48 protein-coding genes (1 of these 48 running past the window's edge) are annotated in these 57,671 nt (G+C 40.6%); 20 read left to right on the top strand and 28 right to left on the bottom strand.

Going from position 1 to position 57,671, the window contains the following annotated elements; translation table 11 throughout:
- The 3 genes in view from Q0058_RS01715 to Q0058_RS14515 are tightly spaced (at most 21 nt apart) and all read left to right on the top strand, a layout consistent with a single transcriptional unit that may run on beyond the window.
- Positions 1-398, top strand: the 3' portion of a protein-coding gene (locus tag Q0058_RS01715) for a 2,3,4,5-tetrahydropyridine-2,6-dicarboxylate N-succinyltransferase (RefSeq protein ID WP_298221004.1). It extends 418 nt beyond the left edge of the window; only the last 398 of its 816 coding nucleotides appear in the window; its start codon lies beyond the left edge, outside the window; the stop codon is at positions 396-398.
- Positions 399-419: 21 nt separating this feature from the next.
- A complete protein-coding gene (locus Q0058_RS01710) occupies positions 420-2,294 on the top strand; it encodes an LTA synthase family protein (protein WP_298221003.1) in 1,875 nt (624 codons plus the stop codon).
- Positions 2,295-2,299: 5 nt separating this feature from the next.
- Positions 2,300-4,156, top strand: a complete 1,857-nt coding sequence (locus Q0058_RS14515) for a glycosyltransferase (RefSeq protein ID WP_366869568.1) — start codon at positions 2,300-2,302, stop codon at positions 4,154-4,156.
- Here the strand turns inward: Q0058_RS14515 and Q0058_RS01695 are convergent, their stop codons facing one another.
- Positions 4,157-4,921: a lipopolysaccharide kinase InaA family protein gene (locus Q0058_RS01695; RefSeq protein WP_298221002.1), complete on the bottom strand. Its 765-nt coding sequence runs from the start codon at positions 4,919-4,921 to the stop codon at positions 4,157-4,159.
- A gap of 196 nt (positions 4,922-5,117) precedes the next feature.
- Here Q0058_RS01695 and Q0058_RS01690 point away from each other — a divergent pair, with 196 nt between their 5' ends.
- Positions 5,118-6,944 carry a DUF3413 domain-containing protein gene (locus tag Q0058_RS01690; protein ID WP_298221001.1) on the top strand — a complete coding sequence of 609 codons (1,827 nt, stop codon included), beginning with the start codon at positions 5,118-5,120 and terminating at the stop codon, positions 6,942-6,944.
- A gap of 9 nt (positions 6,945-6,953) precedes the next feature.
- On the opposite strand, the gene Q0058_RS01685 is transcribed toward Q0058_RS01690, so the two are convergent.
- The 5 genes from Q0058_RS01685 to Q0058_RS01665 all read right to left on the bottom strand — a co-directional run bounded on the left by Q0058_RS01685 (position 6,954) and on the right by Q0058_RS01665 (position 11,475).
- Complete coding sequence (locus Q0058_RS01685) at positions 6,954-7,817, bottom strand: hypothetical protein (protein WP_298221000.1); 864 nt, start codon at positions 7,815-7,817, stop codon at positions 6,954-6,956.
- Between the two features lie 19 nt (positions 7,818-7,836).
- Positions 7,837-8,661: a glycosyltransferase family 2 protein gene (locus Q0058_RS01680; RefSeq protein WP_298220999.1), complete on the bottom strand. Its 825-nt coding sequence runs from the start codon at positions 8,659-8,661 to the stop codon at positions 7,837-7,839.
- Between the two features lie 6 nt (positions 8,662-8,667).
- Entirely contained in the window at positions 8,668-9,588 is a 921-nt protein-coding gene (locus tag Q0058_RS01675; protein WP_298220998.1) for a nucleotide-diphospho-sugar transferase, read from the bottom strand.
- Between the two features lie 12 nt (positions 9,589-9,600).
- The gene (locus Q0058_RS01670) at positions 9,601-10,278 is read right to left on the bottom strand and encodes an FkbM family methyltransferase (protein WP_298220997.1); all 678 of its coding nucleotides are present in this window, start codon (positions 10,276-10,278) and stop codon (positions 9,601-9,603) included.
- A gap of 75 nt (positions 10,279-10,353) precedes the next feature.
- A complete protein-coding gene (locus tag Q0058_RS01665) occupies positions 10,354-11,475 on the bottom strand; it encodes a glycosyltransferase family 1 protein (RefSeq protein WP_298220996.1) in 1,122 nt (373 codons plus the stop codon).
- A 92-nt stretch (positions 11,476-11,567) separates the two neighbouring features.
- Here Q0058_RS01665 and Q0058_RS01660 point away from each other — a divergent pair, with 92 nt between their 5' ends.
- From Q0058_RS01660 to Q0058_RS01640, 5 genes are all read left to right on the top strand, one after another.
- A complete protein-coding gene (locus Q0058_RS01660) occupies positions 11,568-12,368 on the top strand; it encodes a class I SAM-dependent methyltransferase (protein WP_298220995.1) in 801 nt (266 codons plus the stop codon).
- Positions 12,368-12,928, top strand: a complete 561-nt coding sequence (locus Q0058_RS01655; protein ID WP_298220994.1) for an L-threonylcarbamoyladenylate synthase — start codon at positions 12,368-12,370, stop codon at positions 12,926-12,928. Before Q0058_RS01660 ends, Q0058_RS01655 begins: the two co-directional genes overlap by 1 nt.
- Complete coding sequence (locus tag Q0058_RS01650; RefSeq protein WP_298220993.1) at positions 12,928-14,355, top strand: HD domain-containing protein; 1,428 nt, start codon at positions 12,928-12,930, stop codon at positions 14,353-14,355. Before Q0058_RS01655 ends, Q0058_RS01650 begins: the two co-directional genes overlap by 1 nt.
- A gap of 242 nt (positions 14,356-14,597) precedes the next feature.
- Complete coding sequence (locus Q0058_RS01645; protein WP_298220992.1) at positions 14,598-15,620, top strand: COX15/CtaA family protein; 1,023 nt, start codon at positions 14,598-14,600, stop codon at positions 15,618-15,620.
- A gap of 42 nt (positions 15,621-15,662) precedes the next feature.
- Positions 15,663-16,448 carry a CDP-alcohol phosphatidyltransferase family protein gene (locus tag Q0058_RS01640; RefSeq protein ID WP_298220991.1) on the top strand — a complete coding sequence of 262 codons (786 nt, stop codon included), beginning with the start codon at positions 15,663-15,665 and terminating at the stop codon, positions 16,446-16,448.
- Between the two features lie 81 nt (positions 16,449-16,529).
- On the opposite strand, the gene Q0058_RS01635 is transcribed toward Q0058_RS01640, so the two are convergent.
- The 8 genes from Q0058_RS01635 to corA all read right to left on the bottom strand — a co-directional run bounded on the left by Q0058_RS01635 (position 16,530) and on the right by corA (position 24,048).
- Complete coding sequence (locus Q0058_RS01635) at positions 16,530-17,285, bottom strand: LytTR family DNA-binding domain-containing protein (protein WP_298220990.1); 756 nt, start codon at positions 17,283-17,285, stop codon at positions 16,530-16,532.
- 1 nt (position 17,286) lies between these two features.
- Entirely contained in the window at positions 17,287-17,937 is a 651-nt protein-coding gene (locus tag Q0058_RS01630; protein ID WP_298220989.1) for a hypothetical protein, read from the bottom strand.
- A 1-nt stretch (position 17,938) separates the two neighbouring features.
- Positions 17,939-18,247 (bottom strand): 2TM domain-containing protein, encoded by a 309-nt coding sequence (locus tag Q0058_RS01625; protein WP_298220988.1) that lies wholly within the window; start codon positions 18,245-18,247, stop codon positions 17,939-17,941.
- 2 nt (positions 18,248-18,249) lie between these two features.
- A complete protein-coding gene (locus tag Q0058_RS01620) occupies positions 18,250-18,552 on the bottom strand; it encodes a 2TM domain-containing protein (protein WP_298220987.1) in 303 nt (100 codons plus the stop codon).
- Between the two features lie 2 nt (positions 18,553-18,554).
- A complete protein-coding gene (locus tag Q0058_RS01615) occupies positions 18,555-19,895 on the bottom strand; it encodes a histidine kinase (protein WP_298220986.1) in 1,341 nt (446 codons plus the stop codon).
- A 26-nt stretch (positions 19,896-19,921) separates the two neighbouring features.
- Positions 19,922-20,545, bottom strand: coding sequence for a hypothetical protein (locus tag Q0058_RS01610; RefSeq protein ID WP_298220985.1), 624 nt, complete (start codon positions 20,543-20,545; stop codon positions 19,922-19,924).
- 129 nt (positions 20,546-20,674) lie between these two features.
- On the bottom strand, positions 20,675-22,837 hold the full coding sequence (locus Q0058_RS01605) for a TonB-dependent receptor (protein ID WP_298220984.1): 2,163 nt from the start codon (positions 22,835-22,837) through the stop codon (positions 20,675-20,677).
- Positions 22,838-22,965: 128 nt separating this feature from the next.
- The gene (gene corA / locus Q0058_RS01600) at positions 22,966-24,048 is read right to left on the bottom strand and encodes a magnesium/cobalt transporter CorA (protein ID WP_298220983.1); all 1,083 of its coding nucleotides are present in this window, start codon (positions 24,046-24,048) and stop codon (positions 22,966-22,968) included.
- A 104-nt stretch (positions 24,049-24,152) separates the two neighbouring features.
- On the opposite strand from corA, the gene hutI reads away from it, so the two are divergent.
- Entirely contained in the window at positions 24,153-25,391 is a 1,239-nt protein-coding gene (gene hutI / locus Q0058_RS01595; RefSeq protein WP_298220982.1) for an imidazolonepropionase, read from the top strand.
- A gap of 47 nt (positions 25,392-25,438) precedes the next feature.
- On the opposite strand, the gene Q0058_RS01590 is transcribed toward hutI, so the two are convergent.
- Positions 25,439-26,323 (bottom strand): hypothetical protein, encoded by an 885-nt coding sequence (locus tag Q0058_RS01590; protein WP_298220981.1) that lies wholly within the window; start codon positions 26,321-26,323, stop codon positions 25,439-25,441.
- Between the two features lie 92 nt (positions 26,324-26,415).
- On the opposite strand from Q0058_RS01590, the gene Q0058_RS01585 reads away from it, so the two are divergent.
- Together Q0058_RS01585 and Q0058_RS01580 are read left to right on the top strand one after the other, a co-directional pair.
- The gene (locus Q0058_RS01585) at positions 26,416-27,513 is read left to right on the top strand and encodes an arginase family protein (protein WP_298220980.1); all 1,098 of its coding nucleotides are present in this window, start codon (positions 26,416-26,418) and stop codon (positions 27,511-27,513) included.
- A gap of 55 nt (positions 27,514-27,568) precedes the next feature.
- Entirely contained in the window at positions 27,569-28,819 is a 1,251-nt protein-coding gene (locus Q0058_RS01580) for a DEAD/DEAH box helicase (RefSeq protein WP_298220979.1), read from the top strand.
- Positions 28,820-28,873: 54 nt separating this feature from the next.
- Here the strand turns inward: Q0058_RS01580 and Q0058_RS01575 are convergent, their stop codons facing one another.
- The 6 genes from Q0058_RS01575 to holA form a co-directional block, all read right to left on the bottom strand.
- Complete coding sequence (locus tag Q0058_RS01575; protein WP_298220978.1) at positions 28,874-31,051, bottom strand: response regulator; 2,178 nt, start codon at positions 31,049-31,051, stop codon at positions 28,874-28,876.
- Positions 31,052-31,128: 77 nt separating this feature from the next.
- Positions 31,129-32,823, bottom strand: coding sequence for an energy-dependent translational throttle protein EttA (ettA, locus tag Q0058_RS01570; RefSeq protein ID WP_298220977.1), 1,695 nt, complete (start codon positions 32,821-32,823; stop codon positions 31,129-31,131).
- A 60-nt stretch (positions 32,824-32,883) separates the two neighbouring features.
- Positions 32,884-33,060, bottom strand: a complete 177-nt coding sequence (locus Q0058_RS01565; protein WP_298221063.1) for a CAL67264 family membrane protein — start codon at positions 33,058-33,060, stop codon at positions 32,884-32,886.
- 65 nt (positions 33,061-33,125) lie between these two features.
- Entirely contained in the window at positions 33,126-35,609 is a 2,484-nt protein-coding gene (locus Q0058_RS01560) for an endonuclease (RefSeq protein ID WP_298220976.1), read from the bottom strand.
- Between the two features lie 358 nt (positions 35,610-35,967).
- Positions 35,968-38,166: a TonB-dependent receptor gene (locus Q0058_RS01555; protein WP_298220975.1), complete on the bottom strand. Its 2,199-nt coding sequence runs from the start codon at positions 38,164-38,166 to the stop codon at positions 35,968-35,970.
- 38 nt (positions 38,167-38,204) lie between these two features.
- On the bottom strand, positions 38,205-39,209 hold the full coding sequence (holA, locus tag Q0058_RS01550; RefSeq protein WP_298220974.1) for a DNA polymerase III subunit delta: 1,005 nt from the start codon (positions 39,207-39,209) through the stop codon (positions 38,205-38,207).
- A 154-nt stretch (positions 39,210-39,363) separates the two neighbouring features.
- Between holA and Q0058_RS01545 the strand changes: the two genes are divergently transcribed.
- The 3 genes from Q0058_RS01545 (at position 39,364) to Q0058_RS01535 (ending at position 41,747) form a co-directional block, all read left to right on the top strand.
- Positions 39,364-39,816: a type I restriction enzyme HsdR N-terminal domain-containing protein gene (locus tag Q0058_RS01545; protein ID WP_298220973.1), complete on the top strand. Its 453-nt coding sequence runs from the start codon at positions 39,364-39,366 to the stop codon at positions 39,814-39,816.
- Positions 39,817-40,824, top strand: coding sequence for a glycosyltransferase family 2 protein (locus Q0058_RS01540; RefSeq protein WP_298220972.1), 1,008 nt, complete (start codon positions 39,817-39,819; stop codon positions 40,822-40,824).
- Positions 40,825-40,904: 80 nt separating this feature from the next.
- Positions 40,905-41,747, top strand: a complete 843-nt coding sequence (locus Q0058_RS01535) for an OmpA family protein (RefSeq protein WP_298220971.1) — start codon at positions 40,905-40,907, stop codon at positions 41,745-41,747.
- A gap of 87 nt (positions 41,748-41,834) precedes the next feature.
- On the opposite strand, the gene Q0058_RS01530 is transcribed toward Q0058_RS01535, so the two are convergent.
- From Q0058_RS01530 to Q0058_RS01520, 3 genes are all read right to left on the bottom strand, one after another.
- Positions 41,835-42,455: an L-threonylcarbamoyladenylate synthase gene (locus tag Q0058_RS01530; protein WP_298220970.1), complete on the bottom strand. Its 621-nt coding sequence runs from the start codon at positions 42,453-42,455 to the stop codon at positions 41,835-41,837.
- A gap of 131 nt (positions 42,456-42,586) precedes the next feature.
- Positions 42,587-44,911 carry an ATP-dependent helicase gene (locus Q0058_RS01525; RefSeq protein ID WP_298220969.1) on the bottom strand — a complete coding sequence of 775 codons (2,325 nt, stop codon included), beginning with the start codon at positions 44,909-44,911 and terminating at the stop codon, positions 42,587-42,589.
- Positions 44,912-45,007: 96 nt separating this feature from the next.
- A complete protein-coding gene (locus tag Q0058_RS01520; protein WP_298220968.1) occupies positions 45,008-46,207 on the bottom strand; it encodes a carboxypeptidase-like regulatory domain-containing protein in 1,200 nt (399 codons plus the stop codon).
- 139 nt (positions 46,208-46,346) lie between these two features.
- On the opposite strand from Q0058_RS01520, the gene Q0058_RS01515 reads away from it, so the two are divergent.
- Positions 46,347-46,868, top strand: a complete 522-nt coding sequence (locus Q0058_RS01515; protein ID WP_298220967.1) for a hypothetical protein — start codon at positions 46,347-46,349, stop codon at positions 46,866-46,868.
- Here Q0058_RS01515 and Q0058_RS01510 read toward each other — a convergent pair.
- Both Q0058_RS01510 and guaB read right to left on the bottom strand, forming a co-directional pair.
- Positions 46,865-48,586, bottom strand: coding sequence for a hypothetical protein (locus Q0058_RS01510; RefSeq protein ID WP_298220966.1), 1,722 nt, complete (start codon positions 48,584-48,586; stop codon positions 46,865-46,867). The two genes, Q0058_RS01515 and Q0058_RS01510, sit on opposite strands and share 4 nt — an antisense overlap.
- Before the next feature lie 164 nt (positions 48,587-48,750).
- The gene (gene guaB, locus Q0058_RS01505; RefSeq protein WP_298220965.1) at positions 48,751-50,223 is read right to left on the bottom strand and encodes an IMP dehydrogenase; all 1,473 of its coding nucleotides are present in this window, start codon (positions 50,221-50,223) and stop codon (positions 48,751-48,753) included.
- 154 nt (positions 50,224-50,377) lie between these two features.
- Here guaB and Q0058_RS01500 point away from each other — a divergent pair, with 154 nt between their 5' ends.
- A complete protein-coding gene (locus Q0058_RS01500; protein ID WP_298220964.1) occupies positions 50,378-52,873 on the top strand; it encodes a cation-translocating P-type ATPase in 2,496 nt (831 codons plus the stop codon).
- Between the two features lie 80 nt (positions 52,874-52,953).
- Here Q0058_RS01500 and Q0058_RS01495 read toward each other — a convergent pair whose 3' ends face one another.
- On the bottom strand, positions 52,954-53,817 hold the full coding sequence (locus Q0058_RS01495) for a hydroxymethylglutaryl-CoA lyase (RefSeq protein WP_298220963.1): 864 nt from the start codon (positions 53,815-53,817) through the stop codon (positions 52,954-52,956).
- Between the two features lie 166 nt (positions 53,818-53,983).
- On the opposite strand from Q0058_RS01495, the gene Q0058_RS01490 reads away from it, so the two are divergent.
- Together Q0058_RS01490 and Q0058_RS01485 are read left to right on the top strand one after the other, a co-directional pair.
- On the top strand, positions 53,984-54,589 hold the full coding sequence (locus Q0058_RS01490; protein ID WP_298220962.1) for a hypothetical protein: 606 nt from the start codon (positions 53,984-53,986) through the stop codon (positions 54,587-54,589).
- The gene (locus tag Q0058_RS01485) at positions 54,586-55,296 is read left to right on the top strand and encodes a DUF3307 domain-containing protein (RefSeq protein ID WP_298220961.1); all 711 of its coding nucleotides are present in this window, start codon (positions 54,586-54,588) and stop codon (positions 55,294-55,296) included. The genes Q0058_RS01490 and Q0058_RS01485 overlap by 4 nt, the downstream gene beginning before the upstream one ends.
- On the opposite strand, the gene Q0058_RS01480 is transcribed toward Q0058_RS01485, so the two are convergent.
- On the bottom strand, positions 55,282-56,301 hold the full coding sequence (locus Q0058_RS01480; protein ID WP_298220960.1) for a quinone-dependent dihydroorotate dehydrogenase: 1,020 nt from the start codon (positions 56,299-56,301) through the stop codon (positions 55,282-55,284). The genes Q0058_RS01485 and Q0058_RS01480 overlap by 15 nt on opposite strands.
- Before the next feature lie 115 nt (positions 56,302-56,416).
- Between Q0058_RS01480 and xerA the strand changes: the two genes are divergently transcribed.
- Entirely contained in the window at positions 56,417-57,460 is a 1,044-nt protein-coding gene (gene xerA, locus Q0058_RS01475; RefSeq protein ID WP_298220959.1) for a site-specific tyrosine recombinase/integron integrase, read from the top strand.
- The last annotated feature ends 211 nt before the right edge of the window (positions 57,461-57,671 follow it).

Raw genomic sequence — 57,671 nt, 5'->3', positions numbered from 1 at the left:
CTCAGATTGGAAAAAACGTTCATTTGAGTGGCGGTGTCGGTATTGGCGGCGTTTTAGAACCGCTTCAGGCTGCACCGGTTATTATAGAAGATGGCGCATTTATAGGTTCACGCTGCATTGTTGTGGAAGGTGTTCGTGTTGAAACCGAAGCCGTTTTGGGTGCAAATGTATGTTTGACTGCCTCAACCAAAATCATTGATGTGACCGGCCCGACTCCGATTGAAAGAAAAGGCGTTGTTCCTGCGCGCTCGGTGGTCATACCCGGAAGCTATACCAAACAATTTGCAGCGGGAGAATATCAGGTTCCGTGTGCTTTGATTATCGGTAAAAGAAAACCATCCACGGACCTCAAAACTTCGTTGAACGATGCGTTGCGCGAATATGATGTCGCAGTCTAAACCATAACTTGCCGATTCGACATGAATAACTACCAGAGCGTATTGAAAATCCTCATCAGAAGAATTGTTATTGTTTTTCTGGTCTATCAGTTGTGCAGGATTTTATTCATCGTTTTCAACAGAAGTTACTTCCCGGATATGAGCCCGAAAGTTTTTTGGGGCGGTGCCGTCTATGATTTATCCGCGATAGGTTACATCAATTTAGTGTTTATCTTATTGCATTTGGTTCCGGGCAATTTCAAATACCGAACAGGATATCAAAAAGGCCTCAAGCTGGCTTTCTTTATCGTCAATATCATTTTCATTGCAACCAATTTTGTGGATTTTGAATACTTCAAATTCACCGGAAGAAGAAGTTCTTTTGGACTAATTACCGCCAAAGGAATGCATAATGAAATCGGAGGATTAATTCCTTTATTTTTAATGAATTACTGGTATTTACCTGTTGGATTCATACTGGTTTCAATGGCGATTTGGAAATTGTTTTCAACGCCGAAAATCAGCCTTCCTTTAGAAAAGATTTCTGCCAAACAAATCGGCCTGCAATCGATGTTTTTGTTGGGTACTTTGGCTTTTGGATTTTTAGCAGCGCGTGGTGGCATCGATGAGAAACCCATTAGAATCGTGGATGCCGTGAACTACACCTCCATAGGAAACACGGCTGTGGTGCTCAATACACCTTATAGTATCTTGAAAACTTTGGGCAGCAAGGAAACGTTAATCGATCCTAATTTTTATTCCAAAAAAGAACTCGATCAGATTTTCAATCCCGTGATTACGACCAACCCGAAAGGCGCACCAACCAAAAAAAATCTGGTGATTGTAATCCTTGAAAGCTTTGGCGATGAGAACATCCATTGCGGTTATACGCCTTTTCTGGATTCGCTGATCACCAAGTCCTATTATTTCAAGAATGGTTTTGCGAATGGCAAAGTATCGATTGATGCGGTTCCTTCGACGATGTCGAGCATTCCGAGCCTTATGAATACACCCATAATTTCTTCGGGTTATTCGTTGAATGATGTGTACGGCCTGCCTAAGATTCTAAAAAACCAAGGATACTCGACCTCCTTTTTTCACGGCGCATTTAATGGCAGCCAAAACTTCGACCAGTATTGTAAAGTGGCTGGTTTCCAAAATTATTATGGTAAAAACGAATACCCTAAAGAAGGCGCGTTCGATGGCAATTGGGGCATTTTTGATGAAGAGTTCCTGCAATTTTTCTGCGATAAGGTCAATACGTTGCCATCGCCATTTTTTGCTTCAATTTTCACCATATCGTCTCATATTCCGTACACTATTCCTCAAAAATACATCGGGAAATTTCCAAAGGGAACCACAGAAATCCACGAAAGCATCGGCTATACCGATTATGCTTTGCGCCAGTTTTTCAAAAAAGCCAAAACCCAGGCTTGGTATAAAAACACTTTGTTCGTGTTTACTGCCGATCATACTTCTTCTTCCGGAACCGGGAAATACACGACCAATGTAGGGAAATTTAGGATTCCGATTTTCTTTTTCGACCCTTCAAAACCTGAATTTCATGGTGTTTTGGAGAAGAATTTCCAACAGATTGACATCTTGCCGAGCGTTCTCGATTACCTGAACATCCAGGATACGATCGTGACTTACGGAAAATCTTACCTTTCGGATAAGGATTTCGTGGTTTCTTACGTTGATAATGTTTACAATTACATCCATCAGGATTATTATCTGGCTTTTGATGGTGTCAAATCGATTGGATTGTTTAATTTTAAAAAAGATCCGTTATTCAAAGACAACCTTTTAGACAAAGCCCCGAAAATCAGAACGCCTATGGAACAATTCATCAAAGCCTACATCCAGTCTTTCAACGAAAGAATGAACAACAACCAACTTATAGTAAAGTCTAAATAGTCTTCATGAAAATTCTTGTAATCCAACAAAAGATGATCGGTGATGTTTTGGTGAGCAGTATTATCTGCAACAACCTCAAAAAAGCCTATCCTGACGCAAGAATTGATTATCTCGTTTATGAATCAACCACACCAGTCCTGGAAGGCAATCCGAATATAGACAACATCATTCTGTTTAAGAAAATCCACCGCAAAAGCAATATCGCTTTTATGAAACTGGCCTGGCAGATCCGACACGAAAAATACGATTTGGTCATTGATGCCTATTCAAAACTTGAAAGCTGGATTTTCGTACTGCTGAGTGGTGCCAAACGCCGCATTTCTTATAAAAAACCCGGAAGGAGTTTTCTTTATACCGACAATCTTCCGTTTACGTCTTTCCCAAAAACCAATCTTGGACTGGCGATAGAAAGAAGGCTTTCGTTGTTAAAACCGCTTCACCTGCCGATTGAGATTGATCCGTATCCGAAACTTTATGTGACCGAAGCTGAAAATAAACAAGCATTGGCTATGTTCGATGAATACGGATTACAGCCCAACCGGAAAACAGTCATGATCAGCCTGATTGGTAGTGAGCCGTCGAAAACCTATCCGCTTGAATATATGGCGAAAGTGGTTGACCAAATCGGCCATCAGCAGGAGGTCAATATCCTTTTCAATTATTTCCCAAAACAAATAGCATTGGCTGAAGAAGTTTACGCGCTTTGTTCGGCATCGACCCGAAAAAAAATATATTTCGATTTATTAGGCAACGACCTGCGTTCGTTTATTGCGATCATGAACCAATGCGATATGATCGTCGGGAATGACGGTGGTGCGATCAATATTGCGAAATCGTTGCAAAAACCAGCATTCATTATATTTTCCCCGTGGATCGAAAAGAAAGTTTGGGCCACTTTTGAAGACGGAATCCACCAGACATCGGTGCATCTCAAGGAATTTAAACCAGAGCTATTTGTTTCTTATTCAGAGAAAGAACTCAAAGAAAATACCCCGGAATTATACCAGCATTTCAAGCCGGAATTGTTCACAGCCTTATTAAAAGGGTTTCTTGACACTAATCTAGCGATGGATTACGCTGAATCGGCTTTAACTATTTCGCCGGTGCGATTGCCTTTGAGTGCGTTGATCATCACCTATAACGAAGAAAAACATATTAAGGAAGTGCTTCAGGATATTGATTTTGCTGATGAGATTATTGTTATCGATTCCTATAGTAACGACAAAACCGTAGCCTTAGTCAATGATTTTAATAAAGCAACCTTGATTCAGAATAAATTTGTTGACTACAGTTCACAACGGAACTTCGCCATTGCTTGTGCCAAAAACCCATGGATCCTTTTCATAGATGCAGACGAACGATTTACCGATGAACTCAAGGAAGAAGTCATCGAAACCATTCAAAAACCTGATGCCGCGAGTGCTTATCTGTTCTATAGGATTTTTATGTTTGAGGATAAAAAACTGCATTTCAGTGGCTGGCAGACCGATAAGATTTTCAGATTATTCCAGAAAAACAAGGCCAAATATGTAACCGAACGTCTGGTGCACGAAAAACTAACGGTGAACGGAAAAATCGCCAAACTCAAACACAAACTGATTCACTTTTCCTATACGGATTATGAATCTTATAAAAGCAAAATGGTCAGTTACGGAAAACTCAAAGCCAAAGAGGAATTTACTAAAGGCATCCGACCGAATTTTTATCATTTTTATTTGCATCCGGCCTACAAATTCCTATACCAGTTTATTGTTCGGTTAGGATTTCTTGACGGCAAAAAAGGCGTGATTGTCTGTTATCTAAACGCGTTAAGTGTGAATGTCCGCTATCAGGAACTCAAAAAACTGCAATCGGGGAAATAGTTATTTGCGCAGCAGCAAGCGTTTTTTCAATCGGATTTTGTTGTGGTATTTCTTCTGGAAATCATCGGTATAAAACCACATTCTTTCCATAATTTCAGACTCTGTTTTACCTTGATAAAGCTTAGCGTATTCATGGCTCATCACAGCCACCATCTCTTTTTTGGGTGTCAGGTGTGATAAATTCTTCATCCGCGCCTCAAAGCTTAAGTGGTCATGGAAATTCATGCGGTTCAAATCGACGAGATAAAATTCGTATTGGCCGTTTTCTCCTTTTTTAATCAGCGTATTTCCTGGTGAATGGTCTAAAAACTCAATGCCTTTCTCATGCAAACGGAACGAGAACTGCACAAATTGACGCAGGATATTTTCCGCATCGGGATACTCCGGAATTTCAACCAATTCGCGGAAAGTCAAATCTACAGTGAGTTGTTCGCTGATGTAGTAACTGTTCCCAAAACCCAAAAAGATGAGTTTCTCAAAATAGGCAATCGGTTGCGGTGTGCCGATTCCGTTTTCCAAAAGTCGGTTGGCGAATTCGTAAGAACGTCTTGCCTTGGACTTCCTAAAAAAACGATAAGCGATGCGGTTGACAAGGTTCGGGACTTTGAAAGATTTGATATTGAGGGTCATGCCTTCGAGTTCGAAGAGCTTAATCTTGTTGCGCTGGCCATCTACGAATAGCGTTCCCGAAGTATTGAAGTGCTCAATATATTCGATCAGCGTTGGTTTAAAGCGTTGGAATCGGGAATGAATCTCTGAATGCATCAATACGTTTATATGGTAACAAAAGTAGGTATTGCATTATATTTTTCCAATTTAATCGCTACTTTTACTGCAGGTTGATTAAGATTTAATGCAAAATTAATTATAAAAAACAGTACAGCTCTGAAAATTAGAGCATTAAAATTATATTGACCGCCCAAAATTTGAACAGAATACTATGCAGCAATCTCCGAAGTCAATGACCAGACAACTTTATCTGGTCTTCCTTTTTAATCTTGTCGTCATCCTTTTTATTGCCTTACAATACATCAGTTTTCTTGAGAATATCGACGGTTTTTTTCTGAAACTTTACCTTGCTTTTACTACGATAAGCCATTTTTTTATCATCGGAGCTTTGCCATTACTGTTGAGTTTGCTGATTTATTATCTGACCAAATCCAACGGAATCACCAAAGGTGTCAATATTGTTTTATCGGCCTTCATACTTGTAATCGTCAAGCTTGACGCCGTCATTTTTGAACAATTCCGTTACCACATCTCACCTATCGTTCTGAAGTTAGTATTTGGCAAACGCGCTTCGGATATTTTCCAATTCTCAACAACCAATATTGTGATGGCCGTGCTTTTCATCTTAGCGTTGGTTGGATTGCAATTCGTTTTCTTTTACCTGTCGAAAAAAATTCTGGGCAAAAAGTCGGACTTGAAAGTGAAGCTCACATTAACCGTCTTTTTTATTTTTACGCTCACAAGCCATCTCGTATATGCTTGGTCCGATGCCAATTATTTCAGGCCCGTGACGCAGATCAAAAATGTTTTCCCGGTGTTCTATCCGTTGACCGCTGATGGATTGATGATGAAACTCGGTCTGGTCGATTTGGAGAAAGCCCGACAGAATGAAAAATTACAGGCACAATCGACCACGAATACGGTACAATATCCTTTGAAACCTATCGTTTCCGAGAATCCTTCGCCCAAAAAGAACATTCTATATATTGTCATTGATACTTGGCGCAATGGTTTTATGAATGACCAGATCACGCCTAATATTGCGGCTTTTTCAAAAAAGTGTCAGGTGTATACAAATCATCTGAGCGGCTCGAACATGACTACGGGCGGCATTTTCTCTTTGGTTTATGGTATTCCAGCGACTTATTTCGATACCTTCACCGGTCAGCAGATTGCTCCAGTTTTGACTCAGGAATTGATAAAGCAACAATATCAAATGCAGATTTTAAGCAGTTCGAATGTCGAGAATCCGCCGTTCAACAGGAACGTATTTGCAGGAATTCCCAACCTGAGATTGTCCTCCAAAGCGGAAAAACCTTCCGATCGTGACATCGAAATCAATGATCTTTGGCTCAACGGTTTCGAAAAACTGCATCAAAAACTTTTCTTCGGATTCCTATTTTACGATTCGGCGCATGGCTTTGATTACCCTGACGATTACAAACTCGCTTTCAATCCGTCGTTAAAGGAAATGAATTACTTATTGTTGACGGGCGATTACGAGCCGACCTTGCTGATCAACCGCTATATGAATTCGCTGCATTTTATTGACGGCCTCATTGGAAAAGTATTGCTCCAACTTCAGGAAAAAGGCGCGCTCGACAATACGATTGTAGTGATCACAGCCGATCATGGTCAGGAATTCAACGACAATAAAAAAGGTTATTGGCAACACGGCGGGAATTTTACCGACATCCAGATTCATGTACCTATGATGATTTTCGATGCGTCAAAAGCGCCTAAAACCTATACGCAGCAAACTTTGCATTATGACATCGCGCCGACCATTATGCAACATTATCTGGGCGTTAAAAATGATGTGGCTGATTACAGTTTCGGTCATGATCTTTACGATCCGGTGACGCGCACAAGCTTCATCTGCGGCTACAACCAACGTTATGCTATCATTGAAAAGAATCAGATTACGAATATCTATCCGTCAGGGCTTTTCGATGTGACCGACCAGCAACTCAATCCTTTGGACGATGCGCACATCAATTACGATTTGGTCGCTAAAGAAATGAAAGCGATGAACCGGTTTTACAAACTTAAAAAATAAGGCTTCCGGTTATTTAAACAGATATTTGAACCATTGCCCGAAATTCCGAAGCATCAATTGAAGTTTGGTAATCTTGAGATTCTTTGAAGTCGATACGTAATTTTTGATCTCCTCAATCTTTTTGGTCGGGAAATAACTCAGTGTTTTCCAGCGTTTGGGTTCGATGTAATAGAAATCAGTCATCGTTTGGTAATTGGTCTCATCGACCGAAATCCATTTGTTGAGGAAGTCTTTATGAACGTCTACGTTGTGGCCCCAATTCTCTAACTTGAACCGCAGTTGTTCTTCCGTTCTGGCCACCGATTCATGCAAAACAATGCTATCCAGATAAATCGCGCGTTCGTTCGTTCTGCGCGCATTTTTATAATTCGGATAATTCGTCGCAAAAGCAGCTTTCATCGGCTCATCGATATATAAGATTCCGTTTGCCGTATATTTATAAATGATTGCCCAAAACGCAAAAATCTGGATCTTGTGCTTTTCCGGATGATCGAGATACGAATCATACTGTCTCAAATCGGTGATAAACTTTTTGAAGTCAATGAAATATTCGTCCGAATCAACCTGAATCAGCCAATTCCCAATACCCATTTTTTCAGAAAGCATCGTGCGTTCGCGCGTATCGTTTTCCAGCGTCGACAATTCGGGCAGGTAAAAATCATCCTCGTAGATTTCAATTTTATTCTGGGTGTCGAATTCCTTGAGCCAAACATAGAATTCCGGATCGACCTCAAACTTTTGTCCTTTCCAGGTTCTTGATGCTTTGTCACGCGCCAAAAAAATCCGGTCCGCAGCTTCATAAACCGGCGGCAGCGAATACTTCAGCAACGCGTAATCATACGATAATAAAAAACCTACGTGAATTTTTTTCATGACTATTAACCGTTAAGCCTTAATTTTTCTTTGGCATTTTTGGCAAGAACAATAACTGGATACTGATGAACCCTTTCAATATTTTATAAGCCAAACGATGCTTCTTGATGTGTTGGAATTGCAAGAACCGTTTAGAATTAAGTTCGCTGACTTCCTGATAATCCTCCAGAAAAGCAGGAAAATAACGCTGCATCGAATCCTTTTTTTCTTCCTGATACAAAGCGGCAAATTTAGGGTTCGACGAAATTCCTGTGAAATCATAAATGGCAATCGTTCTCCTAAGGTATTTGTACGGTACGTTTTTATGGCAGATTGTGTACACGAAAAATTCCCAATCCGAAGCAATTTTGTATTGCTCGTTGTAATAAAAATGGTCGTCAAACAACGATTTCCTGATGAACGTTGATTGGTGGTTGATCGAACTCGTGTAGAAAAACGAGAACGATAATTTTTCAGGATAGGTTTTGAGTCGTTTGGAACTTGGACTTTCTTTGTAATTATCGCCGTAGTAAATATCGAATCTATCCGTGAGTTCCGGCACTATGTCCAGCAACACCGCATCGTCGTTGAAAATGTCGCCGCTGTTCATAAAAATAATGAATTCGCCTTTGGCAACGCGGATTCCTTTATTCATGGCATGAAAAACGCCGCTATCCTTTTCGCTGACCCAATACGCAATTTTTTGTTGGTTTTCTTCAATCAGCGCTTTGCTTCCGTCGGTACTTCCGCCATCGATGACGATAAATTCGAAATCCTGAAAAGTCTGGTTGAAAACACTGTTGAACGTTTTCTTAAGCCCTTCCTTGTCGTTGAATGCAATGGTGATTATGGATATTTTAGTCATGATGCTTTACTTTTTTTTCCAAAATTTCAATTTTCTGAACTGGCGCTTTCTCCTTGATTTTTTGATTTTGAATTCATGATCCAAGGTGAAAAAATCAGCTTCCTTTTGCGGCAATATGATGGTAGGATGCGTAATTTCGGGAAGCTTTTCAATTTTGATATTCGAAAACTGGTCATTAAAATTCTGAGTGTGCGTGGCATTGGCGCCAAAGCCGATATTGCTGATCAGGTTTACATTCGGGATAATCGACAAACCATGGTTGAAAAAATTGGTGATCGCCCATTGATAATCCCAGGTGTTGTAACCGTTTGCTTTGAGTTTGTTGAAAATATTCGTCCAGGATTCCGATACAATATCATCGGCGAAGACGTTTTTGAAATGCCGGGCATCGGTTGTTTTGTAATTCGATAATTCCACATCATAATCTTTCCAGGCGCGGCGCCACGAAGCCCAACCCCATACGTGCGTGAGGTTTGAGAAATAATAGCTGTCGGTTCCCCATGGTTTGCCTTGCTGAAAATTGCTTCCGCCGATATGCCTGATTCTCGAATCGTGTCGGTATTTCTCCAGCATCGCGTCGCAAAATATAAAAAAATCTTCTGATGGCAGGCAATCATCTTCAAGTACGATACCTTCTGCTTCGTTTTCAAAGAACCAACTGATACCAGATGAAACAGCGTATTTGCAGCCCAGATTTTCATCTCTGAATAATCTTTTCACTTCACAATCCCAATCTACTTTTGTACTGATTTCACGAGCTTCACGGCAAAGCGTTTGTTCATTTTCTTTATCCGAACGTGGCCCGTCTGCGGCAATATAAAGTCGCGCAGGTTTCACTTTCCGGATTTGTTCAAAAACAACAGCAGTCACATCCGGACGGTTGAAAATCAGGAATAAAACGGGAGATTTTGTAGTGTAATCAGCCATAAATCGTATTGATTAAGCTTCCCTGTTTTTAAACAGATAATCGTGTACGGACAAATTTTCCACGAAATCATAACCTACACTAGAAAGGTATTCCGTAAGCTTGTCTTTGCTGCGGCATTCGATGCATAAGTACTTGAATCTGTAGGCTTTGTGGTCGATGCCTTTGAGCACTTCGATTTCTGCGCCTTCAACGTCTAGCGAAAGTAAATCCATCAATTGGGGCGCATTCGATTCTATGATTAAGTCATTTAATGGCCTTGCAATAGCTCCGAAACGGAAATTGTCATCGGTTTTATTGAGGAATTGCTTTCCAATCGTAGCATGTTCCATTTGGTTGTCGATATCGGATTCGAGGCCTAAAGGCGTAGACATCAAATTGGAATAAATGATCTCCACAAACTTATCCTTATAATCGAATGAAGTGCAGGCGCAACAGAACACATGCGATTCCGCCGAACGGTTTTTACGGCACAAAAGATAGTTGTGCGGAATGGGTTCGATCAGAATGCCTTTCCAGTTGCGGTGTCTTTCAAAATACAAGGTATTGGATTGGTTCACGCCGTCATTGGCGCCAAGTTCTATAAAAAATCCGTGGTCATGGTCCAGATACTTCTCGAGTTTTTTGTCGAGATCATTGATGGAATGGTATTTAGAGGCCGGCTTTTGGAATAATGATTTTATTTTTTTCATGGAAATGCTTTAAACATTTTGTAAATATATGGAAATTGAACTTTCAGCTATACTCCTAAATAGATTTGTTTTGGCCTAGACAACGGCTTTTCTATAGACTTCTAGACATTCATCAGCGGTTTTTTGCCAATTGAATTTTTGTACTTGTTCCAATCCCAAGCGAACGTGTTTTTCTCTGAAATCTTCATCTTCTATCAACCTGAGCACTTTATCTTTAAGGTCGGATTCGTTATTGAGTTCAAAATAAACACCCGCCTCGCCCGCTACTTCCGGAAACGAACTGTGGTTCGCGAGCACAATCGGACAGCCGCACGCCATCGATTCGAGCACCGGAATTCCGAAACCTTCATACTCCGAAGGGAAGACAAAGCATTTGGCACGTGAGTAATAAGTGGCGAGTTCGTGGTCTTCGAAATTTTGCTGCAGGATCTGATTTGAAATGCCTAATTTCTTAATCCACTGGTGTTCTTCTTTGGTAAATTTGTTGCCACCGGCCGCCACAATAAACATTTCAGCATGACTATTCAGAATCGGAGCCACGGCTTTTATAAAAAAGAGGAAGTTCTTGTAATTTTTTCTGTTTCCGACAAATAAAATATACGCTTTTGGCAAATTGACTTTGGCTTTTTGATCCGTCTTTACGCTGTGTGCCAGATAAACGACTTCAATTTTGGAAGCGTCGATATGCGGATATATTTTGAGAATGTCTTTTTTGGTATTATAGGAAACCGCGATGACTTTGGTGGCTTTTTCCAACAATATCTTTTTGTTTTTGACGGTATGCAAATCCCGAGTAAAATAATGCGGAAACAATTCGTGAATCATGTCGTGCAAGGTTAAAACAAACGGCTTATAGTTGAGTTTCTCAAGAAAATACGGGTTGTAATAAGTCGGAATAAAAACATCGAAGTTGTTTTCTTCGAGCGCTTCAACAGTTGCTTCAAGGTTCTTTTTCTTATAACGCTTTAAGATTTTTTTTCGGATGAATTTCGGAATCAGCTTACTTTCAAACACAGTATTTCTGTAATTCTGAAAAAGAGAAGCTTCTTTGAGATGCAGGTTGTCGCTGAAAAGAAGCGGACAACTGATGGTTATGTTTTCCACTTTTTGATGGGCCAGATACAACTCGGTATGATATCTTGAAATTCCTCCGAATTTCTGTTCGTTGTAGGTTTGTGGATCAACTAATATCTTCATAGATGGTCAAAAGTTGTATATTGAGCAAAGATTTCAAAGGTAATTTTATTTATAAAAATAATCTATTTTTGTTGAAAATAAATCCCATTGCGATGACATGTAAAATCTGTGGTTCAAATTCAGAGAAAATTTTCGAAAAAATCATTCTTCAAAAATACCCTTCGGGTTATTATCAGTGCACTCATTGTGATTTCATACAAACCGACGAAACCATTTGGTTGAAAGAAGCATACACCCATGCCATCACTTCGCTCGATATCGGCTTGGCCTCGCGCAACATTACGCTTCGTGAAGAAATCAAAAATATCATCGACGCTTATTTTCCCGAGTCGAAGATTTACCTCGATTATGCCGGTGGTTACGGAATGTTTACGAGGATCATGCGCGATGTAGGATTTGATTACTACCGACAAGACGATTATTGTGAGAACATTTTCGCGAATCATTTTGACATCACCGATACCCAATTCAAGCATTTTGATATGGTAACCGCTTTTGAGGTTCTGGAACATTTTAATGCGCCGTTGGAAGAAATCAAGAAAGTACTCGACTATTCGGATACGGTGATCTTTTCAACAGAAATCATTCCTGATTCTAATGCCAACATTGAAAACTGGTGGTATATCGCTCCCGAAACCGGCCAACATATCGCTTTTTATTCTAAAAAATCGATGCAGCTCATAGCCGAGAAATTTGGCAGAAACTACTACTGCAGAAATGGAAACATTCATATTTTCACCACGAAAAAGATTTCAAATTTTGTCAAGAAACCAAGAAAGCATTTCTTGTATAAATATTCTATTTTCAACAAGAAAATCAAACGGAAATCATTGACGGAAACCGATTTCCAATACATCAAAGACATACTTAATTCCAAAACAAAATCAAGCTAATGAACGAAGAAGTTCAAAATGCCTACGAGGTCATCAAAAATGGCGGTATCGTCCTCTATCCTACCGATACCGTCTGGGGAATTGGCTGTGACGCTACTAATGCTGATGCCGTAGCCAAAATATACAAACTCAAGCAAAGGGCCGAAACCCAAAGCATGATCTGCCTGATGAACGGCGAGAAAATGATGTATAACGTTTTTAAGGAAATCCCTGAAGTAGCTTGGCAAATATTGGATTTATCCGAGAAACCAACCACTTTGATTTTAGACAATCCGAGAAACGTAGCGGTCAATATTATCGCGCCCGACAAGACTTTAGGCATCAGAATAGTCAAAGAACCGTTTTGTTTCAAACTCATGGAACGCATGAAAAAACCACTGGTTTCAACTTCCGCGAATATCTCTGGCCAACCCACACCAAATTCGTTTAAAGAAATCAGTCCCGAAATCATCAATGGTGTCGACTATGTTGTAAATTTGCACCGCGAAAAAATCGGAGGAAAACCTTCGACAATCATCAAACTAACGAATGATTCGCAGGTAAAAGTGATACGCCGTTGATGAAAACCAATTACAAAGAAGCTTTACAACATCCTATTTTTGAAGTCGTTTCGCGCGCTTCGGAACAACTCCATATCGACAGTTACGTCATTGGCGGTTTTGTACGCGATTTTATTTTGCAGCGCGATTTCAAGAAAGACATCGATATTGTGGCCGTGGGCAGCGGTATCGAACTCGCACTTAAAGTGGCTGACTTGCTACCCAAAAAAACCAAAGTGCAAGTATTCAAAAATTACGGAACGGCGATGCTTCGTTTCGAAGATACTGAAATCGAATTTGTAGGAGCGCGCAAGGAAAGTTACCAATTTGAAAGCCGAAATCCGGTAGTTGAAAATGGTACTTTGGAAGACGATCAGAACCGTCGTGATTTTACAATAAACGCACTCGCATTATCTTTAAATACAAAAACTTACGGCGACTTACTTGATCCTTTCAATGGCTTAATTGACATTGAAAATAAGACCATCAAAACGCCACTCGATCCCGACATCACTTTCTCGGATGATCCGCTGAGGATGATGCGCGCGATCCGTTTTGCGAACCAATTAGGATTTGATATTGAAACGGCTTCTTTGGAATCAATTGAGAGAAATAAAGAGCGCATCGGCATTATTTCAGGCGAGCGCATTGTCGAGGAACTCAATAAGATTTTGAGTACAGAAACACCTTCTATTGGCTTTTTACTGCTATACAAAACCGGATTGTTGCATTTAATTCTTCCAGAACTGACTGCTTTAAACCAAGTTGAAGAAATCGAAGGACAAACCCACAAGAACAATTTTTACCACACGCTCGAAGTCGTTGACAATATTTGCAAAAACACCGACGATGTCTGGCTTCGTTGGGCCGCATTGTTGCACGATATAGGAAAAGCACCAACGAAACGCTTCAACAAAAATCAAGGCTGGACCTTTCACGGACATGAGTTCCTGGGCGGTAAAATGGTCAAGAAAATCTTTGAACGTTTGCACATGCCGCTAAACCATAAAATGAAATTTGTCCAGAAAATGGTCATCATGAGTTCACGTCCGATTGTGTTGTCGCAGGATTTGGTCACGGATTCCGCGGTGCGACGTCTGGTGTTTGATGCAGGAGAAGATGTGGAAAGTTTAATGATTTTATGCGCAGCGGACATCACCACGAAAAACCCAGTGAAGTTCAAGAAATACCACGGCAATTTTGAAATTGTCCGTAAAAAGATTGTGGAAGTGGAGGAACGCGATCATGTGCGCAATTTCCAACCACCGATTACGGGTGAAGAAATTATGGAATTGTTCAACCTGAAACCTTCGCGCGAAATCGGGATTTTGAAGGAAGCCATTAAAGAAGCCATCCTAGAAGGTGAAATTCCAAATGAATATGATGCGGCTTACGCATTTATGATGAACAAAGCCCAAAAATTAGGCCTGAAGATTAACGATTGTTGACAAGAACAATTGCTGAATTTGAAATAAATTTGCGACACAAATCAAAAACGTCCCAATAGCCCCGATAATTTGATATTAAGAGGAGGAAGTCCTGTGGACTTCAGGTATATTTGATTTGAATTAGAAAACGAAACACAAACATTTACGAAAAAAACCTAGCCCCGATAGTAATGGAAATCCTTTTGCGACGGCGTTCGGCGCAAAAGATTGGGAATGGATAGCGGGAACAGCTTCTAAAGAAAATGAAAAAAGAAAATAAATCCGTGATTATTTGGCTGCTTTCGGGCTGCTTTCTGGTGTTCATTATGGTGATTGTTGGCGGCATTACGCGGCTCACGAATTCAGGCTTGTCGATGACCGACTGGCATTTGGTGACCGATACTTTTCCGCCGCTGACCGAGGCCAAATGGCAGGAAACTTTTGAGCAATACAAGCAGTTTCCGGAGTATCAGAAGATTAATATTCATAATGATTTTACGCTATCGGATTACAAATTCATTTATTTCTGGGAATGGTTTCACCGATTGATCGGGCGTGTGATCGGATTGGTTTTCATTGTTCCGTTTGTATATTTCCTATGGAAGAAAAAGATTGACAAAGCCACGCTGAATAAATGTTTCATTCTTTTGGGAATGGGCGCTTTACAGGGTTTTTTCGGTTGGTTTATGGTGAAAAGCGGACTGGTTGACAATCCGGATGTAAGTCATTTCCGTTTATCACTACACCTGACTTTTGCGTTCCTCACGTTTGCATACACCCTTTGGGTAGCTTTGGATTTAATTTATCCAGAACAAAAAGCGGCAATTATTCCTTTGAGAAAAATTGCGCGATTCGCCTTGATTTTCCTTGTGATTCAGATTGTTTACGGCGGTTTTGTAGCCGGTTTGAACGCAGGATTAATTCACAACCATTGGCCTTTGATGAGCGATGGACAATGGATGCACGACAGCATTTTGCTTGAAAAAGATTCGTGGCTGCTGCGATTCACTGAGGGCAAAAGCGGGGTTCAGTTTGTGCACAGAACCTTGGCTTACATTGTTGTCGGATTGATGGTGTTTTTATATTATAAAAGCAGAAGTTATACTTTGAATTCGCAACAAACAAAAGGAATTCAGATCATGTTGGGCATTGTATTTTTGCAATTCACTTTGGGCGTTTTCACTTTGTTGTATTCCGTGCCGATTGCTTTGGGCTTGCTGCATCAGATTGTCGCTTTCTTTCTGTTGACAGCAACGACTTACACGCTACATCGATTATCAAAATAAAAACAGACTATATTGTCGCAGTTCCTTTGAGCCACTAAATTCATGTCGAAACTCGCTGCTCAGGACCAGTTTCTGGACTTCTCAGATTACGGAAGACCTTTCGGTAAATTTCTCGCCAACCAACTAAAAGACACGCGCTTTACACCCGTTCATGTCACTGTTTTGTTTGGTATCAGTGGCTTGATTGCGGTGTATTGCATTTTGCAACAACAGTATTTTCTAGCCGGTTTTTTTATCATCTTAAAATCCGGAATTGACGCTGCTGATGGCGAATTGGCCAGACTAAAAAAAACGCCGTCTTATTTCGGTAGGTATCTCGACAGTGTTTTTGACATCGTTTTGAATTTTATCTTTTTAATGTCGATTTGCTTTGTTTCTAACGCCACCATCGGATTGACGTTGCTGGCCTTTATCGGTATTCAAATGCAAGGAACACTTTACAACTATTACTATGTGATTTTAAGGAACAAATCGTATGGCGGCGATGGTACGAGTAAAGTTTTTGAACACAAAACACCGAAAGCTTTGGCGGGAGAAACGCAAAGATCGGTCAATATTTTGTTTGGAATCTATTATGCAGTTTATGGCATTTTCGATAAAACAATCCATATGTTAGATGCTGACGCCTATAAGGTGAAAACGTTTCCGAATTGGTTTATGTCGCTGCTTTCTTTGTATGGATTGGGATTTCAATTGTTGATCATCGCTGCGATGCTTTCCTTGGGATGGATTAATTATATCGTTCCGTTTTTTATTGTCTACACGGTTTTCATCTTTGTCTTCATCGGCATCAGAAAAACCATTTTTAAGGTTAAAAAATCGTCATAGAGATAATCTATATCGCCTATTTAAAATATTAAAAACGAGAAGCTTGAAACAATTTACTTTATTGCATTATAAAAGTAAAATTTATCCAATCCAGTTTTTAAAATCCGCTACTTTTTCACGGCTGACGATGACTTCATCTTCTTTGTAAGTAGGCAAAATCACTTTCAATCTGGAGTTGCTGTAGAGCTGGATTTCCTTGATGGCTTTCATCGGAATGATAAATTTTCGGCTCACGCGGTAGAAGTCTTGAGGATCGAGTTCTGTTTCTAATTGTTCCAATGTCAAGTCTAAAAGATAGTTTCTGTTTTCAAAAGTGTGCAGGTAAGTGCCTTTGTTTTCACTGTAGAAACATTCCACTTCTTCAATGTTGATCATTTTGAGCTGTTGCCCCATTCTGATGGTGAACCGCTTCTTGTATACCCGATCAATAGGATTCACGAGCATTCGCTTGATCATTTCGAAATCGAGCGAAATATTGGGCGCCGTAACGTTTCTCGCTTTAAATTTGTCGACGGCCGCAGCGAGATCATCCTCATCAATGGGTTTTAGCAAATAATCGATGCTGTTGAGCTTAAAAGCACGCAAAGCATACTCATCATAAGCTGTAGTGAAAATCACGGCGCTTTTGATGTCGATATGCTCAAAAATCTCGAACGACAAACCGTCAGACAACTGGATGTCGAGAAAAATCAGTTCAGGATGCGCATTGTTCTGAAACCAGTCGATAGATTCTTCGACGGAATGCAGCATCGTATTGACCTGCAATCCGAGTTTTTCGACTTTGCGCTGCAACAACCTTGCGGCAGGTTTTTCGTCTTCGATGATGATGATATTCATATTATTTTTTTCTAATAATTTTATATTTCTTAGACCAATAAAAAATCAGTGGCGTCAGAACTATCGTAGGCAACAACCAAGCTACAACGCCCGGCAAAATGGTATTGTTCACTACCAAAAAGGCCGTCAAAGCGGCAATATAGCCCGCAATCATTCTTTGAATATGTGTCAGCAACCAATGGTTTTTTATCTCTGATTGACCTCTGTAATTCTTGATATCTTTCTTCACCATCAAAAAACTGATCATTCCGAATACTATCAAAACGGTTCCCAGTGTCTTGCCATTGACCAACAAATAAACGCCAAAGCCTACAAAAGCCAGAGCAAAAACCAGCATCATCAAGGTCAGCAACCAATCAATGGCTTTAGGTTTCTGCTCTTGATGCAATTGTTTTAAAGAAAGACTTCGCTGGCCTGTTCCCACAAGATAAATCGAGAACACAGCGATGATGAACAGGAAATAATTCGGATGCATAAGCGACATCAACAAACCCGCAAAACCATTGACGAGCATTCCGTACAGAAAAAACTTTCCGATATTCTTGTGCAGTTTATCGCCTTTTTTTCTCGCAATATTGATGGTGCCGGTAATCAAACCAATACTTCCGGCAACGATATGAATGATGAGTAGTGTGGTAAATAGTATTTTCATGTTATTCCCATTGATTGTTTTTATCGCGGTCCATGAGCTCTTTTATTTTTTTCTCTTCCCAGTCTTTGCCCAACAAAACCGTGGGCAGAAAAATAGAGAGCGCGTGGGACAGCAAACCAATGCCCCAGAACACCAGCACAGAGAAAACTTCCATTTGAAAATAACTTTCTCCTGGCGGAAGCGTTTTGATTTTATGAATAAGAATCGCAGTATTCACCACGACAAACACAATCAGATGCGTATAAAAACCTTTGACCTTTTTGACTCTTCTTAACGCTTCTTGGTAGCGTATTTCATCGAGATTTTCCATAGTTATTCGAATTTGGTTTTGTTTCTTTCTTCTTCCATGAACTGCTTCATTTTTCGTTCTTCCCATTCTTTGTTGAGGAACGGCATCCAATTAAAAACCCTTGCCGCATGAAAAAATAAGCCGATTCCCCAACCTAACATCGACCATAAGAACCATAAATATTCCGGGGTATATTTCAGGTTGATGTAAATCAATACCGAAATCACTAAAACATAACAGGTCAAATGGATGTAAAAGCCTTTAATTTCAATAACCTTTTTTCTGGCTCTTTGGTATCTTTCGTACTCTGAATTTAAATTTTCCATCACTATTTCCATTTAGTGTTTTGACTATTTTCTTTGTTCAGAATTTCCTGTATCTTTTTTTCTTCCCAGGTTTTTCCGTACCCAAAAGTATCGAAAGCATGAAAGCAGACGCCCATACCCCAACCCATGGCCGGAAACCAAAACCATTGAAATCCGCCCGAACTCAGGTTGATCAATGCGAGAATCGGGATGACTGTGCAGTAAGAAATTAAGTTTCCATAAAATCCTTTTAGTTTTTCTACGCGTTCTTTAGCCTTGATGTATGCGTTGTTTTCATTGAATATGTTTTGTGTTTCCATAGTGACAATTTGTTTTGTGAGTATTGGAATTTTAATTTTAAAATATTGGGCATTTTCTTCAATCAGCACTTTCCGTTCAGAAATCAATGCATAACGATTGACGATATTCTGCAAGCCAACGCCTCTTCTTTCCTGCAAAACTTCTTTAATCTGCAAGTTGTTTTCAACAATAAGATAGTTGTCGGCGATGTAAATTTTAATGTGTAATGGTTTCTGTTCGCTAACGACATTGTGTTTGATTGTATTTTCGAGCAACAATTGCAACGACAACGGAATCACTTTGGCTTCCTGGTTGTTGAAATCTTCTGGCAATTCGTAGCTGACGCTGTTCTCAAAGCGCATTTTCAGTAAATTCATGTAAGTTTTAGCAAACGTCAATTCTTCTTCAACCGTCACAAGTTCTTTGTCTTTTTGTTCGAGAACATATCGATAGATTTTTGATAACGACGTAGTGAAACGTTGGGCATTTTCTGGGTTTTCCTCAATCAACGAACTCAATACATTCAAGCTGTTGAACAAGAAATGCGGATCGATCTGGTTTTTAAGACTTTCGAATTTGGCGTTGGCAGTATTGGCGATTACTTTTTGTTCTTTGACTTTGCTTTCATTGTAAGCTTTATAAAAATAAAACGCATGAAATGACAGTGTTACAAAAAAAGTTATAATGATGGCTACCAAATAGTTTGATAATCTTTCTTTACTCATGAATTGAGAAAAAGAAAGACCTTCCATCAACACATCCTCATAAACCCGAAGCAGAAAAATTACGAAAACTGAAATCAAAAAAGAAGCTGTAAAACCGATGAGGATCCGTTTTCTGGTAAACCGTTCTACAGCAAAAACACCATCAAGATAAATAAACAAACAAGCATTGGCAAAGTATAACGAAAGCCCATAAAGCATCGTGTAACCGAAGTTGGTCAGCAAACTATAATCCCACGCGATATGATTTCTGGTAATCAATCGGATCAATAACAAAACCAGGAATATCAAAAGCGAAATGATGATGGCTCTGGGCGCTTCCTTTATCAACTTGCTGATCATTTTCTTATACTTTTTTAGCTGCGTGATTATTTAGCACATTCTTTCTGAGCTTCTAACGCTCTATCTAAACCCCATTTTGGCGAAAAAGGTGTTTCAGGTTTGAACTTAGCAAACAAATCAATCGCTCTGTTGATTTCGGCACACATCGGTTTGGTATCGGTTCCGAAATATTTGGCGCCACCGATTTCGTATTCGGCTTTCCCAAAAACAGCTCTTGGGTTTTCAGGAGCTAACGCTTGAGCTTTACTGTACAATTCGATGACTTTTCCTGAATATTTCATGCCGTAAGTCATCGGATCAAAAGCTACCCAACCGGTGTAAATCATCGCCTGCATCACCAATAGTTCCGCGTTATTCGGATCTTTAGCCATTTCTACATCCAAAGCATTTTGGGCTTTGTTTAAGACGGCGCTGACCATTTCTTTATCTTTCATTCCGAACGAAGAAGTGGTGTTCACCATCGCCACATAATAATTCGGCAACCAACTGCCTTTTTCTGCGGCGGCAATTCTTTCGAACAGATCGGAAGCTTCTTTGCTTTTGCCTTCTTTCCAGAGCGAGAATGCTTTTCCCATACCTTCTTCAAATTTGCCTTGTGCTTTTGCAAGGCCTGAAACTAAAATTACGAATGCTACAATTACTTTTTTCATGATATTGTTATTATTTAAATGGTTATTAATTCTTGAACAAACTTAGGCTGTTCGTGGTGTTTTTGAAATTTATAATGACCGAACTGTTGATTTTTGATGATGAATTGTTTTTTAAAAGGTTCTAAGGTTTTAAAGGTTTTTCAATTGGTTGTCTTTCTTATTGTCGCTGATCGTCCAGAAGAAGCCAAAGAAAAAGAAACGATCTGCGGTGGGTGTGATTTCCCTTCTGTTGTAAGCGCCGTTGGTTTTTTCATTCGCATATTCATAGCCGAAAACATTTTGCGTTCCTAAAACATTCGAAACTGAAAAATACAAAATCTTTTGTTGTGTGAGCAAATACGCCCAATTGAAACTCAGATTGTTGAACGCTTTGGTTTTTTCGTTCATGAATTCAGCGGTGTTGTCTTCACTTTTGTTCGGATCATTGTAAGGTCTTCCGGTGCTGAAAGAATGCGTGAATCCGATTTGCGATTTCCAGTCAGAAATCCAGTATTTGGTGACTAAGGATAATGTGTGGTTGGCTATGAAACTTGGCGTCGCTTGGGTTGGGAAGTTTTTATATTGCCTTTCAGAATCGATGTAGGAATATGAAATCCAGTATTCTAAGTTTTTAACGGTGTAACCATCACGCCAGAACAAATCCAAACCTTTGGCGTAACCGTTTCCGTCATTGGAATATTTTGAATCCGACTGCGCAGAAGCAGTGTTGTATTGGATCAGATTTTTGTAATCCTTGAAATAAGTTTCTGCCCTAAACGTCTTTTTGTTTTTGCTGTACTGAAAGTTTAAAATATAGTGCGCAGCGTTTTCATTTTCAAACGAATGGTATTTGGAATATTTGATGTAAGAAACATTCGGCGATTGCGAAAATTGCCCATAAGCCAACGAAAATTGCGAATTTTTAGCGACTTTATAACCCAATGAAATTCTCGGCGACAAGCTGGTTTCCTGAAGCAAATCATTGTTCGATAACCGGACGCCGACTTTAGCCGCGAGTTTTTTGGAGAAGAAAATATCGCCTTCCGTATACAAAGCCGCGATATTTGCGTTGTAATCTCCAGCCGCAAACTCGTTGTAGTTTTCATCAAATTGCGTGATGAAATAATCCGCGCCGAAAGACAATTTGAAACGGTCTGAAAAGCTTTTTCTGAGTTTGAGTTTCAAATGGGCTGCATGCTCGGTATTGTTCAACTGATTTAGATCGAGGTTGATTTTGTTATGCCCGTATCCAAAACCCAATCCTGTAGTGATTTGCCAATTGCCCGCGAAATTGCCTTTATATGAAGTATTCAGGTAAAAATTCCTGTTGTTCAAATTGACTCTGGTTTTCTCTATCGTATTGATGCTTTCCTGATTGAGATCAAATCTAGAGGCATCGAAAGCCGCGTAAAGTTTGAAAATGCCGTTATTGAAATTGTAGCGATACACCGATTCTCCGGACAATGACTGAAAAGGTTTATTCCAATCCACATTTTGAGGAACCGTTACCTGATAAGGCGCCAAATCAATATAATTCGTGTTGACGCTCAAAGAGCATTTTTTCCATTTCTGCGTATTGCCTATGCCTAAACCAACAGTCATCAACGCGATATCGGTTTTATTCTGATCCGGTTCGTCAAGCGTATTGAGCAAAAGCACACTCGATAAAGCTTCGCCATATTCTGCGGAATAACCGCCTGTAGAAAACGAAATCCCGCTAAACAAAAACGGCGAAAACCTTCCGCGTGTAGGCAAATTATTGGTCGAAGCATCGTAAGGTTGCGCCACACGAATACCGTCGACGAAAGTCTGGGTTTCATCAGCTTCCCCGCCACGCACGAACAATCGTCCGTCTTCGCCGACGTTATTCGTTCCCGGCAAAGTTTGTAAGGCTGCTATGATATTGCCTGCAGAACCGGCAGTAGTTACAATATCTAAAGGTTTTAAGACGGAAACGCGCGCTTTTTCACCGGATTCCATAGTTCCGGCGGTCACGGTTACGGCATCGAGCGAAGTGACACTTTCGCGCATTTTGACCGTACGCTCTTTAAAATCAGCTACATCGATGACCAGATTAACGGTTTCAAAAACGAGTGAACTCACCACTAAAGTCTGATTTCCTGTAGTGGTAGTCGTAAATGAAAAATTGCCCTTGTCATCGCTTGAAGTGCCGTCATAAGTGCCATCAATATAGATGTTAGCGCCTGCAACGGGCTTCCCTTTCTGGTCTAATACTTTTCCTGAAATTAAATTTTGAGCTGAAAGCAATGTGGTGAAAAACAACATTGTCAATATAAAAAAAATGGTTCTCATAGTGGTAATTTTATGCGGCAAATCTAGGGTGATGCCTTCAACCCGAAAAGAATTTATCACCGAACTGTAGATTTTTGAGGATGAATTGTAAATTCAGCACAAAACAAACTTTTTGAAATTTTTATTCCTTAAAACCATTTTTTCTTTTTGAAGTAGAACACCATACCCAAAACCAATACAAACATCAGCGCCCAAACTATAAAATAGCTGTAGCGGTAGCGCAGTTCTGGCATGAAATCGAAGTTCATTCCGTAAACGCCAACGATAAAAGTCAACGGCATGAAGATGACGGAAACCGCCGTGAGAATCTTCATAATCTCATTCATACGATGGCTTTGCGACGAAAAGTAAAAACTCGACGCGCTGTCTAAAGTATTCATATCGTACTCAATCTGCTCTAAAATCTCGAGTGATTTCTGATGCAACCGTCCAAAAAAACCATAATTCGATTTTTCAATACCGTCGTAATCGTTTTCATCATGCTCACTTTTAAGGTTGAACAACGCATCACGCAACGGCAGGATCGACCGCTTCAGGAAATTCATGTCTTCGCGGATTTTCTCGATACGGACCAATACGTCAGGATTATCGCTGGTTTTGGCCTCGATGAGTAAAGCATCAATCACATCTTCGTAATATTCAATCGAAATATAAAAATTCTCCATCACCGCATCGAGCAGCAAATACAGTAAATAATCGTTGCGCTTTTTTCGGACAATGCCGCTGTGGGTTTTGATACGATCGCGAATGTGGGTGAAAAAATCGCTTTTCTTTTCCTGGAATGAAACGAGCAAATTGTCTTTTAGTAAGAAACTGATCTGCTCTACTTTGACCTGTTCGATACTTTCTCCGGGCAAAATCGATTTGATACTGAAGAACAACACCTGATCGAGTTCTTCCATTTTGCTGCGGCGCGAAACATTCAGGATGTCGCTGACGATAAACGCTTCAACAGCCAACATCTCACCTATTTTCTGAATCAGTCCAACATCATGCAAACCGTGAATATTGAGCCATTTGACATCATCAGCCTGCAATTCGTCTTCAATTTCCTTTTTGATCCGCTCGAGGGAAACTTTCTTATATTCTTCGTAACCGGCATCATCGTAAACGAACAGTTGCATTTCTACGGGATCGCTGCAATGAACGCCCGTATATTCGTAATAATTGGGTTGTACTTTGCGTACTTTTTTATATTTGACTCTTTTCATTCGAAACACTTTTGATGCAATCCAGTTCGATTTTCATGCAGAATAATTTGACCTAAAGATAGGAGTTTTTAAATTTCCAATTTACATTTACCAAAAAAACGCAGATGCAGACATTAATCATCAACATCAAAGAATTGTTGCAGGTTCGGGAAACCAACATCGATAAAGTTTCAGGCGTAGCTATGGCGACATTGCCGAGTATCAAAGACGCTTACTTGCTGCTTGAAGATGATCGCATCAAAGATTTCGGACCGATGCAAAATTGCCCGAAAATCAATCCTGAAAAAACCATTGACGCCACTGGAAAAATCGTATTGCCAGCTTGGTGCGACAGCCACACGCATATCGTTTATGCAGGCAACCGCGAACAGGAATTCGTGGATCGCATTAATGGTTTGTCTTATGAAGAAATCGCCAATCGCGGCGGAGGTATCTTGAATTCTGCCAAAAAATTACAGCAAACTTCTGAGAATGAACTCTACGAACAATCAAAAGCAAGGCTTGAAGAAGTCATGCAATTAGGAACCGGCGCTGTAGAAATCAAATCGGGCTATGGTTTGACCGTTGAAGACGAGATTAAAATGCTACGCGTGATTAAACGACTTAAGGAAAATTATCCTACAGCCATCAAAGCGACTTTCCTAGGCGCCCATGCTTTCCCGTTGGAATATAAAGAAAATCATAAAGGATATATCGATTTGATCATCAATGAAATGATTCCAAGAATTGCTGCGGAAAAACTTGCGGAATATATCGATGTGTTTTGCGAAAGCGGTTACTTCTCCGTGGAAGAAACTGAAAGGATTTTAGAATCCGGTTTAGAACATGGTTTGATTGCGAAAATACATGTCAACCAGTTTAATGCGATTGGCGGCGTGGCTTCTGGCGTAAAATATAAGGCACTTTCTGTTGACCATCTTGAAGTGATGACCGCAGCAGATATTGAAGTATTAAAAAATGCTCAAACGATGCCCGTGGCGTTGCCTTCTTGCTCCTACTTTTTGAGCATTCCATATACACCGGCTCGCGAGATGATGAATGCTGGCTTACCGTTAGCCTTAGCGACCGATTTCAACCCCGGTTCTACACCTTCGGGGAATATGAATTTTGTCGTGGCAACCGCCTGCATCAAAATGAAAATGACACCAGAAGAAGCCATCAACGCAGCCACAATCAATGGTGCTTATGCGATGGGACTTTCAGAAACGCACGGCAGCATTACCATTGGCAAAAAAGCAAATGTGATCATTACTAAAGCGATTCCTTCCTTTTATCAATTGCCTTATGCTTTCGGAAGTAACCTAATAGATCAGGTCATCATTGAAGGAAAGTTGATGGCATAAAAAAAGGAACCCGTGATGGATTCCTTTCTTTTGTATTTTATAATGGATTATTTCAATGAGAAACTTGATTTAGAAACCAACTCGCCATTGTCGAACACGTTAACGAAATAATCTCCTTTTTCAAAGTTCGACCCAGGTAAATCCTGAGAAACATTCACAGATTTGTTTTCATATTTTACAGTCGTTTCAAAGCTGTAGGTTAGTGAATTTTCTCCGAATGAAGCAGTTTTCTTTTCACCAAGAACGTTGTTTTTACTATCAATTACCTGAACATAGTAAGTTTTATCACCTTGTTTAGCAACTTTATTTTCGGCAATAGTGAAACTGATTTTTAGAATGTCAGCTCTTCTTGCTTTTTCCGTAGCGATTTGTTTTCCTGAACTTCTGAGTTTATAAGCGGCCGTTTGCAAGTTTGACACTGTCAGTTTCTGAGCGATTTCAACCGTTTTAGACAACTCTTGATTTTGACCTACTAATACTTCATTGTATTTTCTTGATTCACCTAAAACGGTCACGGTGCTGTCACGCTGCGTCGTCAATTTCGCATTGTCCTTTTTCAAGGCATCGTTTTCAGCAATCATCGCTTTCATTTTAGATTCTAAAGAAAAGTACTGGCTTTTGTATTTGGCCATCGAAGCGGCATCACCTTTTGATTTTTTAAGATCAGCCATCAGATTGACCACTTTTTCTCTTTCTGCGATGAGTTCGTCAGACATTGAAGTGTTTTCAGCGATTGCTGCATCGTATCTTGCCTTCAATTCTTCCAAGTCCTTCATCACTGATTCTTTGTCAGATTTAGTGCTTGTGATTTCAGTCTGCATAGCTTTAGCATCTGAAGTCATTTTGAAAATATACACTAGACTACCTACAAGAAGCACGGCCAAAATAGCGATGACGGCTTTTAAATTTGAATTACTTTTTTGGTTTTCCATAGTTTTAAAATTTATTTTAACAAAAATAACATTATTTGAGGTAATAACGTAAGTTTGCCTTAAGATATTACTTTTATTGTTAAAATTTTTTTATGGAAAAGCTGATACCCTTTACCGGCATTGACTTGGCAAGGATAACGAACCACCGCAGCGGTGAAATCAAGTTTGGTGAAAAAATGAGCGTACTACCCAAAACCGTAGATTCCATCGCTGATTTTTTGACCAATTCCCCAGTGCGTTATGTGCTTTTTGGAATTCCCGAAGATATCGGTGTCCGGGCTAATTTTGGACGCCCCGGAGCAGGTTCCGCATGGGAAAGCGCGATCAGAAGTATCGCCAACATCCAGTTTAATAAATTCTGTAAAGGAAACGAACTGCTTATTTTGGGCCAGCTTGATGTGGCTGAAGAAATGGCTGAAGCTGAAAACCTCAATTACCATAATATCGCGGACAGAAAAAAATTCAACGATCTTGTAGTCAGAATCGATAAGGAAGTCTGTCATATTATTTCCGTCATCGTCAAAGCTGGAAAAATTCCTATTATTATAGGGGGCGGCCACAACAATTCCTATGGCAACATTAAAGGAACCGCGCTCGCCAAAGGAAAACCCGTCAATGCGATCAATTTTGACGCGCATTCCGATTTCAGGATTCTCGAAGGCAGGCACAGTGGCAACGGTTTCTCTTATGCTTATGAAGAAGGTTTTTTACACCGTTATTTCATTTTCGGGTTGCATGAGAACTATACTTCGAAAAAAGTGTTGTCGAAAATCAAGAAAATCCATGCGCGCGTGCGTTACAATACGTATGATGAAATCGCCATTCGCAAGCAAAAGCATTTTGAAACCGAAATGGAAACAGCCCATAACTTCATCAAAGACCAACCGTACGGAATCGAAATCGATCTTGATGCGATTCCGAATATTGCGAGCAGCGCGATGACCATCAGCGGTTTCTCAGTCGAGCAACTGCGTCAGTTCATCCATCTTTTCGGGAAAAACCAAAATGCTAGTTACCTGCATATCTGTGAAGGCGCACCGGATTTGGGTGAAGAAAAGAACAACCATCTGATCGGCAAACTAATCGGTTATCTGATTACTGATTTTATGAAAGCCAACGACCCGATGATCGGCATCATCAGCAATATGGATGTTGATTTTTCGGTCGTGAAATCCACTTCAATTAAATAACCTATCTTTGCGAGAATTTTCAGAAGATTTATTTCTGGAAACTAATACAATTTATATGTTATTTGAAGATTTATCACTCTCGAAGAGTATCCAAAAAGCCGTTTTTGAAGAAGGCTATATTGAAGCAACCCCGATACAGGAACAATCGATTCCGATCGTTTTGGCTGGTCGTGATTTGATTGGCTGCGCACAAACCGGAACCGGAAAAACCGCCGCATTTGCCATTCCTATAATCCATCAATTGCACCGCATAGTTGGTTCGTCGAACAAAAAGAAACAGATTCGCGCCTTAGTAGTCACCCCTACTCGCGAACTCGCCGTACAGATCGGACAGAATTTCGACAACTACGGAAAATACACCAACCTTACGCAACTGACGATTTTCGGAGGCGTTTCACAGATTCCACAAGTAGATCAGCTGCGCAAAGGTGTTGATATACTGATTGCCACACCGGGAAGATTATTAGACTTACACAAACAAGGTTATATCGATTTAGACCATTTGCATACGCTCGTTTTGGATGAAGCCGACCAAATGCTCGATATGGGTTTTGTAAACGACGTCAAGAAAATCGTAAAACTTACGCCTGACAACAGACAGACTTTATTGTTTTCCGCAACCATGCCGATTGCCATCCGCGAACTCGCAGAAATGTTCCTCAAAGATCCGGCGACAGTTACGGTTTCTCCGGTTTCCTCCACTGCAGAAAAAGTGGAACAACGCATTTACTTTGTCGATAAGACTGAAAAAAGAAACCTGCTATACCATTTAATCCGCAACGAAAAACTATCCGATGTGCTTGTATTTTCAAGAACCAAACACGGCGCGGATAATGTCGTCAAAGCATTACGCAAAAAAGGTGTTGCGGCTGAAGCCATCCACGGTGATAAATCGCAGACCGCAAGACAACGTGTTTTAGATGCATTCAAAAACAAAGAAGTTGGAGTGCTCGTAGCCACTGATATTGCGGCGCGTGGCATCGATATTGACCTTTTGCCTTACGTGGTCAATTTTGACCTGCCCAATGTTCCCGAAACTTATGTACACCGTATCGGAAGAACGGGCCGTGCCGGAAGTACCGGAATCGCGATTTCATTCTGCAGCAAAGACGAAGCGCCTTATTGGAAAGACATTCAGAAGTTAATCCAGGTGGAGGTTCAGACGATTTCAGACCATCCTTACCCTTGGCATGAAGGCAGCCCGGAAGCGGAAGCGGCGCCACCCAAAAACTCCAACAGAAGCGGCGGTGCGCACAAATCGCGGAAATCGACTACCTCGAAACAAAATAAAAAGCGCTGGTACTAACAGCGCTTCACGAATTACAAGGTACCTTTCAGAAAAAACTGGAAGGTATTTTTTTTATTGTTCGGCACTCACCTGCTCCTGAATCATCTCAAACAATTTTACGGGTTCAAACGGTTTGATGATGATGTCGTTCATTCCGGATTCAAAAACCTGCTCCTTGATTTCTTCCTTATCAAAAGCGGTCAAAGCAATGATGGGCGTACTGATTCCGAGATTTCTGATGCGTTTGGTCGTATCGAATCCGTTGATGATTGGCATGTTGATATCCATCAGAATCACGTCATATTTTTGGTTTTCAAGCAAATGCAACGCAGCGAAACCATCGGCCACCATATCGCATTTGATATTGTTCTTGTCCATGATTTTCTGTGTTACGAGTTGGTTGATTTTGTTGTCTTCCACCACCAACACTTTGAGTGAATGATGCGAATTGGTATTCATTTCAAGAGTGTCTTCAGTATTTTCAGCCTCGTTTGCCGCTTCAAAACCAATGATAAAAGTGAAAGTCGTTCCCTTATTCAACCCGCTTTCCAGATGGATTTTGCTGTCAAATAGCGCTATGAGTTTCTTGACGATTGACAAACCTAGTCCGGTGCCCTGATAATCTTCATCGGTACGGCTGACCTGCACAAACATCTCGAAGATTTTTTCCTGATCGGCATCGGCAATTCCAACGCCTGTATCGGTCACTTTGAATTCGATGTAATGCACCGCATTTTTGACTTCCACCTGATGAACATCAATGCTAACTTTTCCATTTCTGGTAAATTTCAACGCATTGCTCGTGAGGTTCATGATAATTTGAGACAAACGCAACTTATCGCCCGATAAAAATGGAGGAATCTTCGGATCGATGGTCACGCTGAGTTCATTCGCATTATTGTTTGCGATGTATTGTACAGAATTGGTAATCGTGGCCAACTCGTCTTTCATGCTGAAAGTGACATTTTCCAAAACAATGCGTTTTTCATCCATTTTATTGAGCTGCAGAATGTCATTGACCAAAGACAACAAATAACTTGCGGAGAATTTCAATGAACTCAGATGCGGACTGTCGGCGAGTTCCTTATGTTCGTCGGTAATAATGTCTGCAATTCCGACAACACCATATAAAGGCGTACGCAATTCATGTGTAATGGTAGATACGAATTGGGATTTCATCAACGAAGCTTCCTCAGCTTTTTCTTTAGCTTCCTTAAGTTCTTTGTTGGCCAATAGCAATTCGGAATTGATTTTTTTTCTGAATTTATTGGAACGGTACAAAGTAAAAATTAACACCAGCAACACTAAAAACAGCACCAAGAAAAGGCCGGTAATGATATTGGATTCTTTGAGTTTCTGCAGGTGTTTCTCATTCTCAAGTTCGATGCGTTCCAACTGGATGCGGTATTCATCGAGTTGAATTTGCATCACAGATTCGTTCAGAACTTTCTGCTTGTCTTCGGAATAAGTCAGTTGCCGCAAAGCGTTGAATTTATCGCGATACTGCTTGGCCAGAACAGGTTGGTCGTAAAACTTATAATGCTCGGAAAGGTTATCGTAAGCATTGATCAGGAAGCTGTTCATGTGGTGCTTTTGCGCCATATCAATCGCTTGTGTATAATATTTTAATGCGATATCAGGCTGTCTTAGATGTGTATTATAGATTCCCAATAACGAAGTTAAAGTAAACCGCATTTCGTTTTGTCCTTTGCGGTTCACGTATGGTTGGACTTCGCGGATATACTTAATTCCGTTCTCGAAGTCATTTATTGAAAAGCAAGCGCTTGCAATATTGAGTTTGGTGTAAGTGATTTGAATACTGTCATTAATCTCAGTAGCGTATTCGAGGGATTTTTTGTAGTACCTGATGCCTTTCTTGACGTCGATTTTACTGAAATAATATACGCTTCCGAGATTGCTGTAAATCCAGTCGTTTAGGGAATCATTTTCAATCCTTGAGGCGTAAAACAAAGCTTTGTTATAGAACGAAATGGCATGTTTTGCCTGAGAAAACTCGTCATAAACCACACCGATGGCGTTGTAAGAATGGGCAATCAGATAATCGTCATTGATTTTAAACGAACGCACCAAAGCCGATTTCGAAAGTTCTAAAGCTTTATCATAGTCACCGTTACTAAAACTTATTCCGGCTTTATTGATTTGATTTTCAATACTTTTCTTTTCGATCTCATTTTGACCGTAGCTAAAATTCACTGCGAAAAGAAACGCAATCAGGATATATTTTTTCACAAACGAGAGTCAAATAGGTTCACAAAATAAATCCCAACTTGGTGTCGGGATTTTTTTCAAAAATATCAATTAAAATATTAATTCCTAATCAATTTTCTATATTTCAGTCGTTTCGGTGTCAAATCACCGCCCAAGCGTTTCTTTTTGTTTTCTTCATATTCTGAGAAACCACCTTCGAAATAATAGACTTCGGAGTTGCCTTCAAACGCCAGAATGTGCGTACAAATCCTGTCTAAAAACCAACGGTCGTGGGAGATTACTACGGCACAACCTGCGAAATTCTCCAAACCTTCTTCAAGCGCACGAAGCGTATTGATGTCAAGGTCGTTCGTCGGCTCATCAAGCAATAATACATTGCCTTCTTCTTTTAAGGTCATCGCCAAATGCAGTCGATTGCGTTCTCCGCCCGAAAGCAAACCTACTTTTTTGTTCTGATCGCTGCCCCCGAAATTGAAACGCGACAGATAAGCTCTGGAATTCACCTGACGTCCGCCCATCATGATGAGTTCCTGTCCGTCGCAGAAATTCTCCCAGATGGTTTTGTTTGGGTCGATGTTGGAATGCGATTGATCCACGTAGGCGATTTTTACGGTATCACCGACAGAGAATTCACCACTATCAGTAACTTCCTCGCCCATAATCATCCTAAAAATAGTCGATTTACCGGCACCGTTTGGCCCTATAATACCGACAATTCCGGCTTGCGGCAAAGTAAAATTAAGGTTGTCATATAGTAATTTATCGCCAAAGGCTTTGGCTACATTTTTAGCTTCAATCACATTGGTTCCCAAACGCGGGCCATTCGGAATGTAGATTTCGAGTTTCTCATCGAGTTGTTTCTGGTCTTCGTTGAGCAATTTGTCGTAGTTCTGCAAACGTGCTTTTTGTTTGGTTTGTCTGCCTTTCGCACCTTGACGAACCCAATCGAGCTCGCGCTCTAAAGTTTTTCTGCGTTTCGAAGCGACTTTCTCTTCCTGCTCCATGCGTTTTGATTTCTGGTCAAGCCAAGACGAATAGTTTCCTTTCCACGGAATGCCTTCGCCACGATCAAGTTCTAAAATCCAGCCGGCTACATTATCAAGGAAATAACGGTCGTGCGTGACGGCGATGACGGTTCCTGAGTATTGCGCCAAATGTTGCTCTAACCAAAGTACGCTTTCGGCATCAAGGTGATTCGTCGGCTCATCGAGAAGCAATACATCAGGTTGTTGCAACAACAGACGGCATAAAGCTACGCGGCGGCGTTCTCCACCGGAAAGGTTTTTAATCGGCGTATCGCCTTCGGGTGTGCGCAACGCATCCATCGCGATTTCTAATTTGGTATCGATTTCCCATGCACCAAGCGCGTCGATTTTATCTTGTAAATCCGCCTGACGGTCCATGAGTTGTTGCATTTTATCAGCATCTTCATAGACTTCAGGCAAACCGAATTGGTCGTTGATTTTGTTGAATTCATCTAAAACAGCCATGGTTTCGGCAACGCCTTCGCGCACGATTTCAATAACGGTTTTCGAATCATCAAGTTGTGGATCTTGTTCGAGATAGCCTACGGTGTAACCCGGTTGAAAAACCACATCGCCTTGGTAGTTTTTATCGACGCCGGCAATGATTTTTAAGAGTGATGATTTTCCCGAACCGTTGAGTCCGAGAATACCGATTTTCGCGCCATAAAAGAAGCTTAAATAAATGTTTTTTAGTACTGGTTTGTCGGCGCCTGAGTAGGTTTTACTCAGTTTCTGCATCGAGAATATTACTTTTTTATCGTCTGACATGTTGTATAAATTGTTGAATTATTCGATTATTAAGTATTTAAATTACGAGGGCAATCAGATTTAAACCCTTCCTTTCAGCGCGTTGAAAACCCAGGCATTGGCGAAGAAACCAACTCCTACGGCAACAAAACCCCAACCAGCAACATCGTCATATCGGAAAGCACCAAGGGCTATAAGGATTAATCCCATGATGATCATGATTAGTGTGGCCCATCCTAAAACGGTATTTTTATTCATCATTCTAATTTCTTATTTAATTTAGAGGCACAAATATCGGGAAAATTAATCGTATAAAAAGAGGTTTATGGATGATTCGAATAAATAGAATTGTTGCTGTTTTTGATGTAAGCATCCGTATCAGAATTATCAACAGCGCCATCTCCGTTCAAATCGGTAGTCAATGACCCAAAATTAGAAATATTGATATCAATGAAAAGGCTATCAGCATCCGAATTATCAATCACTTCATCCTGATTGATGTCACCCGAATACAATGCCCAAACTCCAGGTTTTATCTCAACCATATTGTTTCCGTAGGCTTTGCTTTCGGCATTTGTAAAATCGTAACTCAAGGCTGTCGACCCTAATGTTTGTGGCAATGCACTCCATGTTTGAATAATATTTCGGCCTTTGACTGCTATGTAATAAGGTCCCGGAGCCAAAGAAGGAAAATTGACATTTAGTGTTCCATCAGTATGCAGAATAGCTGTCGTTGTGGCTGCTACAGCATACGGAAAAGTAGTATTGTGCAGTTCAAACGTCAAATGCTCTACATCGGTTAAGGCAGCAATGCCATCCTGATTATTTTTAACCGGAGTCATAGCGCTGATGTTACGATCATAATAGCCTTCAATAAACAATTTTAGATTTAATGTTGACGAACATCCGACATCAATGTTTAGTGTAGTAGTTGTAGCGCACTGTCCGGCAAGTGGTGTAAAAGTGTAAGTTGTAGTAACAGTATTGTTTAAAGCAGGAGACCAGCTTCCGACAATGCCGTTAGTGGAAGTCGTCGGCAATGGGCTTAAAGTGGCTCCGGGACAAATGCTAGAAACCGCTGTAAAAGTAGGCGTGATTAGTGAAGAACACGATGTTGCTATCGTATTGGAGTTGGAAGAAATCACTGTCCCATTTTTGGCTCTCAGACGATAGTAATATATAGTACTTGGCGAAACTCCTACCACTGAAGTGCTTACTGTGGCCTGACCTGTTATGGGTTTGCTTTGATAACCCGAGAGATACGAGTCAATCACATTGGTGGTATTGAAAGAATGCATCCCTAAATCTGAAACATCATCGAGGTCGGCAACAGTCCATTGTGTAGCCAAAGTTGGAAAACCTGAAGCTGGATTACTACTAACTCCTGAGGAGATGGTAGGCAATCGCACAAGGGTTTTATCTAATGTAGAAGCCAATCCGCTGGTCCAGGCGACGCCGGGATCTTCCCCTATCCTGCCAATAATATCCACATAGGAACTCGTCGAAATTTTATATAAAGCTATGGCATCATCGCCATTAAAATCAATACTTGTAGATGAAGTTGCAGTTGCGGTGTATATTGTGGCGCTCGAATTTTTATACACTAAAGTCGCTCCATTCGCTAAAGTTCCGCTAAGCTGATTGGTAATCGATGCCGTTGCAGCACCATTTAAGAAAAGCAATAGACGGTAATCACTCAAATTGACGGTACTTCCGGTGCCGTTGTAAATTTCAATATACTTATTAAAAGTGGAGCCTTCAACATATTCAGAGAACAAAAGGTCCGTGGTCGTTTGTGGGGAAGTAATCGAAAAATTCGGTATCGTACTCACGTCCAATAAATAACCATCCGTAGCATTCGAAACACTGTTCCAGTTTGCCGTAAATGAATTCGCACTAACCGCTGTTGCTGCTGTTGCTACCGGAGCAGCGACCGTAACTGGTGCGCCCCAAATGGCCGTAACATATTCCGGATGGTCCACAAAAGGGTTCCTGTTGTGTTGTGGCGTTTGATAATATATAGCGTCATTTCGGGCGATTTCTTTAGCACTGACCGGATCATTAGTGCTCCATTCCATCAGCATATTCAAAAACCACGGTTTGTATTGATTTACTGAGATAATATCTGCAATTTGCGTAGTGGCATTTCCGGTTACCCAAGCGCTGATTTGATCTTTATAACGCGTAATGATATACAAATAGGCTCTGGCAAAATCGCCTTTGTATTCGTCTATAGGTTCAAACACAAAACCCGTATATCCTGATACGCCACAATTGCCTACTTTGCTTCCGTTGGTTGAAGTCCAGGAAACAGCACTAGGATTTACTTTCCCGATCGGATAATTGCTTTTTTTGTTATTGACGTACTGATCAGCCGGAAACAAATGGTGCAAATCGGTATACTGTTGGTTGGTTGGGCTATCAGTACTTCCCCACCAAGACTTAGGAAAGCAATGTTCTCTGGAATAACAGCTTCCTTCAACAGCAGAAGTTCCGCATTGCGAAGTGAAAATCGTGTAAGTATAAGCCGGCGTACTGCTCGGACGGTCACTATACATATCCCAAACGGTCGTTGTAGCCGTGGGTCTTACATCGGTGTATTGATAGGCATCCCAAATATCAAAACTGGTGCTGGTGTAAGGCAATTTAACATGACCGGTACTGGTGATTGTTTTTAAAGCAGTTCTTAGGTTTTCTCCTGTCAATCCTGTGGCACTACTGTAATAGCCCGACGGAATTTGACTCCAGGAAACACCAAAATAAAGCGTAAACAAAATAACGAAACAAAATGGCAATCTAATCTTCATCCTATTTTTATAAGCGAGGGCAAATATAATAGATTTTTTTGCGCAACAAGGCTTAAATACCTATAAATGAACGTTGATTGGCTGAAAGTCGTAGTGAGTATTTCCTTACCAACAACTGCTCAGGCTTTCAAAAACATGATTCTTAAAATTTAAAACAATAAAAAAATTAAGGATGAACAGAATAAACAGAATGAGGTCATGCTACAGACTAAAAAAATGGTACTCATTGCGAACATATTTTCGAATCTATTTAACAACCGCTGTATATAAAAAAAACAATCTAAATCCTCGCTATTTTCAACAATAAAGCTTTAAAAATCAACAACTAACCGCAGATCAACAAACGATTTTAATGGTCTTAAAAATGATACTTCGCACCCAAATAAAAGTTTCTTCCCGGCGCATTGATTCCCGATGAAAAGGTGCGGTATTGGATGTCTAGAATATTTTCAACTCCAGTAAATATTGTAGTGCTTTTAATCGGGAAAAAAGCAGCTTTCAGATTGTAAGTTTGCCATGACGGCATTCCATTTGGCGTAGCATACTGCAAATTATCTTCTCCGCTTGGTGAATATTCCGCAACATCCTTTTTACCATTATACAACATATAACCTTCAACATTGGCGATTTTAGATTGATAAGTCAAACCCACTTTACCGTAAATCGGAGCAATGTGATCTAAAGGAAATCTTCCGTCGGCATTATGAATACGACCTTGAGTAAAATTGAACGTGCCTTCAAACAACAATGCCTTGAATATTTGCGCTTTCATCACCGACATAAACCCAGCTAAATGGCCTTTCCCTTGGTTTTGATTGGCTAAAATAATACTTGTTGTTCCTTCATATTCAATAGTCGATTGCCCGTTGAAAGTATAAGTATCGGTTTGTATCGGGTCAAAGAGTTTGGTGACAAAAAACACATTCTCAAACTGGAAACGATTCCCATCCCATAACGTAACACTTACATCTGCGGTGACCGTTTTCTCGGGTTTGAGATTTTCGTTGGGAACAATCAAAGTCCCTGGCGCGGATTCAAATATTTTTGCCAAATCATCAATATTCGGAACGCGATAAGCAGAAGCCAAATTGAAAGCCAGTTTCAAGTTTTTAGTCGGATTATTGACGATTCCGAATGCGCCGCTATAAATCGCATTTTGCTGTTCTATCGACGTAAAAGGTAAGTTGAAAAAATTAGTATCGATTTTACTTTTTAACGTCGTATAACCTGCTCTGGCACTGATACTATAAGATAATTCCGGATTGAAATTATCCGTAAACGACACAAAACCTTCCGCTCTGAAAGTACTGTTATTGCCATCCGGATACCGCGTGTCTATATCTACTTGAGCACCTGTGGCAATGTTTTCTTGAAAAGCTGTCGACTGTAAACCATCGCGATAAATATCAACGCCATAGGTCAAATGACCGTTGTTTATTTTGGTGTTGAAATCAGAACTTAAAGCGATGACGGATACTTTCTCTATTCTTGAATTCAGTTTAGAGCTGCCAAAATTTCTGTTGATTCTGCTTTCTTCAACATTTTGATAACTCAGGTTGACATTCATTTTGGTATGCTTAAAAACCTCGTCTTTCGTGAGTTTGTATATCGAAAGAAAACGCTTTTGCGGACCGTATTTCCAAACGGCCGAGCGCAAATTTCCATTCGAACTCAAATCAGTTAAACGGTCGTAACGCGGAATATCTGAAGTCGTAGAATATTGCAAATTTAAACTATGCGTCACATTCGAATTGGGTTGAAAAACTACTTTCTGCATCAAATCGTATTGCTTGTAACCAGAGAATTTCTGCACATATTTATTGTCATTCACAACTTGCTGGTCAACACCATTTATAGTTTCAACATAATAAGGTCGTTCCCCAAAAAAGTCATTAGAGCCATTGCGTTTTTCTCCCATTTTCAAATCTCCGAATTCGTTCACCGAAACCGAAGAAAGCGAAGCCCATTTTTGGCGGGCCAAATTAAAATCGACATGAACGGATTTCCCTTCATTCACCGAACTATAACTCGAAAGCGCATCACCCGAGAACTTTTTATTGCCATTTTGAGAGAGCAGTTGCGCCGATTTGGTCTGCAGATAAATCGCACCACCGAGCGCATCACTGCCATAATTCGTCGACGATGGCCCAAACAAAACGTCTACTTTTTCGAGCATGTTTTTATCAACGGTAATGCTGTTCTGCAAATGTCCGGCGCGGTAAATCAGATTGTTCATCCGCACACCATCAACAAGAAGTAAAACCCTGCTGGCTTCAAAGCCACGAATCACAGGACTTCCGCCGCCTTGCTGCGATTTTTGAACCGATAACTTTCCCGAATTGGCCAGTAAATCGGCCGTGGTGGGCATGTTTTGAAACTCGATTTCCTTTTTAGAAATGCTTTCAATATGTTGTGGTGTGGTTCGTTTCGATTGTACATGCCGCGACGGATTGACCAATATTTCATCCAGTTTTATAGATTTTGTGGAGTCGATTTGAATCTGAGAAAAGCAAGACCAAGAACAGCAACAAATCAGCATCAAGAACGTTTTCCTCATACTTTGGAAATTACATAAGTGTTTAAATAACATAACCCTCAATTGAAAACACTCACCAGCATTTCCTTAAGCAAATCGTGGTTTGATAATGAATTCGCGCCAACGCCTTTACTTTTCACATCGATATCACGGAGTTTGGCGACGACCGCGCTGACTTTTTTCATCGGATAATTTTTAAGCGCAATATCATAATCCTTCAAAAAATAAGGATTTACTTTCAGCGCCGCAGCCACATTTTTCGGGTTTTTATCTTTCAAACCATGATATTGAAGCAGGTTTACAAAAAAACTAAACACCAAACTCGTAGTCACGACCATCGGATTGTCTTTCGGATTGTCGGCGAAATATTGCGCGATTTGGTACGCTTTAAGTTGGTTTTTGTCGCCGATCGCTTTGCGCAATTCAAACACATTATAATCCTTACTGAAACCGATATTGTCTTCAATATGTTTGGCGGTAATGGTGCTGCCTTTCGGAAGAATGATCTGCAACTTTTCCAGTTCGTTATTGATTTTACTCAAATCCGTACCCAAAAATTCCACAAGCATTGCGGCGGCTTTGGGTTCGATGGCGTAATTTTTTCCCTGCAACACGCGCTTGATCCACTCGCCTATTTGGTTTTCGTAAAGTTTTTTGCTTTCGTAAACAAGTCCGTTTTTGTCGAACTGTTTCGTGACTTTCTTGCGTTTGTCGAGCGTTTTATATTTGTAGCAAATTACCAAAACCGTGGTTGGCATTGGGTTTTCGGCATAACTTTCAAACTTGTCGATGGTTTTGGTCAGATCCTGTGCTTCCTTGACAATCACGACTTGGCGCTCGGCCATCATTGGGTAACGTTTACACGTAGCAATAATATCTTCGACCGAAACATCGCGTCCGTAAAGCACCGTCTGGTTGAAGCCTTTTTCCTCTTCCGACAACACATGCTGCTCAATAAAATCAGACAACTTATCGATATAATACGGCTCCTCGCCCATCAGGAAATAAATCGGTTTGATCTTTCCGCCTTTAATATCGTTTACAATTTTTACTACTTCATCCATTGATTTTATTGTTTTTAGGAGCTGGTTCCCGCTATACACTCATATCTTTTATGGCGAACGCCGCCACAAAAGGATAACCGTTCCTATCGGGGCTAGGGCAATCGACTCCAAATCAAATCTTGCCTTGTTAGTTCAAAACATTTACTTTTACGCCATGCAAAAACTCAATTTTCCGACTTACCAGTTCCGTTTCAAAAATAGTGAAAATAAAATCGCTATTTTCGACGAACTGCGGAAAAAATTTGTGATTCTGACACCTGAAGAATGGGTACGTCAACACGTCGTACAATACCTGTTGACCGAAAAAAAATACCCGAAATCATGGATCAATGTTGAAAAAGTCCTCAAGATTAACGGTTTGACCAAACGCTACGACATCGTGGTATTTAATCCCGACGGCTCGATTTTCCTGCTCGTGGAATGCAAAGCGCCCGAAGTCAAAATCACCCAAAACACTTTCGACCAGATCGCGCGCTACAACCTCACGATGAAAGCGCAATATCTGATGCTGACCAACGGACAGAATCATTACTTTTGCCAGATGAATTTCGAACAGGAACAATATCAATTTCTTAAAGAACTGCCTGAAATTAAAAGGGACAATTAAATGAAAATCGCAGTAGTCATCTTAAACTGGAACGGCCAAAAGTTGCTCGAACAATTTCTGCCTTCGGTCGTGGATAATTCTCCACAAGCCAGCATTTATGTCGCCGACAATGCTTCTACGGATGATTCGGTTGCTTTTGTGCGATCTCATTTTCCTACTGTTCAAATCGTTCAGAACGCGAGCAATTCCGGCTATGCAGGCGGTTATAACGAAGCGTTGAAACATATCGAAGCTGATATTTATGCGCTCGTAAATTCTGATATAGAAGTCACTCCGAATTGGCTTAAACCAATTATAGAAAAATTCCAAAACGAACCGAAAACTGCGATCATCCAGCCCAAAATCCTCGATTATAAGAACAAGGAATATTTCGAATATGCCGGAGCCGCTGGCGGATTTATAGACCGATACGGTTATCCTTTTTGCCGCGGCCGCATTTTTGAAACCGTTGAAAAAGATACGCACCAATACGACGACGATGCTAAAATTTTCTGGGCTTCGGGCGCTTGTTTTTTCATCCGAAAATCGGTGTTTGATGCGCTTCATGGTTTTGATGAAGATTTCTTCGCGCATCAGGAAGAGATTGATTTGTGCTGGCGTGCTTTCAATCTTGGGCATCAGATACAATACACTTCAAAATCGGTGGTTTATCATGTCGGCGGCGCGACTTTACAACAAGGAAATCCGAAAAAAACTTTTTTAAATTTCAGGAATTCGCTGTTGATGCTCGTCAAGAATTTACCAAAATCAGGTTTGTACAAAATTCTTTTGATGCGTCTGATACTTGACGGATTGGCCGGAATTCAATTTTTATTGAAACGAAAACCGTTGCATACTTTCGCCATCATCAAAGCGCACTTTTCGTTTTACGGTTTGTTTTCAAAGAATTATAAAAAGCGGGCGCAACAACAATTCCGCGATTACTTCATAACAAAAAGCATTATCTACCGTTACTTCATCAGGAACCAGAAGACATTTGAAAAGATTTTTAACATTAGTTTAAGTTGATTTCTTTAACATTACTGGTTTTTAAATGTTAAATTTGGAGCCTAATCAAACACCTTAATACAAACTCAAAATTTTAGACCATGAATAGAAAAATCATTATCGCCTTATCGTTAGTGGCCTTCATTTTAACCACTTCGTGTGGCACGAAAAAGAAAATCGCCGCCCTAGAGAAACAAAATAAAGATTGTCAGGATTTGTTGAATTCGACTACCGTAAAACTCAATCTTTGCCTTAGCGAAAAAGAAGCGATGTCAAGCCAAATTGATTTCTTAAAGAAAAACAATTCCGATTTGATCAACAATATGGGCAACATGACAACCTTAACGACTCAAGGCGCTCAGAATATTGAAAAAGCTTTGGAAACCATCAAAGAAAAAGACCTTAAAATCACGAGAATGCAAGATGCGTTGACCAAAAAAGACAGCGTAACCTTAGCCTTAGTAACGAGCCTCAAAAGTTCCGTAGGGATTTCTGATCCGGATATTGAAGTGAATGTCGAGAAAGGCGTTGTGTTTATCTCGATTGCTGATAAATTGTTGTTCAAAAGCGGCAGTTATATGGTCAGCGACAGAGCCAAAGAAGTGTTAGGCAAAGTAGCGAAAGTCATCAATGATAAACCTACTTTCGAATGTATGGTCGAAGGCCACACCGATAATGTTCCGTTCACAGGCAACGCAATTTTACTAGACAACTGGGATTTAAGCGTCAAACGTGCTACGGCCATCGTTAGGGTTTTAACCAAAGAACTGAAAGTAAATCCTGCGCAATTGATTGCTGCCGGAAGAAGCGAATATATTCCATTAGTAGACAACAACACCGCCGACAACCGCTCTAAAAACAGAAGAACCAGAATCGTCGTGATGCCGAAAATTGATGAATTCTACGATATGATTGAAAAAGAAATGAAGAAACCGACGAAATAATTTTCAATATAATCCATAAAAAAACGCCTTGATTGTCAGGGCGTTTTTTTTTTGTCTTATAACCTCAAAATCTTACAGTCCAAAAATCTAAAAAATATCCGCATCACCTTTGCCTTCGCGAACTACAACAGGTTCATAACCTGACAAATCGATAATCGTCGAACCGATGTTATCGCCATAACCGCCATCAATCACGAGATCTACAAGGTTTTGCCATTTCTCGAAAATTAATTCCGGATCGGTTGAATATTCAAGAACCTCATCATCGTCATGGATCGAAGTTGATACGATTGGATTGCCGAGCATCTTCACAATTTCTAAGGCGATATTATTAGCCGGAACACGAATTCCTACCGTAGTTTTCTTTTTGAATTCTTTCGGCAGGTTGTTATTTCCGGGTAAAATGAAAGTATAAGGACCGGGCAAAGCGCGTTTCAGAAGCTTGAAAGTTGATGTATCGATCTGTTTCACATAATCCGACAGGTTGCTCAAATCGTGGCAGACGAACGAAAAATTCGCTTTCTCGAGTTTGATGCCTTTGATTTTGGCGATGCGCTCTAAGGCTTTAGTGTTGGTGATGTCGCAGCCTAAACCATAAACCGTATCGGTCGGATAAATGACCAAACCGCCATTGCGCAAAACATCGACAACCTTTTTGATCGCGGCTTCGTTGGGTTTGTCTTCGTATATTTTGATGAACTGGGCCATTGAAATTTTGAATTTTGAATTTTAAATGATGAATGATTACCGAAACACTAATAGTCGATGCAGCAACTTCGAATCAGAAATCTAAATGTACGACAATTCAAAATTTATAATTTAAAATTCAAAATAATTAATTATCCAATGACATCAAGTTTGGCAAAACGCAACAATAGTTTTTTGATACCTCCGACTTCAAACTTGATTTCCGCTTTTTTATCAGCGCCAACACCTTCGAGATTGATGACTTCGCCTTTTCCGAAGCGTTCGTGCATCACGATATTGCCGACGGTTAATTTGGAATCAAACAAATTCGGAGCGTTCGAAGGCGCATTGCCAGAGACGGGTTTCAATTTACGAATGATTGATGTAGGTTCTTCGCCGTATTTTTTTGGAGGCGTGCCACTTACGGGTTTTGCTAAACGCAATTTCGATTTGTCGATGTCGCCGAAAATATCGGTATCGATCATCGGTTTGTAGCGGTAATTGTTTTCTTCGACGGAAAGGTATTCAAGATACTGCCCATCGATTTCATCAATAAAACGCGACGGTTCGCTATCAGTGAGTTTGCCCCAACGGTAACGCGATTGCGCATAAGTCAGGTAAGCCTGTTTTTCAGCTCTTGTTAAAGCCACGTAGAACAAACGCCGTTCTTCTTCGAGTTCGCTTCTCGTGCTGATGCTCATCGCGCTAGGAAACAAATCTTCTTCCATGCCTACGATAAACACATACGGAAATTCAAGTCCTTTGGCCAAGTGAATCGTCATCAAAGCGACGCGGTCGTCATCACCGGTATCTTTGTCAAGGTCGGTCGCCAAAGCCACATCTTCGAGGAATTCGGACAACGCACCACGCGCACCATCAATTTCCTTCTGGCCTTCGGTGAAATCTTTGATACCGTTTAATAATTCCTCTATATTTTCGATTTTCGCAATGCCTTCGGGTGTGCCGTCTTTCTTGAGTTCCTGAACCAATCCGGTTTTTTTGGCCACATGATCGGCAAGGTAAAAAGCATCCTGATTTTCATTAATGACTTGGAAACTCTGAATCATCGTTACGAAATCCTGCAACTTAGTTTTGGTTCCTGAATTAAGCTTAAGATCGATTTTGTCGATGTTCTGCATCACTTCAAAAACCGAGCGTTTGTAATGATTGGCCGCCACGACAAGTTTTTCAACCGTAGTATCGCCAATGCCTCTTGCGGGATAATTAATTACACGAATCAGCGCTTCCTCATCTTTCGGATTGATCACCAAACGCAAATAGCACAGTACGTCTTTGATTTCTTTTCTTTGGTAGAACGAAAGCCCGCCATAAATTCTATACGGAATATCACGCTTTCTGAGCGCGTCTTCCATCGCACGTGATTGCGCATTGGTTCGGTATAAAATCGCAAACTGACCATTGGTCATTTGGTTCAGCATCTTCTGTTCCCAAATGGTGCTCGCTACGTAACGGCCTTCTTCGCTGTCGGTAATGCTGCGGTTTACTTTAATTTTATTCCCGAAATCATTGGCCGTCCAGACGATTTTATCAAGTTTGGTTTTGTTTTTATCGATAATCGAATTTGCGGCTTCGACTATATTTTTGGTCGAACGGTAATTCTGCTCCAGACGATAAGTCTGCACATTGTCATAATCCTTCTGGAAATTGAGGATATTATTGATATTGGCGCCACGAAATGCATAGATACTTTGCGCGTCATCACCAACGACGCAGATATTCTGGAACCGATCCGACAAAGCGCGTACGATCAGGTATTGGGAATGGTTCGTATCCTGGTACTCATCAACCAGTATGTAACGGAAACGGTCCTGATACTTCGCCAAAACGTCAGGAAAGCGATTGAGCAATTCGTTGGTTTTCAGCAACAAATCATCAAAATCCATAGCGCCGGCTTTGAAACAACGGTCTACGTAATGCTGGTAAATATCCCCGAGTCGCGGCTTCTTGCTCATCGCATCGGCTTCCTGCAATTCGGGATTGTTAAAATACGCTTTGACCGTAATCAAACTGTTCTTGTACGATGAAATCCGACCCAAAATCTGCTTCGGTTTGTAGATGTCTTTATCGAGTTGCATCTCTTTTATGATTGCCGAAATCAATCGCACACTGTCTTGCGTATCGTAAATCGTAAAGTTCGACGGATAGCCTAATTTATCGGCTTCCGCACGAAGAATACGCGCAAAAACCGAGTGAAAAGTTCCCATCCATAAATTCTTAGCTTCACTCGCACCGACAATCTGCGAGATGCGGTTTTTCATTTCACGCGCCGCTTTGTTGGTAAACGTAAGTGCCAAAATACTGAACGCGTCTACACCCTGGCTCATCAGATAAGCGATTCTTATCGTGAGCACTCGGGTTTTTCCGGAACCGGCACCGGCAATGATGATCATCGGTCCGTCTTTCTGCAGAACAGGCTGTTGTTGGGCTTCGTTGAGCTGGCTGATATGTTTTTGCATTGCTTTTGGGTGGCTGGGTTCGTTCAGACTGAACGCAAAAATACGCATTTCGCGGGGAAGAATAAAGCCAAATTTTTCAACATTCCGGAAATGGAATTATTCTGTTTTTGGAGCGGATGCCGCTTCTTTTTCGAGTGAGGAAATGATTTTTTCTTCTTCAGAGGTCAATACGATTGCGTTGTTCTTTTGCCAGAATTTTTCCGTAAAGAAAGTGGGTTTGTCGAACAGGCGCTTTTTGTTGTAAACCTCTTTTTTATTGTACTTCAGATCATCTTTTTCAAAATCAGTTACAATCAGGTCACTTCTCGATTCTTCCAAATAATCATGTTTTTTATTCCAGATTCGCATCTTACCATAGCGATTGCAATAATTCATGAAATAGTTATTGTTGACTATTTTAAAAGCTGCTTTATATTTCGAATCTAAAATCGAGATTCTTGCGATAAGCAGGTTAATCGAACCAATATATTTCATGTGAGAAGGCGCCATTACAGCTTCGACTTCGCTAATCAATTTTGTTTTCGGATCGAAAGTAACCGTGCCTTTGAATAGCGGTTTCTCTATTTCAGGTTTAGGTTCAAAAGAAATCGCATACTGCTCATCGCCTGATTTATCTTTCTTAGATTTCAAGGTAAAATCATAATCTTCGTAGTGTTTTTCGTCAAGCAGTCGTTCTGTAAAATAACGAAATTCATAACTCCTCGAAATCGCAGTCTGCAAGTTCTGCAATGAACTCGAACCTTCGTCTTCTTCGTCATTTACCAATAAATAGGAACGGTTCTGTTTGATGACCACGTCGGATTTTGTCTTTTTAGTAGTGCCACTGATATGGTAATCGAGCAAACCATCGGAAAACTTGACATGTTTATTATTCGATTTCACAAACTCTCTATAATAAGTGTGCAAAAGAATAGGCTTATTAAATCTTGCTTTGGAAATCGCCACCACTTCTCTTAAATAAACATACAATGGTATCTTGGTCACCATGACTTCTTCGAGCACTTCCTCACTTTGTTCTAAAAATATAGTGGTTTCGTCTTTGAATTCAGCAACCGGAACCATCTTGGTTTTATAACCCAAAAACGACATCACAATCGTAGCTGTTTTGGGAACGGTCATTTGAAAAACGCCTTCTTCATTGGAAATGGTTCCCAATCCGGAATTTTGTACGCCCACAGAAACGGCAATCACAGGTTCTTTGGTCGCAGCATCTTTGATTAGGCCGCGGATCGCAATATTCTGAGCAAAGGTGGCACTGCACAACAATAGTAAAGCAAAGGCATACAAACTTTTCATAACATCCGATTTTAGTTCGAGCTAATATAATGGAAATCATGAGGACTTTAAAACATTGCTAAAAATTTCAAAACAAAATTTTAAATTCATTTCAGTTCCCTAACTATTATCCTATTTTTGCTGCGATAAAAAACAAACTATGGAAACCACAAAACTCATCGAGATTTTAAGTTATACGATTCCTTCACTGATTACGGGCGGTGTCGCTTATTACTTGTTTACAGCTTATTTCAAAGACCAACAAAACACCCGCCGATGGTTGTTGCAGAAAGAAAACCAAAAAGATGCTTTGCCATTGAGATTGCAGGCTTTCGAACGCATGGCTTTGTTTCTGGAACGCATCAATCCGACGAAATTATTGATTCGCATTACGCCACTTTCACAAGACAAAAACGATTATGAGAATTTAGTGATTGCCCAAATCGAACAGGAATTCGACCACAACCTGACGCAACAAATCTACATGACCGACGAATGCTGGACCATCATCGTCACGGCTAAAAATGCTACGATTCAGATGATCCGCAAAGCCAACATGAGCGACCGTGTAGACAGTGCCGACAAACTGCGCGAAGTAATCTTAAGCGATTTAATGGAAAAAGCGACACCGAGCAGCGCCGCTATGAGTTATTTGAAAAATGAGTTGAAGGCGTTTCTTTAATTGTCTCTTCTCACATGAGCAACACCAGTTACCGAATGTGTTCCTGTTTTATCGGTATAAGTTCCATTAAAAGTCAAATCAAGGTATTGCCCAACTTCACCAAATTGACTTAAATTGAATTGAATCGTATTAGGGGTAATTCCATAGATATTCAAACTAGTTCCTTCTATTGTAAATTCAGATGAAGTATAAACTCCCGGAACAAAAACATTTCCGGTAATTGTCATTGATTGGTCCTGACTAGTTCCATTTATATAAAATTCATTGGTTTTAACGTATGCATTTAAATTATCAATCAAAAACACTGTAACTTCATTATCAATTTTATAGGAAATAAATTCTGTAACAGTATTGCAGGCAGCAAGGTTTCCAACATTGGTTATTGGTGTTGCAAAATGGTAACTAACAGAATCCGTTGATTGCAAGCTATCATAATCAAAACCCTTTAGTTTAAAGTTAGTGTTAGCGCCGCAATAAATTTTATTAAAATTGAATGCCCCGTTAGTTACTGCCGAAACCTGGGTTTGATAATTAGAATATAGCATAACATATCCATTGGTAACATTTGTATTATCGCACTTTAATAAATTCCCTTGTACTAAAGTAGAAAATAGATTTGAAGTGTTAGTAATGATGATATCCGGAAGCGCTGTATCAACAGAAAAAGGACCTATGGTTGAAGTATATATAACGCAGCCTTGGGTTGAATACACTTCTAAAGTCAATATCTGATTGACAGGAATTAAACCCGAAACAGCCCCATCATCATCTGTAAAACCAGATGCCGTTTGAAAATCATAGGTCAAATTGGCCGATACATACGAAATTGGATTTCCATTACTATCAACAATTTTTGTGCTTAAACGAACTGTTGGAAAACACGCATCACAGTTCCACCAAGAAAAATGGCTCACATTCCCAACATATTGATTCCCAACTTTAGTAGCGGAACCTTCTTCTATCCAATAACCTTTGGCTTCATCAAAATGCCATAACGGAATACTGCTTGGTGCCGTTGCCATTTGTGAGGCGTCAATTTGCATTTTAATTTGTGCGGTATGTGTTTTTGCAATTTGTAATTTTTCCCCACCACTGCCGCGCAATTCCACTTGCATCATGCCGAAAGTCTGTAATACTTTGGCTGTTCCGTCGGCTGCTTGAGCATATAACATTCCTGGCATCAGACTGCTGATATCCTGATTCGATGGTGTCAAATGAAACATTGAAACCGCAACACTTCCTGAATAAGCTGCTCCAGATTCGGTTTCAAACGCGCCGTCAAAAAGCACTTTGGTTCCTGAAGGAAGCGCCACTTCACTAGATGTTCCTGATGCAATCGTGGCGATTGGAGTGGCCGGAATCATCATGATTTTCACGTTATTCTTTCCATTTGTTGGAACCATAGCGCGCGAACCGTCAATATAACCGGCTTTGTTAGCTGTGATGTAGGCGAATTTCTCATGCACGTTTGCCCCATTGATTATAAAAACGCCATTCACATCGGTTTGTACCGAAGATGTTCCTATACTTATCCTAGCATTTTGAATCGGTTGATTATTAACATCGACCACCTGACCAATAAAATCCCGAGAAGCCGAAGCTCCGAAATTTTTAGTAAAATCAGTATCTGGATTTGTATCCGAATCACTGTCATCACTAGGATTACAGCTGATGATTGCGAGGCATAAAAAAGCGAAAAGGCATTGGATTTTTTTCATAATCAATAGTTTGTTGGTGAAGAATATCTCAAATGTAAAGAATTAATCCGCTGCAGTTGTTGTCACTTAGAATTCAAGCGTTTTGGGTTAGAATTCGATGTTCCCAAAAAACAAAAAGCCATCACGAACGGACGGCTTTTAAATATTGAGAACCTCTTGTTGATTTACCTCGAATAATTCGGAGCTTCTTTAGTAATGGTCACATTATGCGGATGGCTTTCATTAATGCCACTTGCAGTGATACGAACAAACCTTCCGGTTTCCTGCAAAGTCGGAATGTCTTTGGAGCCGCAATACCCCATTCCGGCGCGCAATCCGCCAATGAATTGTTGCATGCTTTCGTTGAGTTCGCCTTTGTAAGGAACGCGACCTACAATTCCTTCAGGAACCAGTTTCTTTACATCGTCTTCCACATCCTGAAAATAACGGTCTTTGGAACCTTCCTGCATCGCTTCCACCGAACCCATGCCACGATACGATTTGAATTTTCTTCCTTCAAAAATAATGGTTTCACCGGGAGATTCTTTTGTTCCGGCAAGCAACGAACCGAGCATCACACAATCAGCTCCCGCGGCTATCGCTTTTGGAATGTCACCTGTATATCGGATGCCACCATCAGCAATCACGGGAACGCCACTGCCTTTAATTGCAGCCGCTACTTCCAGAACCGCAGAAAATTGAGGAAAACCAACGCCTGCCACTACCCTAGTCGTACAAATGGAACCCGGACCGATACCGACTTTAACACCATCAGCGCCGTGCGCCACTAGAAATTGGGCGGCTTCTGCAGTAGCAATGTTGCCGACAATCACATCAAGGTTTGGGAATTTTGTTTTGACTTCTTTCAGAACCGTAACGACGCCTTCCGTATGTCCGTGTGCAGTGTCAATGATGATCGCATCCACGCCGGCATTGACCAAAGCTTCGGCTCTATGAACGGCATCAGCGGTAACGCCAATCGCAGCAGCTACGCGCAAACGACCGAAAGTATCTTTATTCGCAATAGGTTTTTGGGTGAGTTTGGTAATATCTCTGAACGTAATCAATCCTACCAGTTTATAATCGGTATTGACGACGGGAAGTTTCTCAATCTTATTTCCTTGTAAAACCACTTCCGCTTGTTCGAGCGAAGTACCTTCTGCAACGGTAATTAAGTTCTCACTCGTCATCACCTCAACAATCGGTCGCACATTGTTCTTTTCAAAACGCAAATCGCGGTTGGTTACGATACCTTTTAAAATTTTCTGGTCATCAACTATAGGAATTCCTCCTATACCGAATTCTTTCATCGCGTTTTTCGCATCGGCAACCGTAGCAGTTAAAGGCAAAGTCACCGGATCGATGATCATTCCCGATTCGGCACGCTTCACTTTACGTACTTTCGCAGCTTGTTGTTCTATGGTCATGTTCTTGTGTAAAACGCCAATACCGCCTTCCTGAGCCATCGCAATGGCCATCGAGCTTTCGGTGACGGTATCCATTGCGGCAGAAACTATAGGAACGTTGAGCGTGATATTCCTCGAAAATTTCGACTGAATACTGACTTCACGCGGTAAAATATTAGAGTAATTCGGAACGAGCAGGACATCGTCGTAGGTTAATCCTTCACCGACGATTTTGGAGTGGTGTGCCTTCATTGCAATTTGTGTGTTGTAGTTAAATTGCGGGCAAATATAGATAATTTTAGCCGGAAAAGTGTAATAATTTTATCATAAAAAATGAGTAAATTGCAAGAAGTAAAAGATTGAATCCGAATCACTTCATTTCAATTTTAACCTTACTTCCATCGTGATGACGACAACACAAAACCAAATCATATCCGGACTTTCTGAAAGCGAAGTACGGCAATCCAGAATCACCAACGGAGAAAATTCCCTGAAGCATCAGGAAAAAAATCATTTCTGGCATTCTTTAGAAGACATGGTAAAAGAACCTATGTTTATTTTGCTAATCGCCGCTGCAACCATTTATTTTATCACTGGCGATTATGGCGATGGCATCTTTATGACCGCAGCGATTGTATTGGTTTCAGCCATTTCTTTATATCAGGAATCAAGAAGCCACAACGCGATTGAATCGTTACGCAAATTGTCGCAACCCAAAAGCAAAGTGATACGCGGCGGGAATCTGATTGAAATCCCGAGCGAAGAAATTGTTTTGGGCGATTGTGTTCAAATTGAAGAAGGCGCCTTTATTCCGGCAGATGGAATAATCCTTCAATCGAATGATTTTTCCGTAAATGAATCGATTCTGACTGGCGAATCTTTAGCAGTGTTCAAAAATGAAACATCCGAAAACAAACAGGTTTTTCAAGGAACCATCACAGCCAGCGGTTTGGCCATCTGCAAAGTAATCGCGATTGGAAACCAAACCCAGCTCGGAAAAATCGGTGCCAGTATCGCTTCGATTGAAGAAGAAAAAACACCGCTACAGATTCAGATCACCAACTTCGTCAAAAAAATGTCGGTTATTGGATTAATCATTTTTGCGATTGTCTGGGGCATCAATTACTATCATTCGCAACAATTTCTGGCGAGTTTGCTCAAAGCGCTGACGATTGCCATGAGCGTGATTCCTGAAGAAATTCCGGTGGCTTTCACTTCTTTTATGGCTTTGGGTGCTTGGCGATTGCTCAAAATGGGCATCATCGTCAAACAAACCAAAACCGTAGAAACTTTAGGAAGCGCGACCGTAATCTGCACCGACAAAACCGGAACGCTAACCGAAAATAAAATGAGTTTGGCACAATGGTATACATTGGCTGATGATGCGATTCAAAATCCTAACGAGAAACTTACTACCAACGCTCAGGAATTATTGACTTTGTCGATGTGGGCCAGCGAACCGATTCCGTTTGACGCCATGGAAATCGCTTTGCACGAAGCTTACACCAAACTCAAAACCAAAGACGAACGCCCTGATTACAAACTCGTCCATGAATATCCACTGAGCGGCAAACCGCCGATGATGACGCATATTTTTGAAAACAAAAAAGGAAACCGCATCATCGCTGCTAAAGGAGCGCCTGAAGCCTTAATCGCCTGTTCGAAACTTTCCAAAAAAGAAACCCAACAGATTCTTGACGCAGTCGATAATATGTCCAATCAAGGTTATCGCGTGTTAGGAGTTGGCGTGGCTGACTTTACCGGAAAAGATTATCCAAAAACGCAACAGGAATTTAAATTCCAATTTAAAGGTTTGGTCGCTTTTTACGATCCGCCGAAAGCCAATATCAAAGCCGTTCTGGAAACATTCTACAAAGCCGGAATCGAGGTGAAAATCGTCACCGGAGATAATGCCGCGACGACAGCAACCATTGCCAAACAAGTGGATTTTAAAAACAATGCCGCAGTTCTAAATGGCGATGCCTTAATGACCATGGACAAGGCTACCTTAAAAGAGAAAGTCCTCGAAACCAGCATCTTCACGAGAATGTTTCCCGAAGCCAAACTCAAAATCATCGAAGCGCTCAAAGACAGCCATCAGATCGTGGCGATGACCGGTGATGGTGTGAACGACGGTCCTGCGTTGAAATCAGCGCACATCGGAATAGCGATGGGCAAAAAAGGAACTGAGATTGCCAAAGAAGCTGCGAACCTTATATTGGTAGACGATGATTTTTCGAAAATGACCGACGCGATTGCGATGGGACGGAAAATTTACGTCAACCTTAAAAAAGCGATACAATATATCATCTCGATCCACATTCCGATTATCCTGATTGTGTTTCTACCACTCGCTTTGGGTTGGATGTATCCGAATATTTTCTCGCCGGTACACATCATCTTTTTGGAAATCATCATGGGTCCGACCTGTTCGATCATTTATGAAAACGAACCGATGGAAAGTAACCTGATGTTACAGAAACCCAGACCGCTGACCACAACTTTTTTCAACTGGAAAGAAATTACGATCAGCATCATTCAAGGTTTGGTGATTACGCTCGGATTGCTGTTCGTTTATCAGTATTGTATTGCGGAAAACTGTACGGAAGCGCAAACAAGAACCATTGTGTTCCTTACTTTGATTGTCGCCAATATTGTACTGACTTTAGAAAACCGCTCGTTTTACTATTCGATAATTACGACGATCCGATATAAAAACAACCTTGTGCCGCTGATTATCGGGATTACGGTTTTGATTACTTCGTTGTTGCTGTTTGTGCCTGTGTTCTCTAAATTTTTCGCTTTCGATGCGATTAGTGGCGCGCAATTAGGCGTCAGTATTTTGGTCGGTAGCGTGGCCGTTTTGTGGATTGAAATCTATAAGTTGGTGCGCAGACGATAACCCTAGCCCCGATGGAAGGGAATATCCTTTGGCTTTCTTCTTTAGAAAGACAAAGATTGGAATGACAGCGGGATTAGCTTCTAATGAAACTCGCCAAAAAGCTTTGAGGCTTCGTTGTAACTGCTCTCGAAACTCATCGGACTTGTGCCCGTGTTTTCCTTTTGTGCCGTGAAATAAGACAACAATTTCTCGGTCGGCATATTGCCTGTAAGATCGTCTTTCGCCATCGGACAACCTCCAAAACCCTGAATCGCGCCATCGTAACGTCGGCAACCGGCTTTATAGGCCGCATCAATTTTCTCGAACCATTTGTCGGGCGTGGTATGCAGGTGCGCCCCGAATTCGATTTGCGGATATTTGGGAATCAGGTTTGAAAACAAGTACGTAATCACTTCGGGCGTGGAGCTTCCGACGGTATCAGAAAGTGACAGAATCTTGACGCCCATTTGGGAGAGTTTTTCGGTCCACTCGCCTACGATTTCTACATTCCACGGATCGCCGTACGGATTTCCGAAACCCATCGAAAGGTAAGCGACGACTTCTTTGTTGCTTTGGTCGGCAATGTTCAGGATTTCCTGTAAAGTGATCAATGATTCCGCAATGGTTTTGTGCGTATTCCGCATCTGGAAGTTCTCTGAAATGGAAAATGGAAAACCTAAATATTGTATTTCTTTGTGCTGTGAAGCCGAAACCGCACCTTGCGTATTGGCGATAATCGCGAGTAGTTTGCTGGTAGTCTGCGATAAATCAAGTTGCGCTAGAACCTCAGCGGTATCCTGCATCTGCGGAATGGCTTTGGGCGAAACGAAACTGCCAAAATCGATCGTATCAAAACCCACGCGTAACAACGACTGTATGTAGGAAACCTTTCGTTCCGTAGGGATAAAAGGCTTGATGCCTTGCATGGCGTCGCGCGGACATTCGATGATTTTGATTGGTTTCATGAAGGCCAAATATAACAAAGAAATTGATAGTACGAAATCGTTTGAAGTAAAATTAATATTACATTATTTGGTAATAATCATAAATATTACGTTATTTGGTAATAATTTTTAATATTACGTTATTTGGTAATAAGTGATTTCATAGAAACTTTTATTATATTTGAACATGATTAGTATTATCACCGGCGATATCATCAACTCGAGAAAACTGTCCTCAACCCTTTGGATGGATGGTTTGAAACGCATTTTGAATACACACGGAAGCAACCCGGAACAATGGGAAATTTTCCGCGGCGATGAGTTTCAGCTTGAAGTTTCCGAACCTGAAGAAGCGCTTAGAACCGCGATAAAAATCAAAGCCTATCTAAAAACGATTAAACTCGACGCCCGCATGAGCATCGGTATTGGCGATAAAACCTACGCTACTGATAAAATATCGGAAAGCAACGGAACCGCATTCGTACGCTCTGGAGAACTTTTCGAACAGTTGAGAAAACAGAAAAATACTTTAGCAGTCAATACTGGAAATGCCATTCTCGATGAAGAAATGAATCTGATGCTAAGATTATCTCAAACGTTCATGAACCATTGGCTTGTACAGTCTGCAGAATTCGTTCTGATGGCGATTGAAAATCCGACATTGTCGCAGGAAGAAATGGGAAACCTGCTAAAAATCAATCAGGCCGCCGTAAGCCGCAGACGCAAACGCGCTCAATTTGATCTGGTGCTCGAACTCGAAAACTACTACAAACAAAAAATGAAAACGCTATGATGCTGTTCGTGAAATTGCTTTTAGCGCATTTGTTGGGCGACTTTCTGTTGCAACCGACAGCTTGGGTCAAAGACAAAGAGAAACAACAATACAAAAGTGTTTATTTGTATCTCCACACCTTGCTTCACGGTATTTTGGCTTGGATCATCGTGGGCGAAATGGCTTTTGGAAAATGGGCGTTGGTGTTGGCGATTACGCACGGTTTCATTGATTTTTTAAAATTACATTTCCAGAAAAATAAAACCAAGCGCCTTTGGTTTGTTGTGGATCAAGCTCTACACGTATTGATTTTATTGGGAATCGCCTACTTTTACCACCATCAAAAAATAGTCTTTTACGATTTCGACAACAGATTTTGGATTGTAGCCACAGGCATAATTTTATTAACCAAACCAACATCGATCACCATTAAAAACAGCATCTCGATCTGGACGCCCGAAGAACAGAATCAAAAAGACGATTCATTGGAAAACGCAGGAAATTACATCGGAATCCTCGAACGCTTGTTCGTTTTCTTTTTTATCATCACGGGCCATTTTGAAGCCATCGGATTTCTATTGGCCGCAAAATCGATTTTCAGGTTCGGCGATCTCAAAGAAGCCAAAGACCGCAAACTCACCGAATACGTATTGATCGGAACACTGTTAAGTTTCGGAATAGCAATGGTTACAGGTTTTGTAGTCGAATTCGCTTTACAATCGCTCTAAGATTTTCTTATTGATTGCTTTTACCAACGCTGGGCCTTCGTAGATAAATCCAGTGTATAATTGGACCAAGCTCGCTCCTGCCTCCAATTTATCGAGCGCATCTTTCGCTGTATGGATACCTCCTACGCCAATAATCGGAAAGGCTTTGTTGCTTTTCTGGGAAAGAAACCGAATGACTTCCGTCGAACGGTTCGTGAGTGGCTTTCCTGATAATCCGCCAACTTCCTTTTGATTTTCAGAATGCAAATTTTCTCTTGAAGTCGTAGTATTCGTAGCAATCACTCCGGCGATTTTTGTGGTTTTTACAATATCAATGATATCCAAAAGCTGTTCATCAGTCAAATCGGGTGCGATTTTCAACAAAATCGGTTTTGGCTTGGCCTTGGTTTCGTTTTTATTTTGAAGTGTCTGTAATAATTCCGTCAACGGCTTTTTATCCTGAAGTTCGCGTAAATTCGGGGTATTCGGAGAACTTACATTGACCACGAAATAATCTACAACCTCATACAAAGCCTCAAAACAGATCTCATAATCAGACGTAGCGTTTTCGTTGGGTGTCAGTTTGTTTTTACCGATATTCCCGCCGATGAGCACACCATGATTCTCTTTCAATCTTAAAACAGCAGCTTCTACGCCGCCATTGTTGAATCCCATGCGATTGATAATGGCCTGATCTTCTTTTAACCGGAACAAGCGTTTTTTAGGATTTCCATCTTGAGGTTTTGGCGTCAAAGTTCCGATTTCGATGAATCCAAATCCGAAGTTCGAAAGTTCCTGATAAAGTTTGGCATCCTTATCGAAACCAGCCGCAAGCCCAACAGGGTTTTTAAAGGTCAATCCGAATACTTCACGCTCCAATCTGGAATCATCCACGAAATAAAGCTTACGAAATAGTAAAGTCATTCCCGGAATTTTAGACAGACGCCGTATCCAGGTAAATGTAAAATAATGCACCTTTTCAGGATCAAACCAGAAAAGAATGGGACGAATTAGAAGTTTGTACATAGTAGTGTTGTTGTGCTGCAAAAATAGCATTTACCACAAAAACAAAAGCCAACATCGATTTATTATTTTTTATATCTTTAGTTTTAATTACGAATAGCTATAAAATATACACGCCATGGAATGGAAAGCCAAACTGATTATCTACAAACTCGAGAAACGCATTGCTGTTTCTTTTGAATATGATCCGATTTACATCGAGCGAATGAGAGCCATCGTTGATGCCCGATGGAGCCAATCTCTGAAAGTATGGCATCTGCCCGACACGGAAGAAAACCGACACCGCTTCAAAATCACAGCTGAACCTTTAAAAATTCCCACATTAGACAATTTGGAGCAGGCACAGAAATTCAAAAACTGGTTGTTGTCGAAAAGATACAGTCCTAACACCATCAAAACTTATACGGAATGTTTGGGTAATTTCCTGTATTTTTTTAAGGATAAATCTGTTAAGGAAATTTCAAATGACGATCTGATCCAATTCAATAACGACTATATATTGAAGAATAATCTATCGCCATCCTACCAAAATCAAATCGTCAATGCAATCAAATTATTTTATTCAACGGTACAAAATAAGAAAATCGAAATGAGCGCAATCCATCGCCCGAAGCGCGAAAGACTGCTCCCCAATGTGCTAAGCAAGGAAGAAGTCAGGCTTATTTTGAATGCGCATGTCAACATAAAACATCGAGTGATGCTTTGCCTGATCTACAGTTGCGGATTGCGGCGCGGGGAATTGCTGAACCTAAAACCCGCCGACATCGACTCTAAAAGAAACCTCATTTTTATTCATCAAGCGAAAGGCAAAAAAGATCGTATAGCGCCATTATCGCCGAGAATTTTAAACATGTTGCGCGAATATTATATGGGCTACAAACCCAAAGTCTGGTTGTTTGAAGGTCAAAATAAAGGCGAACGTTATTCAGAAAAAAGCCTGCAAAGCGTCTTAAAACTGGCTCTAGAAAAGGCTGGAATAGATAAACCTGTTTCCTTGCATTGGTTACGTCATAGTTATGCAACTCATTTGCTGGAGAGCGGAACAGATTTACGCTACATTCAGGAATTATTGGGCCACAGCAGTAGTAAAACTACTGAAATATATACTCATGTAAGCACAAAAAACCTTCAACAAATCAGAAGCCCGTTTGACGACTTATAATTAGTATATTAGCAAAATAAAACGCCCATATTTTCATACTTATCTATTCGGAAAATGATGTTTTTGGATGAATTTTATGGAGGTATAAAGTAGTTACCAGAAATGATTAAAAAATGAGACTTCAAATAACATTATTACTTTTATTATTAGCTTTTTGTTCCTTTGGACAGAATGAAGAGGTTATTCCTATTGATACAAAATATGACATATT

The sequence above is a fragment of the Flavobacterium sp. genome, assembly GCF_027484705.1.
Classification (GTDB): Bacteria; Bacteroidota; Bacteroidia; order Flavobacteriales; family Flavobacteriaceae; genus Flavobacterium.
Note: the sequence above shows the minus strand (reverse complement) of the source record. Positions and strands in the feature narration are given on the sequence as shown.

What these genes read in the sequence shown, in the direction of transcription:
- Q0058_RS01710 (WP_298221003.1), top strand. Translation starts at nt 420, where the DNA reads ATGAATAACTACCAGAGCGTATTGAAAATCCTCATCAGAAGAATTGTT.
- Q0058_RS14515 (WP_366869568.1), top strand. Translation starts at nt 2,300, where the DNA reads ATGAAAATTCTTGTAATCCAACAAAAGATGATCGGTGATGTTTTGGTG.
- Q0058_RS01695 (WP_298221002.1), bottom strand. Translation starts at nt 4,921, where the DNA reads ATGCATTCAGAGATTCATTCCCGATTCCAACGCTTTAAACCAACGCTG.
- Q0058_RS01690 (WP_298221001.1), top strand. Translation starts at nt 5,118, where the DNA reads ATGACCAGACAACTTTATCTGGTCTTCCTTTTTAATCTTGTCGTCATC.
- Q0058_RS01685 (WP_298221000.1), bottom strand. Translation starts at nt 7,817, where the DNA reads ATGAAAAAAATTCACGTAGGTTTTTTATTATCGTATGATTACGCGTTG.
- Q0058_RS01680 (WP_298220999.1), bottom strand. Translation starts at nt 8,661, where the DNA reads ATGACTAAAATATCCATAATCACCATTGCATTCAACGACAAGGAAGGG.
- Q0058_RS01675 (WP_298220998.1), bottom strand. Translation starts at nt 9,588, where the DNA reads ATGGCTGATTACACTACAAAATCTCCCGTTTTATTCCTGATTTTCAAC.
- Q0058_RS01670 (WP_298220997.1), bottom strand. Translation starts at nt 10,278, where the DNA reads ATGAAAAAAATAAAATCATTATTCCAAAAGCCGGCCTCTAAATACCAT.
- Q0058_RS01665 (WP_298220996.1), bottom strand. Translation starts at nt 11,475, where the DNA reads ATGAAGATATTAGTTGATCCACAAACCTACAACGAACAGAAATTCGGA.
- Q0058_RS01660 (WP_298220995.1), top strand. Translation starts at nt 11,568, where the DNA reads ATGACATGTAAAATCTGTGGTTCAAATTCAGAGAAAATTTTCGAAAAA.
- Q0058_RS01655 (WP_298220994.1), top strand. Translation starts at nt 12,368, where the DNA reads ATGAACGAAGAAGTTCAAAATGCCTACGAGGTCATCAAAAATGGCGGT.
- Q0058_RS01650 (WP_298220993.1), top strand. Translation starts at nt 12,928, where the DNA reads ATGAAAACCAATTACAAAGAAGCTTTACAACATCCTATTTTTGAAGTC.
- Q0058_RS01645 (WP_298220992.1), top strand. Translation starts at nt 14,598, where the DNA reads ATGAAAAAAGAAAATAAATCCGTGATTATTTGGCTGCTTTCGGGCTGC.
- Q0058_RS01640 (WP_298220991.1), top strand. Translation starts at nt 15,663, where the DNA reads ATGTCGAAACTCGCTGCTCAGGACCAGTTTCTGGACTTCTCAGATTAC.
- Q0058_RS01635 (WP_298220990.1), bottom strand. Translation starts at nt 17,285, where the DNA reads ATGAATATCATCATCATCGAAGACGAAAAACCTGCCGCAAGGTTGTTG.
- Q0058_RS01630 (WP_298220989.1), bottom strand. Translation starts at nt 17,937, where the DNA reads ATGAAAATACTATTTACCACACTACTCATCATTCATATCGTTGCCGGA.
- Q0058_RS01625 (WP_298220988.1), bottom strand. Translation starts at nt 18,247, where the DNA reads ATGGAAAATCTCGATGAAATACGCTACCAAGAAGCGTTAAGAAGAGTC.
- Q0058_RS01620 (WP_298220987.1), bottom strand. Translation starts at nt 18,552, where the DNA reads ATGGAAAATTTAAATTCAGAGTACGAAAGATACCAAAGAGCCAGAAAA.
- Q0058_RS01615 (WP_298220986.1), bottom strand. Translation starts at nt 19,895, where the DNA reads ATGATCAGCAAGTTGATAAAGGAAGCGCCCAGAGCCATCATCATTTCG.
- Q0058_RS01610 (WP_298220985.1), bottom strand. Translation starts at nt 20,545, where the DNA reads ATGAAAAAAGTAATTGTAGCATTCGTAATTTTAGTTTCAGGCCTTGCA.
- Q0058_RS01605 (WP_298220984.1), bottom strand. Translation starts at nt 22,837, where the DNA reads ATGAGAACCATTTTTTTTATATTGACAATGTTGTTTTTCACCACATTG.
- corA (WP_298220983.1), bottom strand. Translation starts at nt 24,048, where the DNA reads ATGAAAAGAGTCAAATATAAAAAAGTACGCAAAGTACAACCCAATTAT.
- hutI (WP_298220982.1), top strand. Translation starts at nt 24,153, where the DNA reads ATGCAGACATTAATCATCAACATCAAAGAATTGTTGCAGGTTCGGGAA.
- Q0058_RS01590 (WP_298220981.1), bottom strand. Translation starts at nt 26,323, where the DNA reads ATGGAAAACCAAAAAAGTAATTCAAATTTAAAAGCCGTCATCGCTATT.
- Q0058_RS01585 (WP_298220980.1), top strand. Translation starts at nt 26,416, where the DNA reads ATGGAAAAGCTGATACCCTTTACCGGCATTGACTTGGCAAGGATAACG.
- Q0058_RS01580 (WP_298220979.1), top strand. Translation starts at nt 27,569, where the DNA reads ATGTTATTTGAAGATTTATCACTCTCGAAGAGTATCCAAAAAGCCGTT.
- ettA (WP_298220977.1), bottom strand. Translation starts at nt 32,823, where the DNA reads ATGTCAGACGATAAAAAAGTAATATTCTCGATGCAGAAACTGAGTAAA.
- Q0058_RS01565 (WP_298221063.1), bottom strand. Translation starts at nt 33,060, where the DNA reads ATGAATAAAAATACCGTTTTAGGATGGGCCACACTAATCATGATCATC.
- Q0058_RS01560 (WP_298220976.1), bottom strand. Translation starts at nt 35,609, where the DNA reads ATGAAGATTAGATTGCCATTTTGTTTCGTTATTTTGTTTACGCTTTAT.
- Q0058_RS01555 (WP_298220975.1), bottom strand. Translation starts at nt 38,166, where the DNA reads ATGAGGAAAACGTTCTTGATGCTGATTTGTTGCTGTTCTTGGTCTTGC.
- holA (WP_298220974.1), bottom strand. Translation starts at nt 39,209, where the DNA reads ATGGATGAAGTAGTAAAAATTGTAAACGATATTAAAGGCGGAAAGATC.
- Q0058_RS01545 (WP_298220973.1), top strand. Translation starts at nt 39,364, where the DNA reads ATGCAAAAACTCAATTTTCCGACTTACCAGTTCCGTTTCAAAAATAGT.
- Q0058_RS01540 (WP_298220972.1), top strand. Translation starts at nt 39,817, where the DNA reads ATGAAAATCGCAGTAGTCATCTTAAACTGGAACGGCCAAAAGTTGCTC.
- Q0058_RS01535 (WP_298220971.1), top strand. Translation starts at nt 40,905, where the DNA reads ATGAATAGAAAAATCATTATCGCCTTATCGTTAGTGGCCTTCATTTTA.
- Q0058_RS01530 (WP_298220970.1), bottom strand. Translation starts at nt 42,455, where the DNA reads ATGGCCCAGTTCATCAAAATATACGAAGACAAACCCAACGAAGCCGCG.
- Q0058_RS01525 (WP_298220969.1), bottom strand. Translation starts at nt 44,911, where the DNA reads ATGCAAAAACATATCAGCCAGCTCAACGAAGCCCAACAACAGCCTGTT.
- Q0058_RS01520 (WP_298220968.1), bottom strand. Translation starts at nt 46,207, where the DNA reads ATGAAAAGTTTGTATGCCTTTGCTTTACTATTGTTGTGCAGTGCCACC.
- Q0058_RS01515 (WP_298220967.1), top strand. Translation starts at nt 46,347, where the DNA reads ATGGAAACCACAAAACTCATCGAGATTTTAAGTTATACGATTCCTTCA.
- Q0058_RS01510 (WP_298220966.1), bottom strand. Translation starts at nt 48,586, where the DNA reads ATGAAAAAAATCCAATGCCTTTTCGCTTTTTTATGCCTCGCAATCATC.
- guaB (WP_298220965.1), bottom strand. Translation starts at nt 50,223, where the DNA reads ATGAAGGCACACCACTCCAAAATCGTCGGTGAAGGATTAACCTACGAC.
- Q0058_RS01500 (WP_298220964.1), top strand. Translation starts at nt 50,378, where the DNA reads ATGACGACAACACAAAACCAAATCATATCCGGACTTTCTGAAAGCGAA.
- Q0058_RS01495 (WP_298220963.1), bottom strand. Translation starts at nt 53,817, where the DNA reads ATGAAACCAATCAAAATCATCGAATGTCCGCGCGACGCCATGCAAGGC.
- Q0058_RS01490 (WP_298220962.1), top strand. Translation starts at nt 53,984, where the DNA reads ATGATTAGTATTATCACCGGCGATATCATCAACTCGAGAAAACTGTCC.
- Q0058_RS01485 (WP_298220961.1), top strand. Translation starts at nt 54,586, where the DNA reads ATGATGCTGTTCGTGAAATTGCTTTTAGCGCATTTGTTGGGCGACTTT.
- Q0058_RS01480 (WP_298220960.1), bottom strand. Translation starts at nt 56,301, where the DNA reads ATGTACAAACTTCTAATTCGTCCCATTCTTTTCTGGTTTGATCCTGAA.
- xerA (WP_298220959.1), top strand. Translation starts at nt 56,417, where the DNA reads ATGGAATGGAAAGCCAAACTGATTATCTACAAACTCGAGAAACGCATT.